Below are 57,671 nucleotides of genomic sequence, written 5' to 3'. Positions count from 1 at the left end.
TTTTGGGTTTTGTATTTGAATAATGCAAACAAAATTGTTCACAAAGCCCAACTAAGTAAAGGCGGGTTTACAGGGACAGTTGTTGATATTCGAATCGTTTTAAAATTTGCTTTAGAGTACAATGCTTTGTCTATCGTTTTAACGCATAATCATCCTTCCGGAAAATTAATTGCTAGTGAATCCGATATTCAGTTAACACAAAAAATAAAAGCCGCGGTGAAACAGTTAGATATTGCATTAATAGACCATGTAATTATCACAGAAAACAACTATTATAGTTTTGCAGATAATGGAATATTATAAATAAAAACTGAATAATGTCTCATAAAAGAAAAAATCAAGCCAAACAATTACGCTTTTTTAGAAAAGTACACCGAACTACAGGAGTATTATTGTTTGTTTTTTTCTTTATAGTAGCGGTAACAGGTTTTTTATTGGGAATAAAAAAGCATAGTGGAGGTATAATTTTACCAGAATCCAAGAATGGAACAACCAAGGAATTGAGTAGTTTTCTTCCGTTGGATAGCTTACAAAAAAATGCTCAGCAATACATTAAAAATTATTTAAACAATTCCAATTTTAACGAAATAGATAGGATAGATGTTCGCCCGGAAAAAGGAATGGTGAAGTTTACTTTTAAATCAAATTTTTATGAAGTACAACTCGATGGTGCAACCGGAAATCTGTTACAAATTGATTTACGGCGTTCTGATGTTATTGAAAAAATTCATGACGGTTCTATCGTTGATTATTATTTAGGATTAGAATCGGGCGTTTTTAAGTTGATTTACACTATAGTCATGAGTTTTGCTTTGATGCTTTTTACCATCACCGGATTTTGGTTATGGTATGGACCCAAAAGAATGCGGAAATCTTAGGCTAATTTTTAGAATTGATTAACAACTCGTTTTTCAAATTATCAGTATCTTTCGGATCTAATTAAAATGGAATGATTTATACAGAAAATTTAACGTTCTCATTTAACGAAACTACCCATTTTGCTTTTCCGAATATCATGAATAATGAATCAGAAGCATTATTAATAACCGGAAATTCAGGAAAAGGCAAAACCACTTTGTTGCATCTTTTGGGAGGATTATTGCGACCAAAATCCGGTTTAATTTCCATTCGAGATACTAATATTTCTATGTTGTCTGAAAAAGAATTAGACAACTTCCGTGGAAAAAATATCGGTTTGGTTTTGCAACAATCTCATTTTGTGGCTTCATTAAATGTGCTTGAAAATGTTGTTTTAGCTTCATGGTTGGCAACCGGGAAAAAAGCAACTGATAAAGCAAAATCACTTTTAAAACAATTAGATTTAGAAGATCAACTACATAAACTTCCTTCTAATTTAAGCGTTGGACAACAACAGCGTGTTTCTATAGCAAGAGCTTTGATAAATGAACCAAAATTGCTTTTGGCCGATGAACCAACATCAAGTTTAGATGATGAAAACGCATCAAAAGTAGCCGATTTGTTAGGCCATTTATCCAGAGAATACAAAGCCTCGCTAATAATTGTGACGCATGACCAACGACTAAAAGATAAATTTTCTAACCAAATAAACTTAAACTAAATGATAGCAAAATTAGCTTGGAAAAACCTTTGGTTTAAGCCTTTGAATACAGTTTTAAGTTTGGTTTTATTAACTGCATCAGTAGCGATTATTTCGTTGTTGATTTTGTTACAAGAACAATTTGAAAAACAATTTTCAAGTAACATTGATGGTGTCGATTTGGTTTTAGGGGCACAAGGTAGTCCATTACAATTGATACTTTCTTCGGTTTATCACGTTGATGCTCCAACCGGAAATATTGATTACAAAGAAGCCGAAGTTTGGATGAAACATCCTTTTGTGGAAACGGCCATTCCGTTAGCTTTTGGGGATAATTACCGCGGATTTAAAATTGTTGGGACCACACCTGATTACATTAAAAAATACACTGCAAAGATTTCTGAAGGAAAAGTGTTTGAAAAGAATTTTGAGGTCGTTATAGGGAGCGAAATTGCCCAAAAACTAAACATTAAACTAGGAGATAAATTTTTTGGAACACATGGTGATGCCGAAGAAGGTCATTTACACGAAGAGTATGCTTATGTAGTAGTTGGAATCGCTTCACCAACCGGAAAGGTAATCGATAATTTAATTTTGTGTACAATTGAAAGTGTTTGGGAGATGCATGGAGGTCACAATCATGGTGGAGAAGCCTATTCGGAAGATGAAAACCCTCCTCACGGAGAAGAAGGTCATATCCATGTAGAGGGCGATGAGCACGACCATGAAGAACACGTGCACGATGAAAATTGTAATCATGATCACGAGGAAGATCACGACCATGAAGTTTCTCAAAATCCCGCTCACGGTGAAGAAGGACACGTACACGAAGAGGGTGATGAACACGAACACGACGAAGCCAAAGAAATTACAGCTGTTTTAGTAAAATTTAAAAACAAAATGGGTATCATTTCTTGGCCAAGAATGATTGCTCAAAACACAAAAATGCAAGCAGCATTACCCGCTATTGAGATTAACCGATTATTCTCCTTATTCGGCATTGGATTACAGGCTTTACAGTATTTAGCTTACGGAATTATGTTGATTTCTGGAATCAGTATTTTCATCGCTTTGTATAATCGATTGAAAGAACGAAAATATGAGTTTGCGTTGTTGCGGGTTTCCGGTGCATCACGAATCCAAATGTTAGGGTTGGTGTTGTTTGAAAGTTTATTGCTTTGTATAGTTGGGTTTTTCTTTGGTACACTTTTTGGAAGATTAGCGTTGGTTATGATTTCAAGCACTACCGATGAACAATTTAAAATGGCTTTTAATCCAATGACAATAATTTGGGAAAAAGAAGGAATTTTATTTATGGTCACTATCTTTGTTGGGATTTTGGCAGCAGTAATCCCCGCTATAAAAGCCTATCGATTAAACATTTCAAAAACATTAGCTAATGCGTAAAATTTATATTGTTTTTATTCTTTTATTCGGAATTATCATTGTTTTAGATAGTTCATTGGAAATAAAATATCCTTTTGCTAGCTCAAAGCAATCTGAAAAAATTTCTGTTCAACAAGCAGGTTTTGTACCTTCACTTGAATCACATAATAATAATTTTGAAGATGATTTATTCACGCAAGTGAAACCCGACACCTTATCTTGGAAATTGTTGGGGATTATAAAATACATCAAAAAACCAGATAAAGATTATCCGGATGGAGTGATGTTTCCTATTATTAATTCTGATTTAAAGTCAAAAAATAAGAAGAAAATTGTAATGAGCGGTTTTATCATTCCAATTGATAATGTATCGTATGCATTAAGTAAAAACGTCTTTGCCTCTTGTTTTTTTTGCGGTCAAGCCGGTCCGGAAACCATTATGGGAATCAAGTTTAAAGGAGCTACTCCAAAATTAAAAACAGACCAATATGTGACTTTGGAAGGAACCTTTCGTTACAACGATAATGATGTAAACGATTGGATTTATCACATTGAAAATGCCGTCATTGTGAAAGGCGGAAAATAACAGTCGCTTTTGTCATTCCGAATGATGACGAAGTCGAAATAGGAATCTCCTACGAAGTAGGATAGTATTGTTTAAACACCATTCATCACCCTATAATGAAACCCTTTCAGCACAAATCCGACATCTTTTTTGATTTAGATCACACGTTGTGGGATTTTGAAAAAAATTCGGCTTTAGCTTTTGAAATGATTTTTAAAAAGCATCATTTGGAGGTGAATTTAGATTTTTTTTTAGAGCATTACATTCCAACCAATCTTAAGTTTTGGAAATTGTATCGGGAGGAAAAAATTTCTCAGGAAGAACTTCGCTACCAGCGTTTGAAAGAAGTTTTTGATTTAATGAACTATAAGGTAACAGCTGATTTAATTCATTTAATTTCGCAAGAATACATTCAATATCTTCCGAAGTTTAATCATTTACATGAAGGGGCATATGAAATTTTAGACTATTTATACCCAAATTATAATTTGCATATTATCACGAATGGTTTTGAATCCGTTCAAAACGGGAAACTGAAAAATTCAGATCTTTTAAAATATTTTAAAACCATCACTCATTCAGAAAGTGCCGGTGTGAAAAAGCCAAATCCAATTATTTTTAATCACGCCATTCAATCAGCCAACACAAATAAGGAAAATTCAATTATGATTGGTGATAGTTGGGAAGTAGATATTGAAGGAGCCCTGAATTATGGAATGGACGCTATTTTTTTTAACGAATTAAACATTCCGATTCATAATAATTTTCCGCAAGTGAACCAACTATTGCATTTAAAAAATTACCTTTAGCATTATTTTATTTTATGATGATGAAAAAAATATTCTTACTGTTTTTATTGATTACTTCTTTTCAGTTGTTTTCTCAAAGCCTGAATGATTATAAGTATGTTTTGGTTCCGTTGAAATTTAGTGATTTTGACTCGGAAAATCAATATCGATTGAATACCATCACCAAACTTAATTTAGAAAAAATGGGCTTTATCGCTTTTTACGAAAACACTGAAATACCTAGGGAGGTAAGCAACGATCGTTGTGCAATACTAAGTGTAGATGTACGGAAAGGTAAGCAATTGTTTTGGACAAAAGTTACTATAGTTTTCAAAGATTGTTTTGGCAAAGTTGTTTATGAGAGTCCGGACGGAAGAACAAAAGAAAAAGAATATAAAAAAGCATATCCTGAAGCATTACAAGAAGCTTTTAAAGCATTTTCTGCTTTTAATTACAAATTCAATGATACAAAAGTTGTTGCCGTTTCCAATAATCCAAGTCAGGAACCAGCCATAGAGAACGTTGCAACTTCGGGTTATGAAACAAAAGATTTTTCCAATTTACTTTTTGCTCAGCCAACTGCTAATGGATTTCAATTGGTAGACTCTACACCTAAAGTGGTTTATAAATTATTTAAGACGGACAATCCATCCTTATTTTTAGCTCAAAAAGGAAATCAAAATGGAGTGATTACTATGAAAGATGGCAGCTGGTTTTTTGAATACCAAGAAAATGAAAAAGTGATTTCGGAAAAATTAGAGATTAAGTTTTAATAACCATATTTGTCTTTCCATCTGTTTTTCAGAAAATTTCTTAATTCCCTTTCGCGGGCATTGTTTCCTGGCTCATAGAATGAAGTGTTTTTAATTTCATCAGGAAGAAATTCTTGCTCCGTAAAATTGTTTTCAAAATTGTGAGCATATTGATACTCTTCGCCATAGCCCAATTCCTTCATTAGTTTTGTTGGGGCATTTCTAAGATGAAATGGCACAGACAAATCGCCGGTTTGTTTCACGATTTGTTGAGCTTTCCCGATAGCCAAATAACTTGCATTACTTTTGGCAGAAGTAGCTAAATAAATAGCACATTGACTAAGAATAATTCTGCTTTCAGGATAACCGATGGTAGTTACGGCTTGAAAAGTATTATTTGCCATAATCAAAGCAGTTGGATTGGCATTGCCTATATCTTCGCTCGCTAAAATAAGCATTCTACGAGCTATAAATTTTACGTCTTCACCACCTTCAATCATTCGGGCTAACCAATACACGGCACCATTTGGGTCGCTTCCGCGTATTGACTTAATAAATGCCGAAACAATATCGTAATGTTGTTCTCCTGTTTTATCATACAAAACGGTGTTCTTCTGCACCAATTGCATTACTTTTTCATTTGTAATTTCAACGGAGTCTTCTTCAGTTGCGTTTACAATTAACTCGAAAATATTTAATAATTTTCTACCATCACCACCGGAAAGACGCAAAAGAGCCTCAGTTTGAGTTAAGGTAATGGTTTTGGTTTTTAGAATTTCGTCCTGTTCAATAGCTCGTAGTAACAATTGTTCTAAATCCTCTTTAGAAAAGGGATGTAATACGTATACCTGACATCTTGACAATAAAGCGGGAATTACCTCAAAACTTGGGTTTTCGGTAGTTGCTCCTATTAAGGTTATCCATCCTTTTTCAACGGCAGCAAGTAACGAATCTTGTTGAGATTTACTAAAGCGATGAATTTCATCAATAAATAAAATTGGATTTTTAGCGGTGAACAATCCACCACTTAATTTAGCTTTTTCAATGACTTCACGAATGTCTTTTACTCCAGAATTTATGGCACTTAATGTAAAAAAGGGGCGATGACTTTCTTGAGCCATAATTTGTGCTAAAGTGGTCTTTCCTGTTCCGGGAGGTCCCCACAAAATCAAACTAGGAATAATTCCTTTTGCAATTTGGTGAGTTAACGAGCCTTGTTCACCAACCAAATGCAACTGACTAATGTATTCCGATAATTGTTGCGGCCTTATACGTTCTGCTAATGGTGCTTCCATAATGTAAAATTACTCATTTCTGACAAAATAGCACTATTTTCGTTTTGGATGTGTTTTTGATATTGATTATTAGTATGAAGCAAAACTCCTTTATTTTTTCTACCTCGGTGATTGCATGGCCACTATTTTTTGTGTTGGTTTTGTGGATTGTTTTTTGGGTTGAAGTCCGATTCAAAATCGATTTAAGTACTTATGGCGTTTTACCAAGAACAGTCAGTGGTTTAAAAGGCGTTATTTTGAGTCCGTTTTTGCACGGAGACATCAAACATTTGTATAATAACTCGATTCCACTATTGTTTTTACTCGCGGTTTTACGTTATTTCTACCGAGAAGTTTCTTTGCAAATTTTAGTGTTTGGTATATTGTTTTCAGGTTTAGGTACTTGGCTAATTGGAAGAGAAAGTTATCATATTGGTGCCAGTGGATTAATTTATGTTTTAGTTAGTTTTATATTTTTCAAAGGTATTCAAACACAATATTACCGATTAGTTGCTTTGTCTTTGTTGATTGTGATGTTGTATGGCGGAATGGTTTGGTATATATTTCCGGAAGTAGATAATCAAGTTTCATGGGAAGGACATCTAGCAGGTTTTATTACCGGATTTTTATTTTCACTTTTATACAAAGCAGAGAAGTATAAAAAAACAATTCGTTACGACTGGGAAAAACCCGATTTTAATCCGGAAGACGACCCCTTTATGAAACATTTTGATGAAAACGGAAATTTCGTCAACACGCCAAAGCCTGAAGAATTAGAGGTAGAATACACTTTTTTCAACATTGATGAAAATGTATTTTATGAATTTAAACCGGAGAAAGAGAAAGAATAATTAACGTCTCTGTCTCACCACTTCATATAAAAAAGCCCCACAAGCCACAGAAACATTTAATGAAGCGATGGTTCCAAACATAGGTAATTTTGCTTTCTCATCCACAATTTTCAAAACGGATGGATTGATGCCTCGGTCTTCGCTTCCCATAATGATTGCTAATGGTTCATTAAGTACTAAATCATAAATTGCATCCTCTGTTTTTTCTGTTGCTGCTATTGTTTTGATTCCTGAGCCTTGCAAGTAAAAAATCGCATCTTTAATATGTTCTACTTTGCAAATAGGAACATTAAAAACAGCTCCGGCACTTGTTTTTACAGTATCACCGTTAACGGGGGCTGCTCCTTGTTTACCTATGATTATTCCGTCAACACCCGTACATTCTGCCGTTCGGATGATGGCACCAAAATTACGAGCATCTGAAAGTTGATCTAAAATAAGAAACAGAGGAGTTTTACCACTTTCCAGCACGTTGGAAATCAAACTTTCCAAATCATGAAAATTTACAGGAGCAATGGTTGCCACGGCACCTTGGTGATTTTTTGGAGTAAGACGATTTAGTTTATCAATTGGAACATAGCTGAAATTCACTTTGTGAGTTTTCATCACTTTCATTAATTCACGCATTAAGTCACCTTGAATGTCTTTTTGTAAAAACACTTTATCGATTTCTTTACCAGCTTGAATTGCTTCAATAATTGCTCTAATTCCAAAAATTTGATTCTCTTTTTCCATGAGGCAAAGGTAGAATTATCTTTGACAAACTAAAAACTTGTCTTAAAACTAATGTGAACAATCGAATTAGAAATTTTAATTTCTTGATTACCAACACTTCCATTAGCGTAAACCAAATTAAAAAGCCCGTTTTTGGTTAACAATCCAAATCCAAACCCCAACCCTAATAATGAATCACTGAAATCTGTCGTTTTATCTTGGAAATAACCATAATCTATAATAGAATGTAAATACATTCCGGAGGAAAGGACATAACGGTATTCTGTAAGAATTGAAGAGAATAAATTTCCTTGTAGACTATTTTCATTAAAGCCCCGAATCGAGTTTATGCCACCAAACCGATATAATTCGTTTACGATATAAGCATCACTTTTAAGGTAAAAATTTTGGGATTTAAGGTGTACAATATTTTTTGCATTCAAATAGACATTGTGTTTGAGCTCCAATTGCCCAAATATTTGACTTTGCGAATCTGTTTTTGAATCCCTTTTTCCCAAACCAGCCTTCAAATCCAAAGTGGTTTTTTCAGGAAATAAAAAGTCATCCGTTTTAAAATCGGTATATTCTAGCTGTCCTGTTACAAATGAATTTTTAAAATCACTGATAAAACTAGAATTGGTATTTTGTATATCACTTGATTCAGTAGATTGATAACCTAAATAAAATCTTGTATTATAAGTAAAAAGGTAACCCAAGTCAATTGCTGTTCGTGTGTTTTGAAAGGTACTGTCTTGTTTAAAAATTTGAAGTTCTGTTTTTATCCCTAATGCACTTTTAAAAATATAGGGAATTTGTAAGTTAGCATTAAAAGTAGTCTGTTCGTTACCGTCGCTTTTCCATAAAATTGAAAACTGTTCTCCTGAATTTAAGAGATTGTGTAAAAGTAAATCGACATAACCGTTAAAATTGATTTTTCCCCCTTCGTCATTCGTGAAACCTATAAAACCATCAAATCGGTTTGCTTTAGCTTTTTCTAAATATACATAAACTTTTGTTGAGTCTTGTGTAAACAAAATTTCAGGATAGCTGGTTTGACGTGCAAACCTAAATCCTTCAACAGTTTTATATAACTTAACCAAATTAGATTGGTTAAAAGTTTGTTTGGCATACATTTTTTTCAAATTAATCCGATGACTTTCAGGAAATTTTGGGAAGCCTTCAATTACAATATCATTTAGGTTTCTCTTTTTTTTGGGTTCAATCAATAAATCTGCAAATAAAAGATCTTTTTGTTTTCTAAAGTTCTCTAGCTTCAATTGAGCCAAAGAATAACCGGTTGATTCCAGTTTTTTTAAAATATCCATCATAAACGTTTCTACATTTTCTATGGGAATCTTTACAAAATCATCGTTTATGTGATATGAATCACTCAAAAAAGGGGATATTTTATCACCTATATATATATGTAAATGAGAAGTTCTTTTTCTTAAACTATATACAAACAAAAAAGTAGAGTCGTTTGTCTTTTTACTGCTGATATTTTCACTCTCAAGATAGCCTAATTCAAAAAGTTTTTTACCTAATTTTTTGCTTTCGTCTAACACTCCTTTTGCATTTGAAAATTTTTTGGAGTAACCAATAGAATCGATTTTTTTTGTTTCAGATTCAAACAGGCCCTCTATTGATAGATAGATGTTTTGGGCTCCTAAGGAATAGGAAGTAAAAACAAATAAAAAAAACAATATTCTTTTCAACACTAATTTATTTTCGCTAAAAATAACGCAAAAATAGGATATATGGTATATGTAAGAAGGATAAAGAAGAATTTAAAAGAGTACAAAATATTAAACCAAAAACTTCCATATGGCACCCAAAAATACAACTCAAACAAAATAAATAAATTATGATTTGTTTTAACAAAAAAAAATACTACATTTGCAACCCCTTAAAATAGGGTAATTTTATAAAACATAGAAATTTATAGTATTAATTATGCCAACAATTCAACAATTAGTAAGAACAGGGAGAGCCCAAATAACTAAGAAGAGTAAATCGGCTGCTTTAGATTCTTGTCCTCAACGAAGAGGTGTGTGTACTCGTGTTTACACAACGACGCCTAAAAAACCAAACTCAGCGATGAGAAAAGTTGCAAGGGTTCGTTTAACAAACGGAAACGAGGTGAATGCATACATTCCGGGAGAAGGACACAATCTACAAGAGCACTCGATAGTATTAGTTAGGGGCGGAAGGGTAAAAGATTTACCAGGTGTTAGGTACCATATCGTTCGAGGGGCGTTAGACACTGCTGGAGTAGCAGGTCGTACGCAACGTCGTTCAAAATATGGGGCTAAACGTCCTAAACCAGGTCAAGCAGCAGCACCCGCAAAGAAAAAGTAATTAGAAACTTTTAAAGAAAAGACATGAGAAAAAGACAGGCCAAAAAAAGACCTCTTTTACCGGATCCAAAATTTAACGATCAATTGGTAACACGTTTTGTAAACAACTTAATGTGGGATGGTAAAAAATCTACCGCTTTTAAAGTATTCTATGATGCTTTAGAAATAGTGGAAACGAAAAAGCAAGATGCTGAAAAATCAGCCTTAGAAATTTGGAAAGATGCGTTAACGAATGTAATGCCTCACGTAGAAGTTCGCTCACGAAGAGTGGGTGGAGCTACTTTCCAAATTCCTATGCAAATTCGTCCGGATAGAAAAATATCGTATGCTATCAAGTGGATGATTTTGTATGCAAGAAAAAGAAACGAAAAATCAATGGCGGCTAAATTAGCTTCTGAAATTTTAGCAGCAGCTAAAGAAGAAGGAGCAGCGGTTAAGAAAAGAATGGATACGCACAAAATGGCAGAAGCTAACAAAGCGTTCTCTCACTTTAGATTTTAATTGATATAGAAATGGCTAGAGATTTAAAATACACAAGAAATATTGGAATTGCTGCTCATATTGATGCAGGAAAAACGACAACAACAGAGCGTATTCTTTTTTACACCGGTAAATCACATAAAATTGGTGAGGTACATGACGGTGCAGCAACAATGGACTGGATGGCACAAGAGCAAGAAAGAGGTATTACTATTACTTCGGCAGCTACTACTTGTGAGTGGAATTTTCCAACCAATCAAGGTAAACCTATTGCTGAGTCTAAACCGTATCATTTTAATATTATTGACACTCCCGGACACGTTGACTTTACAGTTGAAGTAAATCGTTCACTGCGGGTATTAGATGGTTTAGTGTTTTTGTTTAGTGCAGTGGATGGTGTTGAACCGCAATCTGAAACAAACTGGAGGCTAGCTGACCAATACCGCGTTCCAAGAATGGGGTTTGTTAACAAAATGGACCGTCAAGGATCGAATTTTCTTTCGGTTTGTCAACAAGTAAAAGATATGTTGAAATCGAATGCAGTTGCCATTACATTACCAATTGGCGAAGAGCAAGATTTCAAAGGAGTGGTTGACTTAGTGAAAAATCAAGCTATCGTATGGCATGATGAAACTCAAGGAGCTACTTTTGACGTTGTGGATATCCCTTCTGATATGGTTGCTGAAGTAAAAGAATATCGTTCTAAACTTATTGAAGAAATCGCTACTTATGACGAGAACTTATTAGATAAGTATATGGAGGATGAAAATTCTATCACTGAAGAAGAAATTAATAACGCGTTAAGAGCAGCTACAATTGATATGGCAATCATTCCAATGATTTGCGGTTCTTCTTTCAAAAACAAAGGGGTACAATTTATGTTAGACGCAGTTTGTAAATATTTGCCTTCTCCATTAGACAAAGAAGGTATCGAAGGAATTCATCCTGATGATGCTGATTTGTTAGAAGAAGACCAAAAGAAAATTTTGCGTCGTCCTGATCCAAAAGAGCCGTTTGCTGCATTGGCATTTAAGATTGCAACAGATCCTTATGTGGGTCGTTTGGCTTTCTTCCGTGCTTATTCAGGTCGTTTAGATGCCGGTTCATATATACTTAATACACGCTCTGGAAATAAAGAAAGAATTTCTCGTATTTACCAAATGCACGCAAATAAACAAAATCCAATCGAATTTATTGAGGCTGGAGATATTGGAGCTGCAGTTGGATTTAAAGACATCAAGACTGGAGATACAATGTGTGACGAAAAACACCCAATTGTACTTGAGTCAATGAAGTTCCCTGATCCGGTAATTGGTATTGCTATTGAGCCAAAAACAAAAGCGGATGTAGATAAAATGGGTATGGCTTTAGCAAAATTAGCCGAAGAAGATCCTACTTTTACAGTTCGAACAGATGAGGCATCAGGACAAACAATTATTTCAGGTATGGGTGAGCTTCACTTGGATATCTTGATTGATAGAATGAAACGTGAATTTAAGGTAGAAGTAAATCAAGGAGAGCCTCAGGTTGAATACAAAGAAGCTTTCACTAAAGCAGCTCAACACAGAGAGGTTTATAAAAAACAATCAGGTGGACGTGGAAAATTTGGTGATATTGTATTCCGTTTAGAACCGGCTGATGAGGTTGACGGAAAACCTTTTGTTGGTCTTCAGTTTGTGAATGAAGTAAAAGGAGGAAACGTTCCTAAAGAATATGTTCCTGCTGTTGAAAAAGGATTCAGAGAAGCCATGAAACAAGGTCCTCTTGCAGGTTATGCCGTTGATGGATTAAAAGTAACTTTATTAGACGGATCATACCACCCAGTGGATTCAGATGCACTTTCTTTTGAATTGGCTGCTAAAATGGGTTATAAAGAAGTAGCCAAGGCAGCTGGTGCTGTAATTCTTGAGCCAATCATGAAAATTGAAGTAATCACCCCAGAAGAAAACATGGGTGATATTGTTGGAGATTTGAACAGAAGAAGAGGTCAAGTAAATGATATGGGAGACAGAGCGGGAGCAAAAACAATTAAAGCGTTTGTTCCGCTTTCTGAAATGTTTGGATATGTAACTACCTTGAGAACATTGTCTTCAGGTAGAGCAACTTCAACAATGGAATTCTCACATTATGAACAAACTCCTTCAAATATCTCTGAAGAAGTGATTAAAAAAGCAAAAGGTAACGCTTAATTTTTAAGAAAATGAGTCAAAAAATCAGAATAAAATTAAAATCTTACGATCACATGTTGGTGGATAAATCAGCAGAGAAAATCGTAAAAACGGTTAAAAGTACCGGAGCTGTTGTAACCGGACCAATTCCGTTACCAACTCACAAGAAAATTTTTACTGTTCTACGTTCTCCTCACGTAAATAAAAAAGCTAGAGAACAATTTGAAGTGAGTTCATACAAAAGATTGTTAGATATCTATTCTTCTTCATCTAAAACTATCGATGCTCTAATGAAATTAGAGTTGCCAAGTGGTGTAGAAGTAGAAATCAAAGTGTGATAATATTAGATAGAGTTACCAAGCAATAAGACTTTCTTATTGCTTGGTTCTTATTCTAATTAAATAAAATTTAATCATTTATAAATAATTTAATATGTCTGGGTTAATTGGAAAAAAAATCGGCATGACCAGTATCTTTGACGAGAACGGAAAGAATATTCCTTGTACCGTGATAGAAGCAGGTCCTTGTGTCGTTACCCAAGTCAGAACCAAAGAGGTTGACGGGTATGAAGCGTTTCAACTTGGTTTCGATGACAAAGCAGAAAAACATGCTACAAAAGCGGCCGTGGGTCACTTTAAAAAAGCAGGTACGGTTGCTAAGAAAAAAGTCGTTGAATTTCAAGAGTTTGAAACAGAATACAAATTAGGTGATTTAATCACTGTAGATCTATTCAACGAAGGAGAATTTGTTGATGTACAAGGTGTTTCTAAAGGTAAAGGATTTCAAGGTGTTGTAAAACGTCACGGATTTGGTGGTGTTGGACAATCAACTCATGGTCAGCATAACCGTTTAAGAGCACCGGGTTCTGTTGGAGCTTCTTCTTATCCATCAAGAGTATTCAAAGGAATGCGTATGGCAGGAAGAACTGGAGGAGAAAATGTAACAATTCAAAACCTTAGAGTTTTAAAGGTAGTAGCTGATAAAAATCTACTTTTGGTGAAAGGATGCGTTCCTGGTCACAAGAACTCTTATGTAATCATTCAGAAGTAATGGAAGTAAAAGTTTTAGATATTAACGGAAAAGATACCGGCAGAAAAGTTCAACTTTCTGACGATGTATTCGCTATCGAGCCCAACAAACATTCGGTTTATCTTGATGTAAAACAGTACTTGGCTAATCAAAGACAAGGAACGCACAAATCAAAAGAGAGAGCTGAAGTTACCGGGAGTACTCGAAAAATTAAAAAACAAAAAGGAACAGGTACTGCTCGTGCAGGAAGTGTTAAGAATCCTTTGTTTAAAGGTGGGGGGACTGTTTTCGGGCCTAGACCTAGAAGTTATTCTTTCAAATTAAACAAGACTTTAAAGAAATTAGCCAGAAAATCTGTTTTTTCTCAAAAGGTTAGTGACTCAGATTTAATTGTAGTAGAAGATTTTAATTTTGATACTCCAAATACTAAGAAATTCATTACGATTTTAAAAGCTTTAGGGTTAGAAAATAAAAAATCTTTGTTTGTGTTGGGAGATTCAAATAAAAACGTATATTTGTCGTCACGCAATTTAAAGGCTTCTAATGTTGTAACTAACTCAGAATTAAGTACTTATGCGATTTTAAACGCAAATAAAGTTGTGCTTTTAGAAGGTTCTTTAGAAGGAATTGAACAAAATTTAAGTAAATAATAGGCCATGAGTATCATAATTAAACCTATCATAACTGAAAAAATCACAAAGCAAAGTGAATTGAACAATCGTTATGGTTTTGTGGTAGATAGAAAAGCAAACAAAATTCAAATTAAGAATGCTATCGAAGCAGCTTATGGTGTAAATATTGTTGCTGTAAATACCATGAATGTAAGACCGGATCGTTCAGTAAAGTACACTAAAAGTGGTATGATTAGTGCTAAAACAAATGCTTACAAAAAAGCAGTTGTTGAAGTGCAAGAAGGAGAAACAATTGATTTTTATAACAATATCTAATAAGTAATGTCAGTTAGAAAATTAAAACCTATTACCCCGGGTCAGCGTTTTAGAGTTGTGAATGGTTTTGACGCCATTACAACTGATAAGCCGGAAAAGTCATTATTGGCACCGAAAAAAAACTCAGGAGGTAGAAATAGTCAAGGAAAAATGACCATGCGTTATACAGGCGGTGGTCACAAACAGAAGTATCGTATTATTGATTTTAAAAGAGCTAAAGCAGGAATTCCTGCTACAGTTAAGTCTATTGAGTACGATCCAAACAGAACAGCATTTATTGCTTTATTAAGTTATGTGGATGGGGCAAAAACATATGTGATTGCTCAAAATGGATTAAATGTTGGTCAAACTGTAAGTTCAGGCGAAAACGCTTCCCCTGAAATTGGTAATGCTCTTCCATTAAGTAAAATTCCTCTAGGAACTGTTATTTCATGTATTGAGTTGCGTCCAGGTCAAGGAGCTGTTATTGCTCGCTCGGCTGGTACTTTTGCTCAATTAATGGCGAGAGATGGAAAATATGCTACTATCAAAATGCCTTCTGGTGAAACAAGACTTATCTTGTTAACATGTATGGCTACTATTGGTGCGGTTTCAAATTCAGATCATCAATTAATTGTTTCCGGTAAGGCCGGTAGATCAAGATGGTTGGGTAGAAGACCAAGAACTAGACCAGTTGCAATGAACCCTGTTGATCACCCAATGGGTGGTGGAGAAGGGCGTTCTTCTGGAGGTCATCCACGCTCTAGAAAAGGGTTGCCTGCAAAAGGTTTCAGAACTCGCTCTAAAGTTAGTCCAAGTAATAAGTATATTGTTGAACGCAGAAAGAAATAATTAGATAGACATGGCACGTTCATTAAAAAAAGGTCCATTTGTACATTACAAATTAGATAAAAAAGTTCTTGAAAATGTTGAGAAATCAAATAAAGCTGTGATTAAAACTTGGTCAAGAGCTTCAATGATTACTCCGGATTTTGTTGGACAAACAATTGCAGTACATAACGGTCGTCAGTTTGTTCCTGTTTATGTGACTGAAAATATGGTAGGGCACAAATTAGGAGAGTTTTCACCAACAAGATCTTTTAGAGGTCATGCAGGTGCTAAGAATAAAGGTAAAAAATAAGAAGCAATGGGAGTTCGAAAAAGAGAAACAGCAGACGCGAGAAAAGAAGCAAACAAACAGATTGCTTTCGCAAAGTTAAATAACTGCCCTACTTCACCTAGAAAAATGCGCTTGGTTGCAGACTTGGTAAGAGGTCAGAAAGTTGAAAAAGCACTAAATATATTAAGATTTAGTCAAAAAGAAGCTTCAAGAAAATTAGAAAAATTATTGTTATCTGCTATTGCCAACTGGCAAGCTAAGAATGCAGAAGCAAGTATTGAAGAAGCAGCTTTATTTGTAAAAGAGATTAGAGTAGATGGCGGAATGATGTTAAAAAGACTTCGTCCGGCTCCTCAAGGTCGAGCACACAGAATTAGAAAACGTTCTAATCACGTAACAATCGTGCTTGGAGCTAGTAATAACACACAAAGCAATTAATAAAGTAAGATGGGACAAAAGACAAATCCAATAGGGAACAGACTTGGGATCATCAGAGGATGGGATTCAAACTGGTATGGTGGAAATGATTACGGTGATAAAATTGCCGAAGATTATAAAATCAGAAAGTATATCCATGCTCGTTTATCAAAAGCTAGTGTATCAAAAGTAATTATTGAGAGAACTTTAAAACTTGTAACCGTTACTATCACTACTGCCAGACCTGGTATTATTATCGGTAAAGGTGGTCAAGAGGTAGACAAGTTAAAAGAAGAGCTTAAGAAAATTACTGACAAAGAGGTTCAAATTAACATCTTTGAAATTAAAAGACCTGAGTTAGATGCTTATTTGGTTGCAACAAGTATCGCTCGTCAAATCGAAAGCCGTATTTCATACAGAAGAGCAATTAAAATGGCTATTGCTGCAGCAATGCGTATGAATGCTGAAGGTATTAAAGTTTTGATTTCAGGTCGTTTGAATGGTGCTGAGATGGCACGTTCAGAAGGTTTCAAAGAAGGTAGAATACCTCTTTCAACTTTCAGAGCTGATATTGATTATGCTTTGGCTGAAGCGCATACTACTTATGGTAGAATGGGAATCAAAGTGTGGATCATGAAAGGTGAAGTTTACGGAAAGAGAGATCTTTCTCCGCTAGTAGGTATGGATAAAAAGCAAACCGGTGGTGGAAACAAAGGTGGAGATTCTCCTAGAGGTGCAAAACCAAATGGAAAGTCAAATTCGCGTAAAAGAAAGTAAATTTTTAATTTAAAGAAAAATGTTACAGCCTAAAAGAACAAAATACCGTAAGGTACAAAAAGGGAGAATGAAAGGTGATTCACAGAGAGGTCACGAACTTTCTAATGGAATGTTCGGAATCAAGTCTATGGATTCTTCGTTCTTAACTTCACGTCAAATTGAAGCTGCACGTATTGCTGCAACTCGTTATATGAAAAGAGAAGGTCAATTATGGATTAAAATTTTTCCAGATAAACCAATTACAAAGAAACCTCTTGAAGTACGTATGGGTAAAGGTAAAGGAGCAGTTGAGTATTGGGCAGCTGTTGTTAAACCCGGTAGAATTATGTTTGAAGTAGGAGGTGTGCCTTTGGCTGTTGCCAAAGAAGCGTTGCGTTTAGCGGCTCAAAAACTTCCTGTAAAAACTAAATTTGTTGTTGCTAGAGATTTCGAAGCATAATCTTTTATTTATTATGAAACAAACAGAAATTATAAGTCTATCTGTAGCTGAGTTACAAGAAAAACTTAATCAGTCTAAAAAAACTTATGCCGATCTAAAAACGACTCATTCGATTTCTCCAATTCAAAATCCGCTTCAAATTAGAACATTGAGAAGATTAATTGCGAGATTAAATACTGAGCTAAGTAAAAGAGAGTTACAATAATTGTAAGCTAGCTGAAAGATGGAAAAAAGAAATTTAAGAAAAGAAAGAATTGGTGTTGTAACCAGTAACAAAATGGAAAAATCTATTGTTGTTTCTGAAACTAAAAAAGTAAAACACCCTCTATATGGTAAGTTCGTGTTAAAAACAAAAAAATATGTTGCTCACGACGAAAAAAATGACTGCAATATTGGAGATACTGTAAGAATTAGTGAAACACGTCCTTTAAGTAAATCTAAATGTTGGCGATTAGTTGAAATCATTGAAAGAGCGAAGTAATTATGGTACAACAAGAATCAAGATTAAAAGTAGCAGATAACACAGGAGCAAAAGAAGTTTTGACTATCCGTGTTTTAGGAGGAACGAAACGTCGTTATGCCTCTGTTGGAGATAAAATTGTAGTTTCTATTAAAGACGCAACACCAAACGGAAACGTTAAAAAGGGTGCTGTATCAACTGCAGTTGTTGTACGAACCAAAAAAGAAGTGAGAAGAGCTGATGGATCTTATATTCGTTTTGACGATAATGCATGTGTGTTGTTAAACGCTGCAGGTGAAATGAGAGGGACTCGTGTGTTTGGCCCGGTTGCAAGAGAGCTTCGTGAAAAACAATTCATGAAAATTGTATCATTAGCACCAGAGGTGCTTTAAATCAATTAATGATGACAAAGTTAAAAATTAAATCAGGAGACATCGTAAGAGTAATCGCTGGAGACCACAAAGGTACTGAAGGCAAAGTTTTACGTGTTTTTGTTGACGCGAATAAAGCGATTGTTGAAGGAGCTAACATGGTTTCTGTTCACACCAAACCTAGTGCAAAAAATCCACAAGGTGGAATCGTGAAAAAAGAAGCTCCTATCCAAATATCCAACCTTTCTTTAATTGATCCTAAGTCTAAAAAAGTGACTAAAGTTGGATTTAAAATAGAAGGAGATAAGAAAGTAAGATTTTCAAAAAAATCTAATCAAGTTTTATAGTTATGGCTTATATCCCTAGACTAAAAGAAGAATATAAAAGCAGAGTTATTCCTGCCTTAAAAGAAGAGTTCGGTTACAAAAACGTAATGCAAGTTCCAAAATTGGAAAAAATCGTTGTAAGCCGAGGAGTTGGTGCAGCAGTTTCAGATAAGAAATTGGTTGATTATGCTGTAGACGAATTGACTAAAATTACTGGTCAAAAAGCTTTAGCTACAATATCTAAGAAAGACGTTGCGTCTTTTAAATTAAGAAAAGGTATGCCAATTGGTGCAAAAGTTACCTTACGTGGTGAAAGAATGTATGAATTCTTAGATAGATTGATTACATCATCTTTACCTCGTGTAAGAGACTTTAATGGTATCAAAGCAACCGGTTTTGATGGAAGAGGTAACTATAACCTTGGTGTTTTAGAGCAAATCATTTTTCCGGAAATTGATATTGATAAAGTAAATAAAATTGCCGGTATGGATATAACTTTCGTAACAACTGCCAAAACCGATAAAGAAGCAAAATCATTATTAGCAGAATTAGGATTACCTTTTAAAAAGAATTAAGTTATGGCTAAAGAATCAATGAAAGCCCGTGAGGTAAAAAGACAAAAAGCGGTAGACAAGTATGCTGAAAAAAGAAAGGCTTTAATAGAAGCCGGAGATTATGAAGGTTTACAAAAATTACCGAGAAATGCCTCTCCTGTTCGTTTACACAATCGTTGTAAATTAACCGGAAGACCAAGAGGGTATATGAGACAATTCGGTATTTCACGTGTAACATTCCGTGAAATGGCTAACCAAGGTTTAATCCCCGGAGTTAAAAAATCTAGTTGGTAAATTATTTTTAATTGGTTTCAGGTTCAACAGAAAATGTTTTTGTTGAAAACCGTTACCGCAAATCAATACATATGTATACAGATCCTATTGCAGATTATCTTACCAGAGTTAGAAATGCTGTGAAAGCTAACCACAAAGTGGTTGAAATTCCGGCTTCTAATCTTAAGAAAGAAATCACAAAAATTTTATTTGATCAAGGGTATATCCTAAGTTACAAATTTGATGATAATACTGTTCAAGGTACCATCAAAATTGCTTTGAAGTACGACAAAGAGACTAAAGAGCCTGTTATCAGGGATATCCAAAGAATAAGTAAACCTGGTTTACGTAAATATGCAGGTTCATCTGAGCTTCCAAGAATTCTTAACGGATTAGGGATAGCTATTGTTTCAACTTCGAAAGGTTTAATGACTGGTAAACAAGCCAAACAATTGAATGTTGGAGGAGAAGTAATTTGTTACGTATACTAATAAAACACTAAACTATGTCAAGAATAGGTAAAAATCCAATTGCAATTCCTGCCGGTGTAACTGTTGAAGTGAATGAAGGAGTAGTTACAGCGAAAGGAAAGTTAGGTCAATTAACACAAGACTTTTCAGATGTTAGTGTTAAAATTGAAGATGGTCAAGTAATAGTGGAAAGAACTTCTGACCACAAAGATCATAGATCAAAACACGGTTTATACAGAGCCTTAATCAACAACATGATTAATGGTGTTTCAGCCGGTTTTACGAAAGAATTAGAGTTAGTTGGAGTTGGATACAGAGCTTCTAATCAAGGTCAGAAATTGGATCTTGCTCTTGGTTTCTCTCACAACATCGTTTTAGAAATTGCTCCTGAGGTTAAATTAGAAACAATTTCAGAAAAAGGTAAGAATCCAATTGTCAAACTAACCTCACATGATAAACAACTTTTAGGTCAGGTTGCCGCTAAAATTAGAGGTTTCCGTCGTCCAGAACCTTACAAAGGAAAAGGGGTTAAATTTGTTGGAGAAGTATTAAGAAGAAAAGCAGGTAAATCAGCTTAAAAAATAAGATTATGTCGTTAACAAAATCTGAAAGAAGACAGAGAATTAAGTTCAGAATAAGAAAGATTGTAAGCGGAACTACTGCAAAACCAAGACTTTCTGTATTCAGAAGTAATAAAGAAATCTACGCACAGTTGATAGATGACTTAAACGGAGTTACTGTTTTAGCAGCATCCTCAAGAGACAAAGGAGTTGATGCCAAGGGGACAAACGTAGAAGTTGCTAATGCAGTTGGAAAATTGATTGCAGAAAAAGCATTGAAAGCAGGTATTGAAACAGTAACTTTTGATAGAGGAGGTTATTTATACCACGGTCGTATTAAATCATTAGCAGAAGGAGCGAGAGCTGCCGGACTTAAATTCTAAGAAATTATGTATAGTCAATACAAAAATGTAGAGTTAGTAAAACCTAGTGGTCTTGAATTAAAAGATCGTTTGGTAAGTGTAAATCGTGTTACCAAAGTAACAAAAGGAGGTAGAGCATTTGGCTTTTCTGCTATTGTTGTTGTAGGTGATGAAAATGGAGTTGTTGGTCATGGATTAGGGAAATCTAAAGATGTTTCTGAAGCAATCGCCAAAGCTGTCGAAGATGCTAAGAAAAATTTAGTTAGAATTCCTTTAAGTAGTCAATCTGTTCCTCACGAACAAAAAGGTAAATTCGGTGGTGCACGTGTATTCTTGATGCCTGCTTCTCATGGTACCGGTGTTATTGCCGGAGGTGCTGTGCGTGCAGTTTTGGAATCAGTTGGAATTCACGATGTATTATCTAAATCTCAAGGTTCCTCTAATCCGCACAATGTGGTGAAAGCAACTTTTGACGCTTTATTACAAATGCGTAGTGCTCACACAGTAGCAAAACAAAGAGGAATTTCTTTAGAGAAAGTATTTAAAGGTTAATTTACAAGGAAATTATGTCAAAAATTTTAGTAAAACAAGTTAAAAGTCAAATCAACTGTCCTCAAACGCAAAAGAGAACTTTGGTTGCTTTGGGTCTTAAAAGATTAGGACAAGTAGTAGAGCATGAGAATTCATCTGCTATCCTTGGTATGGTAAATAAAGTTAAACACTTAGTTTCTGTAGAAGAAACAAAATAATACTATTCAAAATGAATTTAAGTAACTTACAACCAGCTGAAGGTTCAACACACAATCAAAATAAAAGAGTAGGTAGAGGAGAAGGTTCCGGTAAAGGTGGTACATCTGCAAGAGGTCACAAAGGAGCAAAATCTCGTTCAGGTTATTCTAAAAAGATTGGTTTTGAAGGAGGTCAAATGCCTCTTCAAAGACGTGTGCCTAAGTTTGGATTTAAAAATATCAATAGAGTAGATTATCAAGGTATTAATCTTGATACTTTACAAGCTTTAGTGGATAATGGTATAGTAACAGATACAGTAGATTTTTCTGTAATGATTGACAACCGTTTGGCCACTAAAAACGAATTGGTAAAAATATTGGGTCGTGGTGAATTAAAATCGAAATTAAAAGTAACCGCTCACAAATTTACTGCTACCGCAAAAGCTGCTATTGAAGCTGCTGGTGGTGAAGCTGTAACTTTATAATTTACGACTGTATGAAGAAATTTTTTGAAGCACTCGCTAACATTTGGAAAATTGAAGAACTAAAGAACCGTATCATGGTTACTTTGGGATTGCTTTTAGTTTATCGTTTTGGAGCACAGGTTACTTTACCAGGTATTGATGCCTCTAAGTTAGAAGGTTTGGCATCACAAACAGATCAAGGAATCGGTTCGATTCTAAATATGTTTACCGGAGGAGCATTTTCTCAAGCTTCTGTTTTTGCTTTGGGAATCATGCCCTATATTTCTGCATCCATTGTGGTACAATTAATGGGAATAGCTGTCCCTTATTTACAAAAATTGCAAAAAGACGGTGAGAGTGGTAGAAAAAAAATCAATCAAATTACACGTTGGTTAACAATTGCTATCACATTAGTTCAAGGTCCGGGTTATATTTATAACTTATATAGAACTTTGCCATCTGAAGCATTTTTATTAGGATTTAACTCTTTCTCATTCCTATTCTCAGCAGTCGTTATCCTTGTAACTGGAACTATATTTGCTATGTGGTTAGGAGAAAAGATTACCGATAAAGGAATTGGTAACGGTATTTCCTTATTAATTATGGTGGGTATCATTGCTCGTTTACCCGAGGCCTTCATTCAAGAGTTTGTTTCTACTGTAACGCAAGATCAAGGAGGTTTGGTGAAATTAGTATTTGAAGTGATTTTATGGTTATTAATTATCATAGCAAGTATTCTACTTGTAATGGCAGTACGTAAAATACCTGTACAATATGCCCGAAGAACCGCCGGTGGTGATTTTGAACAAGATATGATGGGTGCTAATAGACAATTTATTCCACTTAAATTGAATGCTTCAGGAGTTATGCCGATAATTTTTGCCCAAGCTATAATGTTTATTCCTGCCGCTGTAGCAGGTCTATCCTCAACTGAAATGGCGCAGTCTGTGACTGGTGCGTTTAGTGATATGTTTGGTGTTTGGTATAATTTAGTGTTTGCCTTATTAATTATTGTTTTTACTTATTTTTACACCGCCATTACTGTTCCAACCAATAAAATGGCAGATGATTTGAAAAGAAGTGGAGGTTTTATACCAGGCATCAGACCGGGTATAGAAACATCAGATTTTTTAGACAAAGTGATGTCGTTGATAACGTTTCCTGGTTCTATTTTCTTGGCTCTTATTGCAGTTTTTCCTGCAGTAGTAGTTAATCTAATGGGAGTACAACAGAATTGGGGTATGTTTTTTGGAGGGACATCCTTATTAATTATGGTAGGAGTTGCTATTGACACTATGCAACAAGTAAATTCTTATTTGTTGAATAGACATTACGATGGCTTGATGAAAAGTGGTAAAAATAGAAAAGCGGTAGCTTAATTTTTATGGCAAAACAATCAGCAATAGAACAAGACGGATCAATCATTGAAGCATTATCAAATGCGATGTTCCGCGTAGAATTAGAAAATGGTCACGTAGTGATTGCTCATATTTCCGGTAAAATGCGAATGCATTATATTAAATTATTACCTGGTGATAAAGTAAAATTGGAGATGAGCCCTTACGACCTGACAAAAGCAAGAATTACTTATAGATATTAAAGCTATTTCACAATGAAAGTTAGAGCATCAGTAAAGAAAAGAAGTGCCGAATGCGTAATCGTACGCAGAAAAGGCAGATTGTACGTTATTAACAAAAAGAATCCTAGATTTAAACAAAGACAAGGATAATTATGGCAAGAATTGCAGGGGTAGATATACCTAAAAACAAAAGAGGAGTTATTGCTTTAACCTATATCTTCGGAATTGGTAAAAGCAGAGCTATTGAGATTTTAGAAAAAGCTCAAGTTAGTCAAGACAAAAAAGTTCAAGATTGGAACGATGATGAAATCGGTGCAATTCGTGACGCAGTTTCCTACTACAAAATAGAAGGTGAATTACGTTCTGAAGTATCGTTACACATTAAACGTCTTATGGATATTGGTTGTTACAGAGGAATTCGTCACAGAGCGGGTCTACCACTTAGAGGACAAAGAACTAAAAACAACTCAAGAACAAGAAAAGGTAAAAGAAAAACTGTTGCTAACAAGAAAAAAGCAACTAAATAATAAGTAATATGGCTAAGACAACAACTAAGAAACGTAAAGTTATCGTTGAATCAACGGGTGAGGCTCATATTAATGCAACTTTTAATAATATAATTATTTCGCTTACAAACAAAAAAGGAGAAGTAATTTCTTGGTCCTCTGCCGGTAAAATGGGGTTTAGAGGCTCTAAGAAGAACACACCTTATGCGGCTCAAATGGCTGCAGAGGATTGTTCTAAAGTTGCACTTGAAGCAGGGTTAAAGAAAGTGAAAGTGTATGTGAAAGGACCAGGTAACGGACGTGAGTCAGCTATTCGTTCAATCCATAACGGCGGAATTGAAGTAACTGAAATTATCGACGTTACTCCAATGCCACACAACGGATGTAGACCTCCAAAAAGAAGAAGAGTTTAATGAATACTGATTAAGTTCAGTTTTGAATATTTTTTTAAGTATAACCCGAGGTAGAGATCGATTATCGAAGGATTTGACCTGAATTCATAATCACTACCTTAAAACAATTTAAAATGGCAAGATATACTGGTCCAAAAACTAAAATAGCTCGTAAATTCGGCGAAGCTATCTTCGGAGAAGACAAAGCCTTCGAAAAAAGAAATTACCCTCCAGGGCAACATGGTTTAGCCAAAAGAAGAGGAAAAAAATCTGAATATGCAGTTCAGTTGATGGAAAAGCAAAAAGCGAAGTACACTTACGGAATTCTTGAAAAACAATTCAGAAATTTATTTGAAAAAGCAGCTGCATCAAAAGGAGTAACAGGTGAAATCCTTTTACAACTTTGTGAAGCTCGTTTAGACAACGTGGTATACAGAATGGGTATCGCTCCATCAAGAAGAGCAGCTCGTCAAATTGTAGGGCACAGACACATCACTGTCAATGGTGAAATCGTGAACGTTCCTTCATACCATCTTAAACCGGGTGATAAAGTTGCAGTTCGTGAAAAATCTAAATCAGTTGAAGCTATCAACAGTTCTTTAGCTAATTCAAGCAAAGTTTACGAGTGGATCACTTGGAACAATGATACTAAAGAAGGTACTTTTGTAACCGTTCCGCAACGTTTACAAATCCCAGAAAACATCAAAGAACAACTAATCGTTGAGTTATACAACAAATAATAATTGACAGTAGTCGAAATTATGGCAATATTTAATTTTCAGAAGCCCGATAAAGTTATCATGATCGATTCAACCGATTTTGAAGGTAAATTTGAATTTAGACCTTTAGAACCCGGTTATGGATTGACTGTTGGTAATGCACTTAGAAGAGTTTTGCTTTCCGCTCTTGAAGGATATGCTATTACATCTGTACGCATTGAAGGCGTAGATCACGAGTTTTCTACTATTTCAGGTGTAGTTGAAGATGTTACCGAAATTATTTTGAATTTAAAACAAGTCCGTTTTAAACGTCAAATTGAAGAAGTGGACAATGAAACAGTAACTATTTCTCTTTCAGGTAAAGAACAAATTACAGCTGGTGATTTCCAAAAATTTATTTCCGGTTTTCAAGTGCTAAACCCAGAATTAGTTATCTGTAATCTAGATTCAAAAGTTAACATCAATATGGAGTTAACCATTGAAAAAGGAAGAGGATATGTTCCAGCAGAAGAAAACAAAAAGCAAAATGCAGCCATCGGAACTATTTTTACCGATTCTATTTTTACACCAATCAAAAATGTAAAATATGCAATCGAAAACTTCCGTGTTGAGCAAAAAACAGATTATGAAAAATTGGTTTTCGAGATCAAAACTGATGGTTCAATTAATCCTAAAGATGCTTTAACAGAAGCGGCTAAAGTTTTGATTCACCACTTTATGTTATTCTCTGATGAAAGAATTACGTTAGAGGCTGATGAAATTGCTCAAACAGAATCGTATGATGAAGAGTCATTGCACATGAGACAGTTATTAAAAACTAAACTTGTGGATATGGATCTTTCTGTCAGAGCATTAAATTGTTTAAAAGCGGCTGAAGTTGAAACATTAGGTGACTTAGTGTCATTCAATAAAAACGATTTAATGAAATTCCGTAATTTTGGTAAGAAGTCATTGACTGAGTTAGATGAACTTGTGGCAATCAAAAACTTACATTTCGGAATGGATTTGTCAAAATATAAATTAGATAAAGAATAAATTACTTCATAGTTTGCTCTCCAAAGAGGATAGAAGCAAGATGAAGGTTTAAAAAAACACGTCATGAGACACGGAAAAAAAGTAAATCATTTAAGCAGACAACAAGGTCACAGAAGATCAATGTTGGCGAACATGGCTTGTTCATTAATTGAACACAAAAGAATCAATACAACTGTTGCTAAAGCAAAAGCGTTGAAGCAATTTATTGAGCCATTGATTACAAAGTCAAAAGAGGATACAACACATAACAGACGTATCGTTTTTGCTTACTTGAGAAATAAATATGGTGTTACTGAACTTTTTAGAGAAGTTGCCGCAAAAGTAGGTGATCGTCCTGGGGGATACACACGTATCATCAAGTTAGGAAATCGTTTAGGAGATAACGCTGATATGGCGATGATCGAATTAGTAGATTTCAACGAACTATACAACGGAGGTAAAAAAGAAGAGAAAAAAGCAAAAAGCCGTCGTGGTGGAAAAGCTAAGAAAACAGAAGCTGCTGCTCCGGAAGCAAAAGCACCTGAAGCTCCAGCTGCTGATTCAACTTCAACAACCGAAGCTGCTGAATAATGAAATTTATTATCAAATAATAAAAAAGGATAAACTTGCGAGTTTGTCCTTTTTTTTTGATTTTTTCAGAAGCGAATCGCTCGGGCTTTTTCAGGAAACCATTTTCCCGCTTTCCGCTATATCTTTTGTTCCGTAAACTACACAAAAGGATACCGCTACAATCGGGGCTAAAAGGAAACCACAAAAAGAATGAATTACATAAGAAGCCATCATCAAAACCTTAGTACCTCAGTACCACAGTTCCTAAGAGCCTAAGAAAAAAAACTTTCCCGAATTCAGAATTTAAACTAAATTTGCAAAACAACACACAACAATGAACTACACTACGCGACAACCTGCCATACTTTTACTAGCAGATGGCACCATTTTTCACGGAAAATCAATCGGAATTAGCGGTAAAACCTTTGGTGAAGTCTGCTTTAACACCGGAATGACAGGCTATCAGGAAATCTTTACGGATCCATCTTATTTCGGACAAATTATGGTGGCTACCAATGCACACATTGGAAATTATGGCGTAAATGACCAAGAAGTAGAATCAAATTCCATTAAAATTGCCGGATTAGTTTGCAAGAATTTTAGCTTTAACTATTCCCGACCCGATGCAGCCGGAAGCTTATATAACTATTTTGAAGAACAAAATTTAATTGCCATTTCAGATGTTGATACACGGGCATTAGTAAGTTATATTCGTGAACATGGAGCACAAAATGCTGTAATTTGCACCGATGGAACAAGTATTGATGAGCTAAAAAATCAGCTAGCAAATGTTCCCGACATGAAAGGATTAGAATTGGCCTCAGTTGTTTCTACCAAAGAGCCCTATTGTTTTGGAGATGAGAAAGCAACGTATAGAATTTCGGCATTAGATTTGGGGATTAAAACTAATATCCTTCGCAATTTGGCAAAAAGAGATTGCTACATTAAAGTATTTCCATACAACTCAACTTTTGCTGATTTGCAAAGTTTCAATCCGGATGGTTACTTTTTGTCCAACGGTCCCGGTGATCCGGAACCATTGACCGGCGTAATTGAAGTAGCAAAACAAATCATTGACGACAATAAACCATTATTCGGAATTTGTCTTGGTCATCAAATCATTGGTTTGGCTAACGGAATTTCTACTTATAAAATGTTTAACGGACATCGAGGGATAAATCATCCTGTCAAAAATCTAATTACCGGAAAGGGTGAGATTACTTCGCAAAATCATGGTTTTGCTGTTGTGCGAGAAGAACTTGAAAAACACCCCGAATTGGAAATTACCCATGAGCATTTAAACGATGGAACAGTTGCCGGAATGCGAATGAAATCAAAAAACTGCTTTTCGGTTCAGTACCATCCGGAAGCAAGTCCCGGTCCTCACGATTCATCTTATTTGTTTGATGATTTCATTTCCAACATAAAAAAAGCAACGTTACAAGAAGCATAAATTAATCTGAGCCTGACAGTTTTTTAATTGTCAGGCCTTTTTTTACACTAAAACGTTTGCGTTTATAACTTTCTAACAATATATAAGAATCCAAATTTAGAATCCTTAAATTTGTGTATCTTTCAAAAAAAGTAACTAAAAAATAATAAAAAAACAGTATTATGAGTATTATAATCAAAGTACATGCAAGACAAATTCTTGATTCGAGAGGAAACCCAACTGTTGAAGTAGATGTTATAACAGAAAATGGTATTTTAGGAAGGGCTGCAGTACCATCAGGAGCTTCTACTGGAGAGCATGAAGCTGTAGAATTACGTGATGGTGGGAAAGCCTATATGGGAAAAGGAGTTTTAAAAGCCGTTGACAATGTTAATACCATTATCGCAGAAGAAATTGTAGGAATGTCAGTTTTCGAACAAAATCTAATTGACCACACAATGATAGAGTTAGACGGAACTCCGAATAAATCTAATTTAGGGGCAAACGCTATTTTGGGTGTTTCTTTAGCAGTAGCTAAGGCAGCTGCCAATGAATTAGGAATGCCATTATACCGCTATGTGGGTGGAGTTTCTGCTAATACCTTGCCGGTTCCAATGATGAACATTATCAATGGTGGTTCACATTCAGACGCTCCGATTGCTTTTCAAGAATTCATGATTATGCCTGTAAAAGCTAAGAGTTTTACCCATGCTATGCAGATGGGAACCGAAATTTTTCATAATTTAAAAAAAGTATTACATGATCGACATTTATCTACAGCAGTTGGTGACGAAGGAGGTTTTGCTCCTAACCTTGCCGGTGGAACAGAAGATGCTTTAGATTCGATTAAATTAGCCGTTGAAAATGCCGGTTATACTTTTGGTGAAGATATTATGATTGCCTTAGATTGTGCTGCTTCTGAGTTTTATGTAAACGGAAAATATGATTACAAGAAGTTTGAAGGCGAAACAGGAAAAATAAGAACTTCTGCTGAGCAAGCTGAATATTTGGCAGAATTAGCCGCTAAATACCCAATTGTTTCTATTGAAGACGGAATGTATGAAGATGACTGGGATGGTTGGAAATATTTGACAGATTTAATTGGGGATAAGGTTCAATTGGTTGGGGATGATTTGTTCGTGACCAATGTACAACGTTTATCAACCGGAATTCAAAAAGGTATTGCTAATTCAATTTTAGTAAAAGTGAACCAAATCGGTACGTTAACTGAAACAATTGCTGCGGTAAATATGGCTCATAATGCTGGGTATACTTCTGTGATGTCACACCGTTCTGGAGAAACTGAAGACAACACTATTGCCGATTTAGCAGTGGCATTAAATTGTGGTCAAATCAAAACCGGTTCGGCGTCACGTTCTGATCGTATGGCAAAATACAATCAATTGCTTCGCATTGAAGAAGAATTAGGAAATGTGGCTTACTTTCCTGGAAAGAACGCTTTCAAACAAAAATAATATTTCGATTAGATGTAAAAGCCCGGAAATTCCGGGCTTTTTTTGTGACTACTATTTTGTGATTTCTTCTTTAATTTTATAAAGCAAAATAATCTGTAAAATCGTCAATGGAATGAGTAAGAAAACACCAATTAGGAATAGAAACACAACAATAAAAGTTGCTCCGGTTATAATTAAAATTATTCCGGTTAACGTTGGTAAATTTTTATCTAAATGAGATTTTAATCGTAAAACGCCAATCCCATTTAACACATAAGCACATCCAAAAATGATGGATAAAACCACCAGAAAATATTCTTCAGAATCGAGCGGATTATACCAAGTAAAAATATCAAAAACATAACCTATACCAAAAGTAAAAATGGCAACGATGGAACTAATTCGTAATAAATAATTTGAAAAAATAGTTCCACTTACCACAAATCCGGTGTATAAAAACACCATACTAACCAATGAAATCAGTTTTACGGAAATATAAATCGAAGTTGATGTGTTCACGGTTTTGAAATCTTCAATGTCAAGGTCAAAATAAACTTCCACAAAACCGATAAAAAAGTAAATTATTCCGGCAATAATTGCTAAATTCAGAGCTAAAACTTGATTTTTGGAAACACTCCAATTCCTTTTTTCTTCATTTGGAAATAATGATTTTAAGTTTTCCAAATTATAATCTAATGCAGCCAAAATGGTTTTAATGGTAAAACTTCTTGGTGTTACTTCTCCTGCTTCAATGCGTTGAATGGTTCGCACACTGATGTTGCATTTGTCCACTAATTCTTCTTGCGTAAGTCCTTTTTCGTTGCGTAAGTTGGTGATGATCTTACCTAGTTCCGGTTGTTTCATGATGTGATGATTTAATTTTAGGCAATACTACAACCCTTCTCTTTTTGTTCCAATAATTTGGGTGGGAATTGACCCGACATTTACCCGACACTTCTCAAAACCCTTCATTAGTTACAGTTTTATAAAATAAATGCGATGACAAATTTTAATCCTATCAAGTAGCAAATTTAAAATTTGTGTCTATTAATTTAATCGATTAGATAATTTATCAAGTCAAAAATTACGAATATCCTTTATCAAATTTTATCAATTTACAGATATATAGGTAAAAACACTCAAAAAACGTAATTTTATTAACACTAAAACGTTGTAGTTGATGTTAATTTATTGTAAATAAATTATTTATTGTATTTTTGTACTAATTTATTTCTAAATTTAACACCAAACAAACAAATTAACCAAAAACTACTTAAAATGCGATTAAAACTTTACTCGTTAGTAATCACTTTGTATTCTGTTTTCTCATACGGACAGTTTTTTTCTTCACCACCTTCAATAGATGGTTCAATTGACACGGGTTATGCATCCGGTACTAATGGTTGGGCAATGGGTTGGGATGATACTTATTTGTATCTCCGCAAATCAACTACCGGAGATGAACCTGTTGTTATTTATTTTGATATAAACCCAATTGTTCCGGTTTCGGGCGGAAGTAATTCTAACGGGAACTTAACAGGAATCACACATTGGGGAATTACGCCTGTACTTCCTTTTAGAGCAGATTTTAATATCTATTGGGTGAATTCCTATTTACAATATCAAACCGCTAATGGATCTGGTGGTTGGAATACATTTATTGCTGTGGGAGGTTCAGAAAGAACTAACGACGCTAGTGGAAACAAAGAATGTAGAATTCCTTGGTCTGCGTTAACCGGTTCAGGGAGACCTACTGCTTTTAATTGGTTAGGCTACTGTAACAGTCGGGTTAATCCAGGTAGTATTTATCATCAATTGCCAGATGCTTCTCTAAACCCAAGTGGAGCAATTGCTAGTCCAAGATTCCATGGTTATTATTCAATTGTAAATACAACAAATTCTGGAACAACAAATCCTTTTGATGCCAATCATGTTTCTTTTGAAACAAGAGCTGGATATACTTTTGGTTCTTCACAACCAGCAACAGTTTGGGATATGACAATTAATGTTCCTTCGGGAACCCAAGACCTTGTGATTGGTAGAAATATTGATGTCAGAAATCGTTTAGACATTGCTTCTCCTTTTTCACGTTTTCGTGCAATCGGCGGAAATAGAACAATTACAATGAGTGGAAGCAATGGTTCTGTTAGAAGTAGTGGAACCATGTTTGGTGAATATAGTGGAAATACAACTAGTTTAGTCGTAAGTGGAAATGTAGAACTTTTTTCTTCCGGTAATTTTATTGATTTTAGAAATTTCACCATCAATTCAGGTGCAGTTTTAACGGCTAATAATGTGCAAATGAGTTCTAATAGTGGAACAGGAAGTTTTACTATAAACGGAACTTTAAAAACAACCCGTTCAAATGGATTGTTTGGTGCAAACGATTTTACAATTCGCAGTAATAATTTAAATCTAACTTTAGGAGCAAATTCTACTATTGAATACAATGCATTAAGCAATCAGACTATTACAACACATTCGTATGCCAATTTGGTTCTTTCCGGAAGCGGAACAAAAACTTTGGCAAATGATACAACAATTGCAAAAGATTTAACAGTAAGTAGCGGTTGTCAATTGGTGGTGAATGCAGGACAAAATCTAACAGTTACAGAAGATTTAATTGCAAATGATAATGTAACTATTCAAAACAACGCCAATCTTATCCAAGCCGGAACCTCAAATAATAATTCTGGAGCAATTACTGTTCAAAGAAATTCGGCTTCAATAATGCGATTAGATTATGCATTATGGTCTTCTCCGGTGGCAGACCAAAATTTATTAGATTTCTCACCAAATACTTTGACAAATCGTTTTTACATTTATAATCCTACAACAAATCTATACAATGCAATTGCACCGTTGACCAATGATTTTGAGGCAGCTACCGGTTATTTGATTCGTATGCCAGATGATCATCCAACAACACCAACGGTATGGAGCGGTGCTTTTAATGGAGTGCCTAACAACGGTGATGTTACTGTATCTGTTGCAAATGATACTTATAACGCAGTAGGAAATCCATATCCATCAACAATCGATGCTGATGATTTTATCACTACAAACGGAATTACAGAAGCGTTGTATTTTTGGAGAAAAACGAATAATGCTGCGGCTTCGTCCTATGCAACCTATACTTTAGCCGGTGGTGTTGGGACAGGTTCTAATTCGGGCGATCCACTTGGTTTAGTACCCAATGGAGTGATACAAGTAGGTCAAGGATTTATCGTTAAATCTACCTCAACGTCGGTTAATTTTGATAATTCCATGCGAATTGGTGACAACAACAACCAATTTTTTAGAAGTTCATCAGATATAGAGAATAATCGCTTGCGAATAACAGCAACCGGTGAGAATGGTTTTTACAGTCAAATTTTAGTCAATTACCGTTCTGAGGCTACCGATTATTTTGATTCAGCATTAGATGGTCGATACATTAATGATAGTGAAAATGCTTTCTATACGATATTAGATCAAGAGCCTTTTACTATTCAGGCAAGATCGTTACCATTTGTAAATACAGATGTAGTGCAATTGGGTTTCAAGACAACTACAGCAGGAGCATTCACTATTGTTTTAAATGAAAAAGATGGTGTTTTTAACGATAATTCTGCCATCTTTATCAAAGATAATTTATTGGGAATTTGGCATAATATTACAGAATCACCGTATGAATTTGTAAGTGAAACAGGCGTTTTTTCTGAACGATTTGAACTAGTTTATCAAGAAGCTTTGTCTGTGAGTGAGCCGATAATTAACGCCAATCATTTTATTGTTGTTAATCAAAATAATGATTTAAATATTCGCTCAATTCAAGAGGAAATAGCAACAGTATATGTTTACGATTTAAGTGGAAGATTAATAGCTTCATCCCTTAATAATGCTACAACCAATCTTACAATTCCAATGGGAGCAACCCAATCACAAATGCTTTTAGTGCAAATAATCGCACAAAATGGAACAACGGTATCCAAAAAAATAATATACTAAAATAAACATTAACTAAATGAAAACCTCCTTTAAATTAAGGAGGTTTTTTGCTTAGTTATTTTTCATTACAAAGAATTAACTATTTCATAATCAGAAATTTTAGTAAATCGGTAAAGTGTAACATTTTAACGTTATATTTGCACCCGATTTAACAAATTTGGTTGTTACTTTTTTAAAACTAAAATTTTTTTTTATGAATTTAAATTTACTTAAAACTTACTTGAGATTTTTAACTATAATTATGCTTTTATTTGGGCAACAAGTAATTGGACAAGTTAATATGTCTACTACGGGAAGCCATTCTCAGGATTTTAATACTTTAGCCTCCACTGGAACTTCAAATACATGGACTAATAACAGTGCAATTCCAAATTGGTATTCTCAAAGAACCGGTTCAGGAACAACATATGCAGCAGGTACCGGAACATCAAATGGGGTAATCTTTACAGTTTTGGTACAACATCATCTTCTGATAGAGCTTTAGGAACTGTTGGTTCTGGTAATGCAGCAGCAGGGAGTTTTGCTCACGGAGTTCTTTTAAGAAATATTTCAGGTGCTACATTAACAGATTTGAAAATAACTTATACCTTAGAACAATGGCGAAAAGAAAATAATGCAACCGCACACGTCATAACTTTTTGGTATAAAATAAGTTCTTCTACAATAACTAATTTAAATCCAAATAGTAATGGAACATGGACACAAGTAACAGCTTTATCAACTACAAGTCCTATAGCTTCTGCAACAGCAGCAACGGCTTTAGATGGAAATTTAATTACTAATAAAGTTACACTTTTTAATATATCAATACCAAGTTTATCTCTAGCGAATAATGAGTATATTATGCTGAAGTGGGAAGATCCTGATCATACTGGTGCTGACCATGGTTTAGCTATTGATGATGTAACAATAAATTGGACTGTTGCCCCTGCAGGTCCAACCGTAACCACAACTTCCAATAGTGGTTTAGAAGGTACTGTTGATGCTTTCTTAACGGGAACAATTAATGCTAATGGAACAACAACCAATGCCAGTTTTGAATACGGAACTACTGTTGCTTATGGAAGTACCGCTACAGCTACACCGAGTCCTGTAACAGGAACAACAACAACTGACATCGATGCTTATGTTAGTTCATTAGCTTTGAATACATTGTATCATTATAGAGCAGTAGGTTCAGTAAGTGCTGTACCAACTTATGGCAGTGATTTAACCTTTTATACCTTAGCGGCAACTCCGGGAGTAGTAGTGGTTAATAATCCATTGCAAACAACCTTAGATGTTACTGTAAATACAACTACAGAAAATGGAAATCCTGCTACAACTGAATATGTTATTCAAGAAACAGGAGGTCAATATGTACAAGCAGATGGAACATTAGGAGCAACAGCTATTTGGCAAACCACCTCCGATTGGGCAACAACAACTGTAACCGGTTTAACAACTGCTACCAACTATACTTTTCAAGTAAAAGCAAGAAATGGGGCCAATGTAGAAACTGCTTTTGGCGGTTCTGCGTCTGAAACAACCTTGGCTGCTCAATTGGTAGATTATGCTGTAGTGCAGTTTCCAAATACAACGCAAACAATTTTAGAAGGTGGAAGTTTAACGGTTTATATCCGTGCTTACGAACCTGGATTAACCACATTGTCAGGTGAACAAGCTAACCTGTTTGGTTGGGTGGGTTATTCTTCAACAAATGATGATCCTTCCAACATAGGTTGGACTTGGGTTCCGGCTGCTTTTAATGCAGAATATGGTAATGATGATGAATACCAAGCTACGTTGAGTGGCTTACCAATCGGGACGTATTATTATGCTGCTCGTTTTCAAATAGGAACCGGACCTTTTGTTTATGGAGGATCTTCCGGTGTATGGAATAACAACAATATTACCTTAAATGTAAATGCAGATGTTGTTGATTTCGCTAATATTCAGTTTCCAGCTACGGCTACTATCACCGAAGGTGAAACAGAAACAATTTATGCACAGGTGTATGAGCCTGGAGTGACTGAAGGAGCTGGGCAAGGAGCAAATATAACAGTAGAGATTGGTTATTCTACTACTAACACAACTCCGGACGGAACTTGGACTTGGTTATCAACAACCTATAACACCGATTCAGGAAATAATGATGAATACCAAGTAAATTTAGGTACAGGTTTAACACCCGGAACGTATTATTACGCTTCTCGTTTTATCAAAACAGGAAGTGGTACATATGTTTATGGTGGAACAAGTGGTGTTTGGAATAATGACAATGGAGTTTTAACGGTTGAAGCTCTAGGTACTCCCGTGGCTACGGCAGGAACCTTAATTGGACAAACGGTATTTACTGCTAATTGGAATTCAGTAGCAGCAGCAACAAGTTATGAAATTGATGTCTATGAGCAAGAAACAATAGTGGCAACTGATTTATTTATTTCAGAATATGTTGAGGGAAGTTCTAACAATAAGTACATTGAAATTTATAATGGAACTGGAGCAAACGTTGATTTGGCAGATTATGATTTGGCTATTTATTCCAACGGGAACACTTTTACAGGGGGAACATTAGCATTATCGGGATCATTAGCTAACGGTTCTACTTTTGTCATAAGAAATAGCTCTGCTACTGTTTGGGGTGGAACTTCTGATATCAGTACTGCTGTGGCAGTAATGACTTTTAATGGAAATGATGTTATCGCTTTACGTTATTTAGGAACAAATATTGACGTTGTGGGAACAATTGGGAGTAGTGCAAATTTTGCAATTAATACGACTTTAACCAGAAATTCATCAATAATTTCTCCGACAACAACTTATGATGCGGGACAATGGACTAGTTCGGCTGAAGATACCGTTACCAATCTAGGTACACATACTTTTGACGGTGGCGTATCCTCAACGTATGTTTTACAAAATGAAAATGTAAATAATGTGACCTCATACGAGGTAACCGGTTTAAATCCTGAAACAACTTACTACTATGTAGTTCGTGCTGTACTAGGAACTGTTACCTCAGGAAACAGTAATGAAATTGAAGTAACAACCAAGCCATCTGTGGTGACATGGAACGGAACGGAATGGTCAAACATTGACGGTCCGGATGCAACAATTGATGCTATTATTGATGGAGTTTTTGAAACAGCTACTGATGGTGAGTTTATCGCAAAGAAACTCAACGTAGTATCAGGTTCATTAACGGTTAGTTCGGGTACGACTATTACTGTTGAAGATATTTTTGAAAATGAATTAACAGCAGCAGAGGTAGTTGTTGAAAATAATGCCAACTTAATTCAATCTAATGATGTGAACAATATTGGTTCTATTACCGTTCAAAGAAATAGTGCTGAAATTATGCGTTTGGATTACACATTGTGGTCTTCGCCTGTTGTTGGGCAAAACCTATTGGATTTTTCACCGGCAACATTGGCTAATCGTTTTTATGTATACAATCCATCTAATAATCAATACACAACAATAGCTCCTGCAGCCAATAATTTTGCGGAGGGTACAGGCTATTTAATTCGTGCTGCGGATAATCATCCAACTACTCCAACAACTTGGACTGGGACGTTTGTGGGTGAACCACACAACGGTGATGTAACGGTAACAGTGGATACAAATACCTATAATGCGGTAGGTAATCCTTACCCATCTACGATTAGTGCAGATGACTTTATCAACGAGAATGGTTTGACAGAAGCTTTATACTTTTGGCGAAAAATAAACGGAGCAACCGGTTCGGCATACGCAACGTATACTTTAGCCGGAGGAGCAGGAACAGGATCTAGTAGTAGTAACGCTGAAGTACCCAATGGAATTATTCAAGTAGGTCAAGGGTTTATCGCTCGTTCTACGTCAACTTCTTTAGTGTTTACTAATGAAATGAGAATAGCTAACCAAGATAATCAATTTTTTAGAAATGTTGATGAAAACAGAAGTAGAATTTGGTTGAATATAAGTAATGAACAAAATGTGTTAGGTCAAACCATGATTGCTTATTTAGAAAATTCCTCTGTTAATTTTGATGCAATGTATGATGGAAAGTACATTAACGATAGCCAAACCGCCTTAACATCGTTGATTGGCACAGAAGAATATGCTGTACAAGCTAGAGGCACTTATTCTGCTTTGGATATCGTACCATTAAGCTTTAAAACGGAAACAGCCGGAACGTATTCCATTTCATTAGCTAATCTTGATGGTTTGTTTACAACGGATGAAGAAATTTTTGTAAAAGATAATCTAGTTGGAATTGAGCATAACTTAAGAGATTCAGCTTATCAGTTTACTGCTGAATCAGGCGTCTTTGCCAATCGTTTCGAAGTAATTTATCAGTCAACCTTAAGTGTGGTTACTCCTGATTTAGCCAATCAAACTATCGTATTTGTTAAAGATAATGTGTTGAATGTTCAAGCCGGTTCAGCTATTATAAACAATATTCAAGTGTTTGATGTACAAGGAAGACTTGTTTACGAGTCTAAAGATATAGATGCTTCAACATTCACAACCGCGTTACACAAAGTAAGTAATGGTATTCTTTTAGTAAAAATAACAACAGAAGATGGTATCACATCAACCAAGAAGGTCAATAAATAAGTAACTGTAAACAATTAGTAAAAACCTCCATACAGGAGGTTTTTTTGTTTTCTTTTTTAAGAAAATATGTATTGCTTGTCAAAGTTTTGTAATAATATTTTTAAAATTTTAACATTCATCGATTATTTGTTCACTTGAACGAGAAAGGTTTCTGTTTTGAAGAATGACTTATACCTTCGTGGCTAAATTCAACTAAAAATTTTATTATGAATAAATTTTTACTATCAATTTATTTTTTCTTGTTATTTGGTTATGCCGTAATAGCTCAAAATGCTTCTAGCTATACTTTTACGGCAACTACTGCAACCTATACAAATTTGTCAAGCACTTCAAATGTGGGTGGATTAGGGAATACTTCAGACGATGTATTGTCAAATACAACCAGTATCGGTTTTACTTTCAATTTTGCTGGAACAAATTACACACAATTTAAAGTAAGCAGTAATGGCTTTATTACTTTTAATACGAGTTCAACGGATCCTTTTTATGAAAATTCTCAAGTTAATGCAGGTACTAATAAACCTGTATTAATGCCTTTGTGGGACGATTTGCAAAGTACAACAAGAGTCCGATATAGATTGGAAGGCAGTACTCCCGATCGTATTATGAAAATTGAGTTTAGAGGAAACGAATGGAATTATCAATCCGGTGCTGATGCCATAAAATTTCAAGTTTGGTTATATGAAGGCTCTAACCGAATTGAGTTTCGTTACCAACGTAGTGCAGACCCTGTAAATAACCCAAGTGCGACCATTGGTATTTATGATGCCAATGATACTTATTTAACGTTGGACAGTGCAGGAGCGAGTCCTACTGCTAGTTCATCCACTTTTACAACAACTATTGATGCTAAACCGGCTAATAATCAAGTATATCGTTTTGATCCACCAACTGACCCGGTCATTACAGTTTCAGCCACAAGTCTTCCGTCTTTTGAAGCATGTAATTTAACCGTTTCAAGTAGTGAAACTTTTCAAGTATCAGGAATTTTATTAACCGATGATATATTAATTACTGCTCCAACCGGTTTTGAAGTATCAACGGATGATGTTTCTTTTTCTGATTCATTAGTATTAAGTCAATCAGGAGGAAACGTTACAACAACAACTATTTATACCAGAATGAAAGCATTATCAAGTAATCCTACTCCCGCTACGATTGATATCACAAGTACAGGAGCAACTACTAGAAATGTGAGTGTTTCCGGGGTATTGATTTCACCAACCGGTGTTTCAGCTGGTACAGATGTGTCTGTTTGTGCTTCTTCTCCTGTGGTTTTAGATGGTTCAGTTGATTATGATGCAGCAATACAAACGTTATCAACCATAGATGGCGATACCGGTTTTGCAACTATGACTACCAATGATACAAACAGATGGGGTATAAGTGCAACAACCAATGCCGGAGGTAGTGCCAATGAATTAAGAATGCAATATTTTACCGGAGGTGACCCTACGCTTGTTACAATTTGGGTTCAATCTCCTTTATTAGATGCAACTGACTTAACTAATCTATCAATGGATTTTAAACATAATTTAGATTGGTTTGCCGGAAATGCACCCCTTGCAATGCAAACTTCTCCTGATGGTACAACTTGGACCACACGTTGGAGTCAAACTGCCAGTGGGGATGTGGCAGCAACTACAGTTACAGTCGATTTATCTGCTGTAAATCAATCTGCTTTTTATTACCGTTTCTTATACGATGGAAATATCTATAATATTGATAATTGGTATATAGATGATATCGTAATTACCGGAAATTTTGTTGAACCCATCTATTCATGGACGTCAATTCCTTCCGGATTTACATCCACAGAGCAAGACCCAACGGTAAATCCTACAGTGACCACTACTTATATTCTAGAAGTGACATCAAATGGATGTACAGTTACTGATCAAGTGGTTGTGTCTGTTGAATCAACCACTTGGACTTCAGCAAGCGGTGGAAGCTGGGATAATGGAGTTCCAACTGCTACAACAGCGGCAATAATAGAATATGATTACACATCTGCAGGGGATTTAAACGCTTGTTCATTAACGGTAGCCAATAGTGCCAATGTAATTATTACAAATGGTGACACAGTACATTTAGTTGGAGATTTAACAGTTGAATCTGGAAGTAGCTTTACCCTGGAGAACAATGCAAATTTACTCCAAGATGGAACTACAAATACAAATAGTGGCGATATAACTGTAAAAAGAAATAGTTCTGCTTTAATTCGATTAGATTACACCTTGTGGAGTGCTCCGGTGGCCGGACAAAACTTATTGGATTTTTCACCCTTAACATTACCTAATCGTTTTTATACCTATTCAACTACAGCAAATCAATATGCAACCGTTACCCCGTCAACCACGGATTTTTCAACAGCAACAGGGTACTTAATAAGAATGCCAAATAATCATCCAACCTCTCCAACAGTTTGGGAAGGTGTTTTTTCAGGGGTACCAAACAATGGTAATTATACTTATACTATGGCAGATAATGGGGTAGGACAGCGTTTTAACGCAGTAGGTAACCCTTATCCTTCCCCAATAGACGCGGTAGCTTTTGTAAATAATGCAACCAATGTTGCGAATATTACAGGTACATTGTATTTCTGGAGAAAAACAAACAATGCCGCTAGCCCAAGTTATTGTTCGTGGACAACAGCCGGTTTTGTTTCGAATGACGAAGCACAAGTATTTGATCCAAATGATGTATTGCAAACAGCTCAAGGCTTTTTTGTTGAAGCTAGCGGAAGTGGCACAGCCTTAGAATTTACTAATTCGATGCGAATTAATGATCATGCGAATCAATTTTTTCGTTCTCAAGATACTGTAGAACGGAATAGAATATGGTTAAATGTAACCGGTATAGATGGACTTTTTTCACAAATGATGATTGGGTATGTTACCGATGCAACTCAAGGTGTAGATTATGCCATTGATGGAAAATATATTAATGACGGACCAATTGCTCTAACCTCACTTATTGATGACGAATCATTTGTTATCCAAGGGAGAAGTTTGCCTTTTGAAGTTACAGATACAGTTCCGTTACAATTTCAAACGTCTGCGGCCGGAAATTACACTATTGCTATTGATCATTTGGATGGATTGTTCACTGCGTCACAACCAATTTATTTGAGAGATATAGCATTAGGTATAGAACATAATTTATTAACTTCAGAATACAACTTTACATCAGAAGCCGGTATTTTTGCCAATCGTTTTGAAATTGTATACGAAAGTACCTTGTCAGTTTCAAATCCAATACTTGAAAACGCAGTTGTTGCATATTCTAAAAATAAAACAATTGAAATCAATTCCGGATCAGTTACAATGAATAGCGTAAAAGTATTCGATATGCGTGGACGTTTAGTCGCAGAGCAAAATGATGTTATGGCAACAACTATATCCATCCCATTAGAACGAGTAGCTAATCAAGTGTTAATTGTTCAATTGACTGCCGTTGACGGACAATCAATTTCCAAAAAAGTAGTTCACTAGTAAAAGTAACACTTTATAAAATGTAAAACCTCGAGCAATCGAGGTTTTTTTATGCTTAATCATCGTCAATTAGATGAAATACATGTTTTGTCGCCCAATGGAAAGTATTGTTGCGAAAGAGATTGTCGATGAAATGCACTTTTTTACCATTCATTTTCAATCGGTAGTCTTTTTGTCGAGTTTATCGACACGTCATCGAAAAAATAGGGTAGTAGGGGCTAACCAAGATACTTTTACATCAGAATTAAAAACAAAAACGAATTTTAATTACAGATATGAAAGCAATCAACACAAAATTCTTTATCACGTTAAGCTTAGTTATTTTTTCTGCTATTACTGAAGTGGCTGCTCAAACAACAGCAGTTAATGAAATAGTTTCAGAAGAGAATGCTCAAACGATGATTCAAGAAGCGAATGTTGAAATGAGTTCAATTGAAATATCAAATTGGTTTTCCGGAGCAAAACAAGATACAAAAGTATCTCCAAATAAAGAAGAGTCAACGACCATTAACCGCTCTGCCTTGGTTTCAAAAAAAGAACAATACCTTAAATCAGGAATGTCAACTAAAACAATCTTGATTCGTTCAATAATGAAAAAAGCAGACAGTTATGTAAACGCAACGGTTTAGTTTTTCGTCAAAAGAAACTAAACAATCAGTTACTAAAACCCTTCGGAACCCTTCTTTTAGAAGGGTTTTTGATTTAATAGTGACTAAAAATTAATTGAATTTTATAGCATTTTCATTTATAAGAAATATAAGATAATTATTTCGCACAATATGCATTTCGTCGATTATTTTTGACTTTAATCGATTTGTTAATTTTTTAAAATTAAAAACAGAACATGATGATTCAAAAGATGTATTTTTATAATGGATAAATCTGATTTTTAGATTTCTATAATCATTCCAAAAGCATCTCAAACAATATAAAATTAATATTTGCTTTAATGCCTTTTTAGGATTAATACAATACTATGAATTACACAAAAACGTTACCAATCAAAAGTATAGTTACTAATTTTTTTTCTAATCGAAAAGAAATTAGTCTCTTGGTTTTAATATTGTTTTTATCTAGTTGTATAACAGGTAGAGCACAAGTTACGGCATATACATTTTCTGAGGCAATTTCCGGTTATTCTACTATTTCCCCATCAGCTACGGAAGTCTATCCTGCAGGTTGGGACAACCACACTACAGGTGCAGCCACTTTAATAAACTTTGGATTTAATTTTGTTTTTGATGGTGTAACGCATACAGACTGTTATGTAAGTCCAAATGGGTATATTACATTTGGAACCACACAACCCGGGGCAACAACATACACCCCAATTAGTACCAATACCGCTCACGATGGAGTAATTAGTGGATTAGGAATTAATTTGATTGATAACACAGGTTCTTCGCCAATACGATATGAAATTCAAGGAGTAGCTCCTAATCGTTCTTTGGTTGTACAATGGCAAGATGCTGAGAGAGTTGTTGACCCAGGAGTTTTTAATTTTCAGATTAAAATTTTTGAAACTTCAAATCAAATACAAGTTTCTTATGGAAATTGCGTTCCGCTCGGTACAACTTCCCGCCCTGTTCAAGTTGGGCTTCGCGGACCAAATACAAGCTTCCCAAGCAATGGTAATGCAGGGAATATATTAAATAGATTAAAAACAACGAGTACACCTTGGTTTAATACAACACTTCCGGGAACAGGGGCAACCAGTAATGTAAGAACCATAGGTAATTCAGTAGCAATACCGCCATCTTTAGCATATCCGGATTTTGGGTTAACCTATACATGGACACCGCCAACTTCAAATTGCACAACACCTTCTGCTTCTGCTACTGGATTGGTGATAGGTGGTACCAATACAACATTTAATTCTTTTGTAGGAAATAGTTTTACACCTGCAGCACCATCTTCTACTCATTATTTGGTCTTAAGGAGTTTGGTCAATACGCCGCCGACTGCTGCAGAAATAAGTAATGGTGGCTATTGGGCTACAGGGAACACCGTTGCCGGAACCTACACCGTAGTGAGTAGTGCTACGGCAGCAACAACTACTTTTACTCAAACCGGATTAACAGCCGGAACAACTTATTATTATTGGGTGATTCCATACAATGATGGCTGTATAGGAGCTCCATTTTATAGACTGTCTAATATATTGACAGCCTCAGCGACTACTTGTACACCAACTGCAGTTGCTACAGCTGCTACAGCAATTAACGGAAATGGATTTACACTCAATTGGAATGATGTAACAATTGCTACCGATTACCGTATCGATATTTCTACCAACAGTTCGTTTACAAATATCTTACCTGGTTACAATGACCTTTCGGTAGGTTTGGTAAATAGTTTTACGGTTTCCGATTTAGATACAGCAACTAATTATTGGTACCGTGTACGAGCAATTGGACCCGGACCTTGTGCAAATAATAGTAATGTAATCAATGTAGGTTTGCTTCCTTGCGGATATTACAATATTCCTTATACCCAAAACTTCGACACCTCACCATTAGCAGGGTTAGCTCCTTGTTTTACTCGACAAAACGATAATGCAGACGTCATTCAATGGGGGGTACAAGGGGTAAGTTTTGCTTCTTCCCCAAGAGCAATGTATATTGCCAAAAACCCTACTGTTGACATGAATGATTGGTTTTTCATGCCGGGATTAAATTTAACAGGAGGTATATCCTATCGATTGTTTTTCAGATACAATACTGGAGCTGCAGGTACATTTTTTGAAAATTTAAGGGTGCGTTTAGGTAATTCGCAAGATGTTGCAGGGATGAATGTTACCTTGTTAGATTTACTCAATATCAACAATACGGCTTTTGAAGTTGCATCCGTTGATTTTACACCCGTAAGTAGTGGGGTGTACTATATCGGTTTCCATGGTTTCAGTATAGCTGATCAGAGTTTTATTGCCATAGATGATATTAGTGTCACTGTTTCACCAACGTGTTTTGAACCAACAGATGTGCAAGTTATCTCAGTAACCAATAATTCGGCAAATATTTCTTGGACAGCAGCTGTGCCTCCACCATCTAACGGCTACCAATATTATTATTCTACATCGCCAACTCCACCAACAACAGCAACAACACCTTCTGGTTCAGTTGGAGCAGGAGTAACTTCAACAACAATTTCGGGATTAACTGCCTCAACATTTTACTATCTTTGGGTAAGAGGTTTTTGTGGAGGAGTGGATAGAAGTGTGTGGAGTGAAGTGCAAACTTTCACCACAGAATGTAACACACCTTTAGTTACTTCATCTTCGGGAGCTTCTCGTTGTGGTGTGGGAACCTTAAATTTGTCAGCCACCCCCAATTCAGGTTCTTTTATAGAATGGTATGATGTACCTACTGGCGGAGTAAGTATTTTTACAGGAAATAATTTTACTACACCCTCTCTAGCTGCAACGACAGTATATTATGCTCAAGCTAAAGCATTTGGTGCAACTGCAAAAGCAGGGCCAACTTCTCCTGCAACACAAGGTGGAACAACAGAGAATTCTACTTTTCCAACAAGCATGAGCTTTGATGTTTTAACAGGTACAACCATTCAAGCGGTTGATATATTTCCATTGGCATCAGGTCAATCTGGTGAAATTGTGTTGAGAAACTCTTTTAATGTTACAATAGCTACTTTCCCTTTTACAACTTCTGTAACCGGAGGAAATACTCCTCAAACCATAGCATTAAACTATCCGCTTCCTGTTGGAACGTATAATCTTTACGTTAGTGCTATGCCAACCTCAGGATTACGAAGCAATTCATCAGGGGCGTCATATCCTTATGTGTCCAGTGTTGCTCAAATTACGGGTAATCCTCTGGATAATACGTTTTATTATTTTTTCTATAATTGGCGTTTTACAACAGAATGTGTTTCAACCAGAATTGCAGTTAATGCTACAGTGGCCTCACCCCCTGCTTTTTCATTGAGTAGTAGTGCAGAAGTAATTTGTAATGGGGAAACCACACCACTTGTAACAGTGTCAGGGGCAGGTTCTTATAACACATTTACTTGGTCGCCAAACGTGGGAGTTTCCGGTTCCGTTGGAGCTGGTTTTGAATTTAATCCTACCACAACTACTACATATACTTTAACGGCGGCTCAAACATCAGGGGCTTTTTGTACAAACGTGGCCACTATAACCGTAACAGTAAATCCGTTACCGCCGGCAATTGCTATCATACCGGCTAACGCAACTATTTGTGAAAATGACATTCAACCATTATCTGCCTCTGTCGGTTCAACTACAGCGACAGTGGTGTATTCAGAAGATTTTAACAGTGGTGCTACGGGTTGGGTTGCTGCAAATACATCTGTTGCGGGAGATGTTATGGCTTCACAATGGACATTGCGGACAAGTCCGTATAATTACGGAAGTCCAACTTGGACCAACACATTTTCGAGTAATGACGCTTCCACTTTTTTCTTGACAAACTCTGATTCGCAAGGTGAAACGACCGTGACCAGAACTACGTTAACTTCCCCTCCGATAGACTTAAGTGTTTATGTATCTGCTTCGGTTTCTTTTTGGCATTGGCTGCGATACGTTTCCGGTGATGTGGCTCAAGTGTTAGTATCTACTGACGGAACCAATTGGACTGTTTTGGAAACCTTTTTGTCTTCGCAACGGGCCGGAAGCAATTGGGTGCAACATACAATCAATTTGGATGCTTACATAGGTAATCCCAATGTTCAAATTCGTTTTAATTTTGAATCCAATTGGGGTTGGGCTTGGGGTGTAGATAATTTTGAAGTTTCTGCAGCCATTTCACTCGAAGTGTTATGGTCTCCTGATACTGAATTGTTTACGGATGCCGCGGCGACTACTCCTTACGTTGCCGGAACACCGGTTGGAATCGTATATGCTCAACCCACTTCAACCCGAACGTATACAGCTACCGCTTTGGGAACAAACGGTTGTAGCACAACAGAAGATATTCTGATTACGGTTGACCCAACTCCTATTGGGGGAACATTATCCGGAAGTCAGGTTTTATGCTCAGATACAACACCAACAGCAATTACACTTTCCGGGTATGCCGGAACAATTATTCGTTGGGAGTCTGCCGATGATGCAGCTTTTACGGTTAATGTTAATACAATTGCCAACACCACCGATACACTCACTCCGGCACAAATGGGAGCCATAACCAATGTCAAATATTTTAGAGCTGTAATTCAAAGCGGAGTTTGTCCGTTGGCTTATTCGGTTGTAGAAAGTGTTGCTTTTCCAACAACAGTTTGGAATGGAACAGCTTGGAGTAATGGTTTACCTGATAACACAAAACGTGTCGTTTTTGCCGGAAATTATACTTCTTCCGGAGATATCCAAGCATGCTCAATTGAAGTGCAGTCCGGAACAGTTACCGTTCAAGCAAATCATAATTTTATTGTAAATAATCAAATTGATGTAACAGGGCCTCCTGCTACAACGTCGATTATTTTCGAAAACAATGCCAGTTTAATTCAAATTAATGATGTGGCTAATTCAGGTCCAATTACTTACCGAAGAAACTCTACACCTATGGTAACGTATGATTATACATATTGGTCTTCTCCGGTGGCAAATCAAACCTTTGGTTCTTTTTCTCCAAATACCAATGCACTTCGTTTTTATTTATGGAATACAGCAATTTACAATTGGTCAAATGTCTCAACAGCTTCTACCTTTACAGCCGGTATCGGATATATTATTCGTGCTCCGGGAATTTTACCCTTTAATGCAGTTACACCAACAATTTATAACGGTCAGTTTGTTGGAGTGCCTCACAATGGAGATATCACTGTGCCGATTGTTGTTAGTGGTTTAAACGATAGAAACCTGTTAGGAAATCCTTATCCAAGTGCCATTAGTGCCGATGATTTTATGGACGATCCATCCAATGCAGGTGTAGTTGGCGGAACAATTTATTTTTGGACACACAATACACCAATAACAAATTATCAATACACATCCAACGATTATGCAATTTACAATTATACCGGTGGAGTAGGTACACAATCGGCCACTAATTCGGGTATTAACATGACAGTTCCTGATGGAACCATTGCAGCCGGACAAGGATTTTTTATGAAATGTGCAGGAACCGGAACCGCAACGTTTAAAAATTCGATGCGTTTGTTAGGTAATAATACACAGTTTTTCAGAATGAGTGGAGTGCCGCTAACGCAAGTCACTGAAAATAAAAGCAGACTTTGGCTCGAACTTTCTAATACTGAGGGAGGATTTAAACAACTGTTAGTGGGTTATGTGCCCGGTGCTACCAATGAATTGGATACAAAATTCGATGGAGAAGTAACCGAGGCCGGAAATCCGGTAAGTTTTTATTCTGTTTTAAACGATAAAAAATTATCCATACAAGGTAGAGCACTTCCTTTTGTAAATAGCGATTTAATTCCTTTGGGGTACAATGCTCCTTCTCAAGATATGTACACCGTGCAATTGGCTATGTTTGATGGCTTTTTTGAGGAGCAAAATGTATATTTAGAAGATAAATTACTCAACATCATTCATGACTTAAAAAGTGAGCCGTATGCTTTTTATTCAGAGCCCGGTGTATTTGAAAGTCGTTTTATTCTTCGCTTTACCAATGAAACATTGGGTGTAAATCCATTTACTGTGAACGATGTTGTGGTATTTAAAAAAGAGCAACAAGTTACGGTGTTGGCCTCTACCAATATGATTTTAAATAAAGTTACACTTTTTGATATGCGTGGCAGACAAATTGCTTCGAAAGAAAATATTCAAAGTAATACGACTACTTTTGATAATCTGTTGATAGCCAATCAGGTTTTATTAGTACAAATTACCGATGTATTAGGCAATTCAATCACTAAGAAAATAGTATTCTAACCGAATCTTTACATTATGATAAGCCCTTAGTCATTGCTAAGGGCTTTTTTTTGCTTTTTACCGAAAAAAAATAACTGTTACTCGAGTTAAATTCAACTAATCGATTTTTATCGCCATTCATCGAATATGTCAGATGGCATTAAAATTTATTTTTAGTTTTACCGTATTGTAAAATAGGATGGATTATATCGATTGTTATTTAACAAAAGAATTTCATTGTGTTAATAATTTATACATTTTTAATGGGTATTATCCGCGAAAAAATGTATTTTTGTTGAAAGTAATGCAAGATAAGATGGATATATGAGGCTGATTAATAACAATTTATTGTTTTTTAATCAGAAAAGTAAGTTACATCTCTGATTTATTTGTATTTTATCGATGATTAATGAGTTTAATCGATTTGTTAATCATTGGATGATTTAAGTAAGATACAGTTAAAATGACTGTGTAAGATTTAAAAAAAATTGAAACCCAAGCGAAACTAAAAAACTGAATTTCCAAAAATAAAAACTATGAATTCAACTCTACACTTAAAAAAGAATGCCAACACCTTTTTCCAAAAATTAAATACCGCTTTTAGCGTGTTTATTTGTGGAATTTTATTGATGTTGTTTTCGCCTACTGTTGAAGCTCAGGTGAGTGCTTATGGATACCTAGAGTTTAACGGTGTTTCTGATGGTGAGGTTTATACCCCAATTTCAGGAGCAGACCTTTTTGGGCCAACTGTTTATCAACAGTATACTGCTATTGGTTCAGAAATTCCTTTAGGTTTTACTTTTAATTATAATGGAACAGATTATACTCAAGTAAAAGTGCATTCCAATGGATTTATTTATTTTGATGGTGCTTTTAACCCAGCAACAACGATGGGAGACCCTATTAGTTCTACACTTACGAACCGTTACGTAGGAGCTATTGCGGGTTATGCAAGAGCTAGTCTAGTTTATGCTAGTTTTGGTTCAGCACCTATTTATCCTGCGGTAGTTTCCAGTGTTCAATATACAACAACTGGAGCACCGGGTAGTAGGGTGTTTACAGTGCAATATCAAAATATGGCACGATATTTTACCACTACAGCTCCAAGAGAAGGTTTATTAAATTTTCAAATTAAACTTTATGAAGGTTCAAATATTGTTGAAGTAGTTCATGATGTTCAATCGGTGGCACCTTCTGTTACTGCAAACCTTATTGGGCAATGTGGATTAAGAGGACTTACAAATACAGATTACAATAATCGAATTGCTAATTCTGCAGGCTATACTTCAACTACTGCAGGAACAGCCGCTAATGCAGGTTTAAATTACAGAAATACATCCAATTTAGGAACGGTAATTCGAATGCAATGGACACCACCCTGTTATGCTCCTTCAGCATTAACCGCGATTAACTTAACCGGAACCACTGCTGATATATCTTGGACAGCTCCAGCAGTTGCACCAACCAGTTACCAATTTGAAGTACGCAGTAGTGGAGCCGCGGGTTCAGGTGCTTCCGGTTTAGGAGATTCAGGAACTTTGGCAGGAACATCAACCACAGCGAACGGCTTAACAGAAGGGTTTACCTATACATTATATGTTCGCTCAACGTGTGGTGGCAGTAACAACAGTGCTTGGGTAACCGGGCCATCATTTACGTTGCCTTGTGCGGCTACTACTGTACCGTATTATTTACCATTTGACCCTATTGGCGATGGGTTTACCGTTCCGGGATTACCGGTTTGTACTGTGAATGATAATGCCGGTACAGGAAATAACTGGCAATCTTCAAATCCTGACTTTGGTGCGTTTTTTGACGAACATTTAACATACACTTTCCACCCATCCAATGCGGCCAATACTTGGTTTATTACCAAAGGAATTGCCTTAACAGCGGGTCAAACTTATCGTATTCAATACATTTATGGAGGTTCTTCAGAATTTACCTATATCACCAACCGCATGGAAGTGCGTTACGGTACCACCGGAACAGCTGCCGGTTTAGCGGGGGCTATTCAGTTAGATGACCATCCGGAAATTAAATCAGTACCCGAAAGCAACGTGGTTAATTTCACTGCACCAACAACTAATACGTATTATTTTGGTTTTAGAGCCTATTCGGCAGCCAATAATGGTACCTTGTACTTAGATGATATTTTTATTGATGTTTCTACTTGTAGAGTGCCAACAGGGTTAACAGCACCTGCTGCGTTGGTTAGTTTTAATAACGCAACGATTACTTGGACGGCTCCAACGCCTTCACCAACCGGTGGTTATGCGTATTATTATAATACAACAGGTGTGCCGCCAACAAACAGCACGCCTCCTTCAGGAACAGTTCCTGCGGGTACTACATTAACGGCTATTCCCGGTTTAACTCCTTCTACTACTTATTATGTATGGGTAAGAAGTATTTGTGGACCCTCTGAATATGGAGAATGGTCAGCTAATACCAGTTTTACAACTTTAGTTGCTCCACCGGTTTATTGTACACCGGTGCAAACGGGAACTCCTGATCCAAATGGAATTACCAACGTTACAATGGGTAGTATTAATAATACAACCGGTTTAGAACCCGGAGGTTATGGAAATTACTCAGGATTAACTACTAATGTAGCTCAAGGAGCTACTGTTCCGGTTGCGATTACTTATGGAACAGGCTTTACCTATGATACAAACATTTGGGTGGATTGGAATAACGATGGTGATTTTGCCGACGCGGGGGAGTTAGTATATACGGGAGTATCAACTAATGCAGTGCCTACTACTTTAAACGCTTCATTTACTGTGCCGATTGCACAACCTCTTGGGCCTAGAAGATTACGTATTGGCGGTATTGATTTTGGTCCTTTTTCAGACCCATGTAGAACGGGTACTTGGCAAGCCTTTGAAGACTATACCATCAATGTTATTGTGGCACCACCTGCCTTAACATTAAGCCAAACAACGATGCCGGCTCAATGTGGTTTAACCGATTCGCCTTTGGTTACAATTACCTCAAACATAGCCGATTTTGATGTATATACTTGGACGCCATCAACGGGTGTAACAGGAACTCCGGCTACCGGATATACCTTTAATACAAGTGCCACAACTACGTTTATCTTAACGGCAAGTCAAACCAGTGGAGCGTACAGTACTAACACGGTTAACTTTACTTATTCGGCGAATGAAACGCCAACACCTATCACCATTGCAACTCCAGACGGAACCGATAGCTGTATCAGTGGACCTGCTATCGAGTTGAATGCAGCGGGTGGTATTGTTTCCAATTTGACCGTTTACCAAGAAGATTTTAACTCAGGAATTAACGGTGCTGGTCAATTTACAAGTACAAATGCTTCAACAGGTGGAGCTAATGCGGCTAATGCGGCTTGGACAGTTCGGCCTAATGGATATAATTCCGGACCACCTACTTGGTTTACAACATTCAATAGTAATGACAATTCAAGTTTTGTGTTGACCAATTCAGATTCACAGGGAGGAACACCTGCACCAAGTATTACCAGAACACGATTAATTTCTCCTTCTATTGATCTTACGGGATATACAAGTGCAACCGTAAGTTTTTACCATTACTTTAGAAGTTGGGTAAATGATGATATCGTACGTGTTCAAGTAACGACTGATGGTACTAACTGGACTGACTTAGCTAATTATACATCTACACAAGGAACCCCGACAAATTTTGTGCAAGTATTCTTAAACTTAAATCCTTATGTAGGGAATAATATACAAATTCGTTTCGATTACCAATCACGTTGGGGTTGGGGTTGGGCTGTAGATAATTTTAGAGTTGTAGGTAGTGCTTCATCTTCCATTGTTTGGTCGCCAACAACAGGATTATATACTGATGCTGCAGCAACCGTTCCTTACACAGGAACCGGAACTAATGTGGTGTATGCTATGCCAAATGCCGATACTGTTTACACGGCGACAGCTACTGCACCGGGTCCAACATTTTGTCAAAGTACACAAACAGTTGCTATTGCTGTGACGCCACAAGTAGGTGGAACTTTATCAGGTAACCAAGTTTCTTGTGATACATCAACGTATACGAACATTACGCTTTCCGGTCATGTCGGTAATATATTGCGTTGGGAATATGCTGATGATGCCGCCTTTACGGTTGGTGTAACGCCTATCGTGAATACAACAACCACGCTAACACCTGCCGAGTTTGGAACATTCCTTACTGTTCGCTATTTTAGAGCTGTTATTGGAGCAGGGTCGTGTAATCCGGTTTATTCAACCGTTGCGTCTGTTTCAACCAATGCTACAATCTTAACAGGAACAACTACATGGAGTAACGGTTTGCCGGACATTACCAAACGTGTAATTATAGCCGGGAATTATACGGCTGCATCAAACTTTAGTGCATGTTCAGTCCAGGTACTTACAGGAGCTACATTGTTAGTTCAATCTGGGGTAACCGTTACCGTTGAAAATGAATTTACAGTAGATGGGCCATCATTGCCGAACACAGTGGTGTTTGAAAACAACGCAAGTTTGATTCAGTTATCAAATGCTGCCAATTCAGGTTCTATACGATACGAACGCAATACCACACCTATTATTCAATACGACTATACGTATTGGTCATCGCCGGTTGCGAATCAAGTTTTAGGTAGTTTTTCACCGGATACAAACGCAGCTCGTTTTTATATTTTCAATAATGCTACGTATTCATGGCAAAACATAAGTACAGCTTCAGTGATGGATGCTGCCAGAGGTTACATTATCAGAGCTCCGGGAACGTTTAGTACTACGGTACCGGCCGTCTTTACCGGTGCTTTTTACGGAGTACCGCACAATGGGCCTTATTCTATCGGGATAACCGTTTCGGGTACGCAGAATAGAAATTTAGTCGGAAATCCTTATCCAAGTGCTATTGATGCCGATTTATTATATGCAGCGAACAATACTGTTTTACAAGGAAATTTCTTTTTCTGGACACACAATACACCAATTACCGCCAATGTGTATAATGCGAATGATTACGCAACATATAATGCAACAGGAGGAACGGGTACCGCTGCTACCACAACAGGAGTTAATACCACAACACCAAACGGAAATATTGCTGCCGGTCAAGGATTCTTTGTGCAAGGGTTAGCTTCCGGTACATTAAATTTTGATAATTCAATGCGTTTAACAGGTCTAAATGATTTGTTCTACAGAAGTCCGGATGCACCGCAAATTTCGGTTGTTGAAAAACACAGAATATGGTTAAATATCATTAACCAACAAGGAGCATACAAACAAATGTTGTTGGGTTATGTTCAAGGAGCTACAAACGAATTAGACAATGCGTATGATGCTGAAGTAACCGAAGCAGGTAATGTGGTAAGTTTATATTCTTTGAACAACAATAAAAAATTAACGATTCAAGGAAGAGCATTACCGTTCAATGTGTCAGACGAAATTCCGTTAGGATTCAGAACAACGATTGCCGGAAATTTTGCTATTGAATTAGAAAACTTTGATGGATTATTCGAAGAAGGTCAAACCGTTTATTTAGAAGATAAATGGCTTAATGTAATTCACAATTTGAATACCGGCAACTATAACTTTACGACCGAAGCAGGTACATTTGATGATCGTTTTGAAGTTCAATTTGAGGATGGAACGTTGAGTGTAAATAACCCAACAGAAGTGGCAAATGCTATTGTTGTATACAAAAACAATGAAACCATTTTTGTGAATTCATCTAACCTTCAGATGAAAGAAGTTCGATTATTTGATGTAAGAGGAAGACTGATTACTGAGCAAACGGCAATTAATGCTTCAACAGTTGAATTTGTTGATTTGAATGTAGCCAATCAAATGATTTTAGTACAAATAACTACTACCGATGGGCACGTTGTAACCAAGAAAGTAGCTTACTAAAAATACACAAAACCTATTTAAAACCCTTAGCATTGCTAAGGGTTTTGTTTTTTTATTGGCTTTAATACAATAAACCTGTTAAAATCAAAACCTGCTTGTACTTTATCGAGAATATTTGCTTTTGAACGATTTGTGGTGTAGACCTTAACTTCATGTTAACAATTATTACTATATTTATTAACTCATTTTAAACCAATTTTTTAATTATGATTAAATACTACAAATCCTTGAGTTGGCGTTTGGGGACGCAACTCAAAACCCGAGAACCGGATTCATTATCCCGTTCTTGCGGAAAAAATGTTGGCCTATCCTATCGATGGGCTTTAAGTTTGTGGATGATTTTCATTATGCTTTTTAGCTATGATGTGTCAGCACAATTCAATTATCTTCAAAATTTTACATCCAACAACGGAAGTTTTACCGGTAATTTCACTCAGTTTACCGGAACTACAAGTTGTGGTGGTGCCGGAGGAGCAATGAGAAGAAATTTATATAGTGGTGCTGCTACTGGTGAGTTGATTTCTCCATTAATTGGAACCTCAAACGGTAATCAAGTTGCTTTTTCTTTTGATTACAAAGTGGCCAACTGGTCTGCTAACACAACAGGCACAACCGGAAACTGGGGAAGTTTTGATGTACAGTATGGTGAATCAGCGGCTGGTCCATGGACTACAATAGCAACTGTTAACCAAAGTAATCATACAGTTTCAGGTAGCTGTGCTAATAAATCGTACACATTTACGCCGGCAAACGGTACAGCTGTATATGTAAGATTTTCGGCAACTTGGGCTACAGGTGATTATTATTTAAATTTTGATAACGTATCATTATTCCAAGAATCAAATGATCCTCCCCCATGTTCAACAGGTTTGTTCCCTGCTGATTTGGCAACAGATGTGGCTAGAAACGCTCAACTAAGTTGGGGAGTTTCGGCAGGAGCTGTAAGTTATGATGTGTTTTTAGGGACAAGTTCACCGGCATCATTCTTAGCGAATGTGGCTGGTACTTCTTACATTTTGCCGTCAGCAATGTTAGCAAACACAACGTATTATTATAAAGTTGTGCCTAAAAATGCAATTGGTGATGCTGTTGGTTGTGTTGAACAATCGTTTACAACAGGGGCTGATCTTATTTATTGTGACCCTGTTTATACTTATGGTAAAACTGATGGAGATTTGATTTCAAATATCGAAATTCTAGGAACCACATTAGCCAATAATACAGGAACTGATGAAGTAAATCCTGCGTATACATTTTTTAATACATTACCTAATCATACGGCGGTCTTACAAGCCGGAACATCCTATACTGTTTCAGTTACAGTTGGTTCATTTGGTAGTCAAAACGTAGCTGCTTGGATTGACTATAATGATAATGGGGTGTTTGAAACATCAGAACGAATTGGTTTTACCACTTCGTCAATTGGTTCAAATGGTACCGCTACCTTTCCAATCGTTTTAACTTGTGATCCGCCTCTTGGGATTCACCGTTTGAGAGTTAGAGATGTATATTCTACTGCTGGTAATATTATCGATCCTTGTGCAACCTATGGATTTGGAGAGACAGAAGATTATTTAGTAGAAATTTCTGCTGCAGATCCTTGTCCGGCTCCAACAAATTTAGGTGTCGCTAACATTACACAAACGACAGCTGATTTATCATGGACATTAGGTTGTGCGGAAACAGCTTGGGAAGTAGCTATTCAAACTCCTGGTTCTGGCGAACCTGTTGGTGCTGGTGAAGCGTCAGCTTCTTCGACTTTCTTAGCGGATGAATTAACCCTTAGTACAGATTATGAATTCTATGTAAGAGCTGTTTGTGAAGCTGGGGTTTTATTTAGTGATTGGTCAGGACCATTTGCTTTTTCAACTGTTGACAATCCTCCTGCTTGTACTACTTTAATTTCTCCGGCTGACGGAGCAACAGGTGTGGCAATTGTTGCAGGAGCAGCTCAGTTAACTTGGAATGCTCCGGCAACTTCAGGAACTGAAGGTGCGGCAACTTTTTATAATGTTTATTTTGGTACAACAAGTGGGTCGTTAACCTTAATAGGTAACTTACCTGCTCCTGAAAGTGGTGATCCTACAGTTGGAATTACTGGCTTACTTTACAACCAAACTAATTATTGGAGAATTGTACCTGTTAATAGTGGTGGTGAAGCAGTAGGCCCTTGTGCTGAGTGGAGCTTTACTACAGAAGATGTACCCGCTAACGATTTATGTTCTGGTGCTTTTGATTTGGGTGCACTTGTTTCACCAATTACAAGTTCTACAGTAGGTTTTTCAAATTCAGTAGTAGCTTCTTGTGGTAGTACTTTTACAACTACTGCTCCTGAATCTTTTTATTCTATCGAAGTGCCAAATGGGTATACCTTAACAATTGGTTTAACCGCTTCTAGTTACGATTCTGCTCATACCTTAGCTTACGGTACCTGTGGAACTTTAACAGAAGTTATTTGTCGTGATACAGAAATAATTAATGAAGTATGGACTAATACAACAGGTTCAACTCAAACAGCATACTGGATTCAAGATGGATGGTCTTCTGGTTCAGGTACATTTACTTTAGCATGGTCATTAACTCCTCCACCTGTGGTAGTTGCTAGTTTTGACCCAACGTTTATTTGTGGTCAAGATGGTGGTGATTCTGTTGTTATTACAGGTTCAAACTTTACAGGTGCTTCATCTGTTCAATTTAATGGAATTGAAGCAACTTCTTTTGTAATCGATAGTGATACACAAATTACGGCTGTTGTTCCAGCAGGTGACACTGCAGGTGTAATTACAGTTACTGCTGAACCTAGTTCAAACGGTTCTGCGTCAAGTGTGGATGCATTAATTGTAAATGCTTTCCCTGTTGTTGAGCCAATTACAGGTGCTGATACAGCATTGTGTATGCCAAATACATTAGTGTTATCAAGTTTATCCCCTGGTGGAACATGGTCTTCTTCCAATGAAGCCGTGGCTACCGTGGTTGGTGGTACTGTAACGGGTGTTTCAGAAGGTTCTGTGACTATCAGTTATACTGTAACAG

54 protein-coding genes (2 of these 54 cut by a window edge) are annotated in these 57,671 nt (G+C 36.2%); 50 read left to right on the top strand and 4 right to left on the bottom strand.

Annotation, left to right across the window (positions count from 1 at the left end):
- From radC to R2782_RS08200, 7 genes are all read left to right on the top strand, one after another.
- Positions 1-303, top strand: the end of a protein-coding gene (gene radC / locus R2782_RS08230; protein WP_371267756.1) for a DNA repair protein RadC. It extends 393 nt beyond the left edge of the window; the window shows 303 of its 696 coding nt (coding positions 394-696); its start codon lies beyond the left edge, outside the window; the stop codon is at positions 301-303.
- Between the two features lie 14 nt (positions 304-317).
- The gene (locus R2782_RS08225; RefSeq protein ID WP_371267755.1) at positions 318-878 is read left to right on the top strand and encodes a PepSY domain-containing protein; all 561 of its coding nucleotides are present in this window, start codon (positions 318-320) and stop codon (positions 876-878) included.
- Between the two features lie 71 nt (positions 879-949).
- Positions 950-1,579 carry an ABC transporter ATP-binding protein gene (locus tag R2782_RS08220; protein ID WP_371267754.1) on the top strand — a complete coding sequence of 210 codons (630 nt, stop codon included), beginning with the start codon at positions 950-952 and terminating at the stop codon, positions 1,577-1,579.
- Positions 1,580-2,965 (top strand): ABC transporter permease, encoded by a 1,386-nt coding sequence (locus R2782_RS08215; protein WP_371267753.1) that lies wholly within the window; start codon positions 1,580-1,582, stop codon positions 2,963-2,965.
- The gene (locus R2782_RS08210; protein ID WP_371267752.1) at positions 2,958-3,530 is read left to right on the top strand and encodes a hypothetical protein; all 573 of its coding nucleotides are present in this window, start codon (positions 2,958-2,960) and stop codon (positions 3,528-3,530) included. The genes R2782_RS08215 and R2782_RS08210 overlap by 8 nt, the downstream gene beginning before the upstream one ends.
- Positions 3,531-3,625: 95 nt before the next feature.
- Positions 3,626-4,318, top strand: a complete 693-nt coding sequence (locus R2782_RS08205) for a YjjG family noncanonical pyrimidine nucleotidase (protein WP_371267751.1) — start codon at positions 3,626-3,628, stop codon at positions 4,316-4,318.
- A gap of 20 nt (positions 4,319-4,338) precedes the next feature.
- A complete protein-coding gene (locus R2782_RS08200) occupies positions 4,339-5,070 on the top strand; it encodes a hypothetical protein (protein ID WP_371267750.1) in 732 nt (243 codons plus the stop codon).
- Here R2782_RS08200 and R2782_RS08195 read toward each other — a convergent pair.
- Positions 5,067-6,344: a replication-associated recombination protein A gene (locus R2782_RS08195; RefSeq protein WP_371267749.1), complete on the bottom strand. Its 1,278-nt coding sequence runs from the start codon at positions 6,342-6,344 to the stop codon at positions 5,067-5,069. The two genes, R2782_RS08200 and R2782_RS08195, sit on opposite strands and share 4 nt — an antisense overlap.
- 74 nt (positions 6,345-6,418) lie before the next feature.
- Here R2782_RS08195 and R2782_RS08190 point away from each other — a divergent pair, with 74 nt between their 5' ends.
- The gene (locus R2782_RS08190; RefSeq protein ID WP_371267748.1) at positions 6,419-7,174 is read left to right on the top strand and encodes a rhomboid family intramembrane serine protease; all 756 of its coding nucleotides are present in this window, start codon (positions 6,419-6,421) and stop codon (positions 7,172-7,174) included.
- On the opposite strand, the gene rlmB is transcribed toward R2782_RS08190, so the two are convergent.
- Positions 7,175-7,909, bottom strand: a complete 735-nt coding sequence (gene rlmB, locus R2782_RS08185; protein WP_371267747.1) for a 23S rRNA (guanosine(2251)-2'-O)-methyltransferase RlmB — start codon at positions 7,907-7,909, stop codon at positions 7,175-7,177. It abuts the gene before it with no gap.
- 29 nt (positions 7,910-7,938) lie between these two features.
- The gene (locus R2782_RS08180) at positions 7,939-9,606 is read right to left on the bottom strand and encodes a hypothetical protein (protein ID WP_371267746.1); all 1,668 of its coding nucleotides are present in this window, start codon (positions 9,604-9,606) and stop codon (positions 7,939-7,941) included.
- A 235-nt stretch (positions 9,607-9,841) separates the two neighbouring features.
- On the opposite strand from R2782_RS08180, the gene rpsL reads away from it, so the two are divergent.
- From rpsL to eno, 34 genes are all read left to right on the top strand, one after another.
- Complete coding sequence (gene rpsL, locus R2782_RS08175; RefSeq protein WP_248432887.1) at positions 9,842-10,246, top strand: 30S ribosomal protein S12; 405 nt, start codon at positions 9,842-9,844, stop codon at positions 10,244-10,246.
- 23 nt (positions 10,247-10,269) lie between these two features.
- Positions 10,270-10,746 carry a 30S ribosomal protein S7 gene (rpsG, locus tag R2782_RS08170; protein WP_371267745.1) on the top strand — a complete coding sequence of 159 codons (477 nt, stop codon included), beginning with the start codon at positions 10,270-10,272 and terminating at the stop codon, positions 10,744-10,746.
- Positions 10,747-10,757: 11 nt separating this feature from the next.
- A complete protein-coding gene (fusA, locus tag R2782_RS08165) occupies positions 10,758-12,914 on the top strand; it encodes an elongation factor G (protein WP_371267744.1) in 2,157 nt (718 codons plus the stop codon).
- An 11-nt stretch (positions 12,915-12,925) separates the two neighbouring features.
- On the top strand, positions 12,926-13,231 hold the full coding sequence (gene rpsJ, locus R2782_RS08160) for a 30S ribosomal protein S10 (RefSeq protein WP_026710316.1): 306 nt from the start codon (positions 12,926-12,928) through the stop codon (positions 13,229-13,231).
- A gap of 94 nt (positions 13,232-13,325) precedes the next feature.
- Positions 13,326-13,943: a 50S ribosomal protein L3 gene (rplC, locus tag R2782_RS08155; protein WP_371267743.1), complete on the top strand. Its 618-nt coding sequence runs from the start codon at positions 13,326-13,328 to the stop codon at positions 13,941-13,943.
- Positions 13,943-14,572: a 50S ribosomal protein L4 gene (gene rplD, locus R2782_RS08150; protein WP_371267848.1), complete on the top strand. Its 630-nt coding sequence runs from the start codon at positions 13,943-13,945 to the stop codon at positions 14,570-14,572. The genes rplC and rplD overlap by 1 nt, the downstream gene beginning before the upstream one ends.
- Positions 14,573-14,578: 6 nt before the next feature.
- The gene (gene rplW, locus R2782_RS08145) at positions 14,579-14,869 is read left to right on the top strand and encodes a 50S ribosomal protein L23 (RefSeq protein WP_026710313.1); all 291 of its coding nucleotides are present in this window, start codon (positions 14,579-14,581) and stop codon (positions 14,867-14,869) included.
- 6 nt (positions 14,870-14,875) lie between these two features.
- Complete coding sequence (gene rplB, locus R2782_RS08140; RefSeq protein ID WP_371267742.1) at positions 14,876-15,700, top strand: 50S ribosomal protein L2; 825 nt, start codon at positions 14,876-14,878, stop codon at positions 15,698-15,700.
- Between the two features lie 10 nt (positions 15,701-15,710).
- Positions 15,711-15,989 carry a 30S ribosomal protein S19 gene (gene rpsS, locus R2782_RS08135; protein WP_026710311.1) on the top strand — a complete coding sequence of 93 codons (279 nt, stop codon included), beginning with the start codon at positions 15,711-15,713 and terminating at the stop codon, positions 15,987-15,989.
- A gap of 6 nt (positions 15,990-15,995) precedes the next feature.
- Positions 15,996-16,406, top strand: a complete 411-nt coding sequence (gene rplV, locus R2782_RS08130) for a 50S ribosomal protein L22 (protein ID WP_371267741.1) — start codon at positions 15,996-15,998, stop codon at positions 16,404-16,406.
- 9 nt (positions 16,407-16,415) lie between these two features.
- Positions 16,416-17,162, top strand: coding sequence for a 30S ribosomal protein S3 (gene rpsC / locus R2782_RS08125; protein WP_371267740.1), 747 nt, complete (start codon positions 16,416-16,418; stop codon positions 17,160-17,162).
- 19 nt (positions 17,163-17,181) lie between these two features.
- Positions 17,182-17,601: a 50S ribosomal protein L16 gene (gene rplP, locus R2782_RS08120; RefSeq protein WP_371267739.1), complete on the top strand. Its 420-nt coding sequence runs from the start codon at positions 17,182-17,184 to the stop codon at positions 17,599-17,601.
- 13 nt (positions 17,602-17,614) lie between these two features.
- Positions 17,615-17,806 carry a 50S ribosomal protein L29 gene (gene rpmC / locus R2782_RS08115; protein ID WP_371267738.1) on the top strand — a complete coding sequence of 64 codons (192 nt, stop codon included), beginning with the start codon at positions 17,615-17,617 and terminating at the stop codon, positions 17,804-17,806.
- Between the two features lie 18 nt (positions 17,807-17,824).
- On the top strand, positions 17,825-18,082 hold the full coding sequence (rpsQ, locus tag R2782_RS08110; RefSeq protein ID WP_371267737.1) for a 30S ribosomal protein S17: 258 nt from the start codon (positions 17,825-17,827) through the stop codon (positions 18,080-18,082).
- Between the two features lie 2 nt (positions 18,083-18,084).
- Entirely contained in the window at positions 18,085-18,453 is a 369-nt protein-coding gene (rplN, locus tag R2782_RS08105) for a 50S ribosomal protein L14 (RefSeq protein ID WP_007803649.1), read from the top strand.
- Positions 18,454-18,464: 11 nt separating this feature from the next.
- On the top strand, positions 18,465-18,779 hold the full coding sequence (gene rplX, locus R2782_RS08100; protein ID WP_371267736.1) for a 50S ribosomal protein L24: 315 nt from the start codon (positions 18,465-18,467) through the stop codon (positions 18,777-18,779).
- A gap of 2 nt (positions 18,780-18,781) precedes the next feature.
- Entirely contained in the window at positions 18,782-19,333 is a 552-nt protein-coding gene (rplE, locus tag R2782_RS08095) for a 50S ribosomal protein L5 (RefSeq protein ID WP_026710304.1), read from the top strand.
- 3 nt (positions 19,334-19,336) lie between these two features.
- Entirely contained in the window at positions 19,337-19,606 is a 270-nt protein-coding gene (gene rpsN / locus R2782_RS08090) for a 30S ribosomal protein S14 (RefSeq protein ID WP_371267735.1), read from the top strand.
- Between the two features lie 71 nt (positions 19,607-19,677).
- Positions 19,678-20,076: a 30S ribosomal protein S8 gene (gene rpsH / locus R2782_RS08085; protein WP_371267734.1), complete on the top strand. Its 399-nt coding sequence runs from the start codon at positions 19,678-19,680 to the stop codon at positions 20,074-20,076.
- A gap of 14 nt (positions 20,077-20,090) precedes the next feature.
- On the top strand, positions 20,091-20,633 hold the full coding sequence (rplF, locus tag R2782_RS08080) for a 50S ribosomal protein L6 (protein WP_371267733.1): 543 nt from the start codon (positions 20,091-20,093) through the stop codon (positions 20,631-20,633).
- Between the two features lie 11 nt (positions 20,634-20,644).
- Entirely contained in the window at positions 20,645-20,998 is a 354-nt protein-coding gene (rplR, locus tag R2782_RS08075) for a 50S ribosomal protein L18 (RefSeq protein ID WP_371267732.1), read from the top strand.
- 6 nt (positions 20,999-21,004) lie between these two features.
- On the top strand, positions 21,005-21,529 hold the full coding sequence (gene rpsE, locus R2782_RS08070; protein WP_371267731.1) for a 30S ribosomal protein S5: 525 nt from the start codon (positions 21,005-21,007) through the stop codon (positions 21,527-21,529).
- Between the two features lie 14 nt (positions 21,530-21,543).
- Positions 21,544-21,726: a 50S ribosomal protein L30 gene (rpmD, locus tag R2782_RS08065; RefSeq protein WP_371267730.1), complete on the top strand. Its 183-nt coding sequence runs from the start codon at positions 21,544-21,546 to the stop codon at positions 21,724-21,726.
- 11 nt (positions 21,727-21,737) lie between these two features.
- Positions 21,738-22,190, top strand: a complete 453-nt coding sequence (rplO, locus tag R2782_RS08060) for a 50S ribosomal protein L15 (RefSeq protein WP_371267729.1) — start codon at positions 21,738-21,740, stop codon at positions 22,188-22,190.
- An 11-nt stretch (positions 22,191-22,201) separates the two neighbouring features.
- The gene (secY, locus tag R2782_RS08055) at positions 22,202-23,548 is read left to right on the top strand and encodes a preprotein translocase subunit SecY (protein WP_371267728.1); all 1,347 of its coding nucleotides are present in this window, start codon (positions 22,202-22,204) and stop codon (positions 23,546-23,548) included.
- Between the two features lie 5 nt (positions 23,549-23,553).
- Positions 23,554-23,769 carry a translation initiation factor IF-1 gene (gene infA, locus R2782_RS08050; protein ID WP_112086714.1) on the top strand — a complete coding sequence of 72 codons (216 nt, stop codon included), beginning with the start codon at positions 23,554-23,556 and terminating at the stop codon, positions 23,767-23,769.
- Positions 23,770-23,781: 12 nt separating this feature from the next.
- Positions 23,782-23,898 carry a type B 50S ribosomal protein L36 gene (gene ykgO / locus R2782_RS08045; protein ID WP_084139925.1) on the top strand — a complete coding sequence of 39 codons (117 nt, stop codon included), beginning with the start codon at positions 23,782-23,784 and terminating at the stop codon, positions 23,896-23,898.
- Between the two features lie 2 nt (positions 23,899-23,900).
- Entirely contained in the window at positions 23,901-24,275 is a 375-nt protein-coding gene (gene rpsM, locus R2782_RS08040; RefSeq protein WP_169523137.1) for a 30S ribosomal protein S13, read from the top strand.
- A gap of 8 nt (positions 24,276-24,283) precedes the next feature.
- The gene (rpsK, locus tag R2782_RS08035; RefSeq protein WP_129463101.1) at positions 24,284-24,667 is read left to right on the top strand and encodes a 30S ribosomal protein S11; all 384 of its coding nucleotides are present in this window, start codon (positions 24,284-24,286) and stop codon (positions 24,665-24,667) included.
- A 113-nt stretch (positions 24,668-24,780) separates the two neighbouring features.
- On the top strand, positions 24,781-25,386 hold the full coding sequence (rpsD, locus tag R2782_RS08030) for a 30S ribosomal protein S4 (protein WP_371267727.1): 606 nt from the start codon (positions 24,781-24,783) through the stop codon (positions 25,384-25,386).
- 21 nt (positions 25,387-25,407) lie between these two features.
- Complete coding sequence (locus tag R2782_RS08025; RefSeq protein ID WP_371267726.1) at positions 25,408-26,400, top strand: DNA-directed RNA polymerase subunit alpha; 993 nt, start codon at positions 25,408-25,410, stop codon at positions 26,398-26,400.
- A gap of 63 nt (positions 26,401-26,463) precedes the next feature.
- Entirely contained in the window at positions 26,464-26,970 is a 507-nt protein-coding gene (gene rplQ, locus R2782_RS08020; protein WP_371267725.1) for a 50S ribosomal protein L17, read from the top strand.
- Between the two features lie 313 nt (positions 26,971-27,283).
- Positions 27,284-28,402, top strand: a complete 1,119-nt coding sequence (gene carA / locus R2782_RS08015) for a glutamine-hydrolyzing carbamoyl-phosphate synthase small subunit (protein ID WP_371267724.1) — start codon at positions 27,284-27,286, stop codon at positions 28,400-28,402.
- Between the two features lie 161 nt (positions 28,403-28,563).
- Positions 28,564-29,856 carry a phosphopyruvate hydratase gene (eno, locus tag R2782_RS08010; protein WP_371267723.1) on the top strand — a complete coding sequence of 431 codons (1,293 nt, stop codon included), beginning with the start codon at positions 28,564-28,566 and terminating at the stop codon, positions 29,854-29,856.
- Between the two features lie 51 nt (positions 29,857-29,907).
- Here eno and R2782_RS08005 read toward each other — a convergent pair whose 3' ends face one another.
- Positions 29,908-30,699, bottom strand: coding sequence for a helix-turn-helix domain-containing protein (locus tag R2782_RS08005; RefSeq protein WP_371267722.1), 792 nt, complete (start codon positions 30,697-30,699; stop codon positions 29,908-29,910).
- Between the two features lie 414 nt (positions 30,700-31,113).
- On the opposite strand from R2782_RS08005, the gene R2782_RS08000 reads away from it, so the two are divergent.
- The 8 genes from R2782_RS08000 to R2782_RS07965 form a co-directional block, all read left to right on the top strand.
- A complete protein-coding gene (locus R2782_RS08000; RefSeq protein WP_371267721.1) occupies positions 31,114-33,825 on the top strand; it encodes a T9SS sorting signal type C domain-containing protein in 2,712 nt (903 codons plus the stop codon).
- 241 nt (positions 33,826-34,066) lie between these two features.
- Positions 34,067-34,309, top strand: coding sequence for a hypothetical protein (locus R2782_RS07995; RefSeq protein WP_371267720.1), 243 nt, complete (start codon positions 34,067-34,069; stop codon positions 34,307-34,309).
- An 86-nt stretch (positions 34,310-34,395) separates the two neighbouring features.
- On the top strand, positions 34,396-38,409 hold the full coding sequence (locus tag R2782_RS07990; RefSeq protein WP_371267719.1) for a lamin tail domain-containing protein: 4,014 nt from the start codon (positions 34,396-34,398) through the stop codon (positions 38,407-38,409).
- Positions 38,410-38,615: 206 nt separating this feature from the next.
- Complete coding sequence (locus tag R2782_RS07985; RefSeq protein WP_371267718.1) at positions 38,616-41,903, top strand: hypothetical protein; 3,288 nt, start codon at positions 38,616-38,618, stop codon at positions 41,901-41,903.
- A gap of 275 nt (positions 41,904-42,178) precedes the next feature.
- A complete protein-coding gene (locus R2782_RS07980) occupies positions 42,179-42,532 on the top strand; it encodes a hypothetical protein (RefSeq protein WP_371267717.1) in 354 nt (117 codons plus the stop codon).
- A gap of 347 nt (positions 42,533-42,879) precedes the next feature.
- Positions 42,880-48,771 carry a fibronectin type III domain-containing protein gene (locus R2782_RS07975; protein ID WP_371267716.1) on the top strand — a complete coding sequence of 1,964 codons (5,892 nt, stop codon included), beginning with the start codon at positions 42,880-42,882 and terminating at the stop codon, positions 48,769-48,771.
- Between the two features lie 515 nt (positions 48,772-49,286).
- The gene (locus R2782_RS07970; protein WP_371267715.1) at positions 49,287-54,638 is read left to right on the top strand and encodes a GEVED domain-containing protein; all 5,352 of its coding nucleotides are present in this window, start codon (positions 49,287-49,289) and stop codon (positions 54,636-54,638) included.
- Positions 54,639-54,844: 206 nt separating this feature from the next.
- Positions 54,845-57,671: the start of a GEVED domain-containing protein gene (locus R2782_RS07965; RefSeq protein WP_371267714.1), read on the top strand. 4,394 nt of this gene lie beyond the right edge of the window; 2,827 of the gene's 7,221 nt are visible here — the first part of the coding sequence; its start codon is at positions 54,845-54,847; its stop codon lies off the right edge, out of view.

Source organism: Flavobacterium sp., assembly GCF_041392085.1.
Classification (GTDB): Bacteria; Bacteroidota; Bacteroidia; order Flavobacteriales; family Flavobacteriaceae; genus Flavobacterium.
This window is presented reverse-complemented; position numbering and strand designations above follow the sequence as displayed.

Coding starts and splice junctions, on each gene's coding strand:
- R2782_RS08225 (WP_371267755.1), top strand. CDS start 318: ATGTCTCATAAAAGAAAAAATCAAGCCAAACAATTACGCTTTTTTAGA.
- R2782_RS08220 (WP_371267754.1), top strand. CDS start 950: ATGATTTATACAGAAAATTTAACGTTCTCATTTAACGAAACTACCCAT.
- R2782_RS08215 (WP_371267753.1), top strand. CDS start 1,580: ATGATAGCAAAATTAGCTTGGAAAAACCTTTGGTTTAAGCCTTTGAAT.
- R2782_RS08210 (WP_371267752.1), top strand. CDS start 2,958: ATGCGTAAAATTTATATTGTTTTTATTCTTTTATTCGGAATTATCATT.
- R2782_RS08205 (WP_371267751.1), top strand. CDS start 3,626: ATGAAACCCTTTCAGCACAAATCCGACATCTTTTTTGATTTAGATCAC.
- R2782_RS08200 (WP_371267750.1), top strand. CDS start 4,339: ATGAAAAAAATATTCTTACTGTTTTTATTGATTACTTCTTTTCAGTTG.
- R2782_RS08195 (WP_371267749.1), bottom strand. CDS start 6,344: ATGGAAGCACCATTAGCAGAACGTATAAGGCCGCAACAATTATCGGAA.
- R2782_RS08190 (WP_371267748.1), top strand. CDS start 6,419: ATGAAGCAAAACTCCTTTATTTTTTCTACCTCGGTGATTGCATGGCCA.
- rlmB (WP_371267747.1), bottom strand. CDS start 7,909: ATGGAAAAAGAGAATCAAATTTTTGGAATTAGAGCAATTATTGAAGCA.
- rpsL (WP_248432887.1), top strand. CDS start 9,842: ATGCCAACAATTCAACAATTAGTAAGAACAGGGAGAGCCCAAATAACT.
- rpsG (WP_371267745.1), top strand. CDS start 10,270: ATGAGAAAAAGACAGGCCAAAAAAAGACCTCTTTTACCGGATCCAAAA.
- fusA (WP_371267744.1), top strand. CDS start 10,758: ATGGCTAGAGATTTAAAATACACAAGAAATATTGGAATTGCTGCTCAT.
- rpsJ (WP_026710316.1), top strand. CDS start 12,926: ATGAGTCAAAAAATCAGAATAAAATTAAAATCTTACGATCACATGTTG.
- rplC (WP_371267743.1), top strand. CDS start 13,326: ATGTCTGGGTTAATTGGAAAAAAAATCGGCATGACCAGTATCTTTGAC.
- rplD (WP_371267848.1), top strand. CDS start 13,943: ATGGAAGTAAAAGTTTTAGATATTAACGGAAAAGATACCGGCAGAAAA.
- rplW (WP_026710313.1), top strand. CDS start 14,579: ATGAGTATCATAATTAAACCTATCATAACTGAAAAAATCACAAAGCAA.
- rplB (WP_371267742.1), top strand. CDS start 14,876: ATGTCAGTTAGAAAATTAAAACCTATTACCCCGGGTCAGCGTTTTAGA.
- rpsS (WP_026710311.1), top strand. CDS start 15,711: ATGGCACGTTCATTAAAAAAAGGTCCATTTGTACATTACAAATTAGAT.
- rplV (WP_371267741.1), top strand. CDS start 15,996: ATGGGAGTTCGAAAAAGAGAAACAGCAGACGCGAGAAAAGAAGCAAAC.
- rpsC (WP_371267740.1), top strand. CDS start 16,416: ATGGGACAAAAGACAAATCCAATAGGGAACAGACTTGGGATCATCAGA.
- rplP (WP_371267739.1), top strand. CDS start 17,182: ATGTTACAGCCTAAAAGAACAAAATACCGTAAGGTACAAAAAGGGAGA.
- rpmC (WP_371267738.1), top strand. CDS start 17,615: ATGAAACAAACAGAAATTATAAGTCTATCTGTAGCTGAGTTACAAGAA.
- rpsQ (WP_371267737.1), top strand. CDS start 17,825: ATGGAAAAAAGAAATTTAAGAAAAGAAAGAATTGGTGTTGTAACCAGT.
- rplN (WP_007803649.1), top strand. CDS start 18,085: ATGGTACAACAAGAATCAAGATTAAAAGTAGCAGATAACACAGGAGCA.
- rplX (WP_371267736.1), top strand. CDS start 18,465: ATGACAAAGTTAAAAATTAAATCAGGAGACATCGTAAGAGTAATCGCT.
- rplE (WP_026710304.1), top strand. CDS start 18,782: ATGGCTTATATCCCTAGACTAAAAGAAGAATATAAAAGCAGAGTTATT.
- rpsN (WP_371267735.1), top strand. CDS start 19,337: ATGGCTAAAGAATCAATGAAAGCCCGTGAGGTAAAAAGACAAAAAGCG.
- rpsH (WP_371267734.1), top strand. CDS start 19,678: ATGTATACAGATCCTATTGCAGATTATCTTACCAGAGTTAGAAATGCT.
- rplF (WP_371267733.1), top strand. CDS start 20,091: ATGTCAAGAATAGGTAAAAATCCAATTGCAATTCCTGCCGGTGTAACT.
- rplR (WP_371267732.1), top strand. CDS start 20,645: ATGTCGTTAACAAAATCTGAAAGAAGACAGAGAATTAAGTTCAGAATA.
- rpsE (WP_371267731.1), top strand. CDS start 21,005: ATGTATAGTCAATACAAAAATGTAGAGTTAGTAAAACCTAGTGGTCTT.
- rpmD (WP_371267730.1), top strand. CDS start 21,544: ATGTCAAAAATTTTAGTAAAACAAGTTAAAAGTCAAATCAACTGTCCT.
- rplO (WP_371267729.1), top strand. CDS start 21,738: ATGAATTTAAGTAACTTACAACCAGCTGAAGGTTCAACACACAATCAA.
- secY (WP_371267728.1), top strand. CDS start 22,202: ATGAAGAAATTTTTTGAAGCACTCGCTAACATTTGGAAAATTGAAGAA.
- infA (WP_112086714.1), top strand. CDS start 23,554: ATGGCAAAACAATCAGCAATAGAACAAGACGGATCAATCATTGAAGCA.
- ykgO (WP_084139925.1), top strand. CDS start 23,782: ATGAAAGTTAGAGCATCAGTAAAGAAAAGAAGTGCCGAATGCGTAATC.
- rpsM (WP_169523137.1), top strand. CDS start 23,901: ATGGCAAGAATTGCAGGGGTAGATATACCTAAAAACAAAAGAGGAGTT.
- rpsK (WP_129463101.1), top strand. CDS start 24,284: ATGGCTAAGACAACAACTAAGAAACGTAAAGTTATCGTTGAATCAACG.
- rpsD (WP_371267727.1), top strand. CDS start 24,781: ATGGCAAGATATACTGGTCCAAAAACTAAAATAGCTCGTAAATTCGGC.
- R2782_RS08025 (WP_371267726.1), top strand. CDS start 25,408: ATGGCAATATTTAATTTTCAGAAGCCCGATAAAGTTATCATGATCGAT.
- rplQ (WP_371267725.1), top strand. CDS start 26,464: ATGAGACACGGAAAAAAAGTAAATCATTTAAGCAGACAACAAGGTCAC.
- carA (WP_371267724.1), top strand. CDS start 27,284: ATGAACTACACTACGCGACAACCTGCCATACTTTTACTAGCAGATGGC.
- eno (WP_371267723.1), top strand. CDS start 28,564: ATGAGTATTATAATCAAAGTACATGCAAGACAAATTCTTGATTCGAGA.
- R2782_RS08005 (WP_371267722.1), bottom strand. CDS start 30,699: ATGAAACAACCGGAACTAGGTAAGATCATCACCAACTTACGCAACGAA.
- R2782_RS08000 (WP_371267721.1), top strand. CDS start 31,114: ATGCGATTAAAACTTTACTCGTTAGTAATCACTTTGTATTCTGTTTTC.
- R2782_RS07995 (WP_371267720.1), top strand. CDS start 34,067: ATGCTTTTATTTGGGCAACAAGTAATTGGACAAGTTAATATGTCTACT.
- R2782_RS07985 (WP_371267718.1), top strand. CDS start 38,616: ATGAATAAATTTTTACTATCAATTTATTTTTTCTTGTTATTTGGTTAT.
- R2782_RS07980 (WP_371267717.1), top strand. CDS start 42,179: ATGAAAGCAATCAACACAAAATTCTTTATCACGTTAAGCTTAGTTATT.
- R2782_RS07975 (WP_371267716.1), top strand. CDS start 42,880: ATGAATTACACAAAAACGTTACCAATCAAAAGTATAGTTACTAATTTT.
- R2782_RS07970 (WP_371267715.1), top strand. CDS start 49,287: ATGAATTCAACTCTACACTTAAAAAAGAATGCCAACACCTTTTTCCAA.